Below are 57,319 nucleotides of genomic sequence, written 5' to 3'. Positions count from 1 at the left end.
CTGGCGGTGGCGCTGCTGGAGGCCCGCGGCTTTTCGCGGCAGGATTTCTTCGTCTACCACCCTGGCGGCAAGCTCGGTGCGCAGCTCAAGACCGTCGAAAGCATCATGCATCGCGGCGCCGACCTGCCGCTGATCGGGCTCGACACGCTGCTGCCGGACGTGATCGCGATGATTTCGGAGAAGGGCTTTGGCTGCGCCGTGGTGATGGACCTGGACGGCAAGCTCGCCGGTGTCGTCACCGATGGCGATCTGCGGCGCAAGACGGCGATGGCCGGCGGCGCCTCGCTCCGGGCGCGCGACATCATGTCGGCCAATCCGCGCCGTGTCGGGCTCGATACCCTCGCGGTCGAGGCGCTGGAGCTGGTCAATCGCAGCCGGATCACGGCGCTGATCGTGGTCGATGCCGAAGATCGTCCGGCCGGGCTCGTCCATGTCCACGACCTGCTGGCGATGGGCGTGGCTTAACCCTTACACCACCATCAGATCGCAACGCTTTTCCAGATTCGCGGGGAACCCTCTCCCGGAGGGAGAGGGCAGGGTGAGGGGACGGCCGTTAGACGTTTTGGCTAAGCTCCAACCGCAGTGCCTGTTGGGGCAGTGCTCAACTGGTCCATGGGCCGACACCTCACCCCTACCCCTCTCCTTACAGGAGAGGGGTTCCCCGCGTTTCCTTGCGTCCTCTCTTGCCGGGTGCTTGTTGCTTCCTATCTAAAGCTCTAGAAGCTATAGATTTTGGAGGATGTCATGACCACAATCGCCACGCTCGAACGCGTGATGCCGATCGGCGCGCTGGCCGATCGCACCGGGGTCAAGGTCGAGACCATCCGCTATTACGAGCAGGTCGGTCTGCTGCCGCCGCCGGAGCGCTCCGAGGGCAATCAGCGTCGCTATGGCCGGCGCCATGCCGAGCGCCTCGCCTTCATCAAGCATGCGCGCGATCTCGGCTTCGCGGTCGAGAATATCCGCACCCTTCTGAAGCTCTCGGATACGCCGGGCATGGCTTGCGACGAGGCGCATGCGATTTCGGTCGCCCATCTCGACGAGGTCCGCGACAAGATCGCGAAATTGCGCTCGCTGGAGAAGGAATTGGAGCGGATCGCCACGACCTGCTCGGGCGGCGTCGCGGCTTGCGATTGCGCGATCATCGAGGCCTTGGCCGATCATGGGCAGTGCGACCACGCTCATCATTGAGGCGCGCGGGCAGATCGGAAATCTGCCTTGCCTCTCGTCTCCGGGCTGAAAAGGCTTAAATAGGATTCCTGCCGGGCGGCTTTTGCGCTGCTCTGCCACGCAATCCGGGAGGGCGCGATGACGACATGGCCCATGCCGCAGGGGGACGGACTCCGAAAAGGGAACAAAACCCGATTCTGCCGGAGTCAGCGATTCGGCCCCGCTTCGTTCCAGACTCGTTCTTATCGAGCCTCTATCTGAGGCCTGTATAACCCCGTCCACGCTCCCGCCCGCATGGGCGGGCGAGAAGATCGGCTCCTTCGCCTTGCTTCCTTTCCGTTCGCTGCCGCCCGCCGCCCGCGCCAATAGCGTCACGGCCGTGCTGGGCCCGACCAATACCGGTAAGACCCATCTCGCCATCGAGCGCATGGTCGCCCATCCCACCGGGATGATCGGCCTGCCGCTCCGGCTGCTCGCGCGCGAGGTCTACCAGCGCGTGGTCGACAAGGTCGGCCCCGAGGCCGTCGCGCTGGTCACCGGCGAGGAGAAGATCAAGCCGGAGAGGCCGCGCTTCTGGGTCTGCACGGTCGAGGCGATGCCGCGCGACCTCGCGGTCGATTTCGTCGCGATCGACGAGATCCAGCTCGCTTCCGATCTCGACCGCGGCCATGTCTTCACCGACCGCCTGCTGAATCGGCGTGGCAGGGCCGAGACCATGCTGATCGGCGCCGCGACGATGCGTCCGCTGATCGAGCAGCTCATGCCGGGCGTGAATGTCGTTACCCGCCCGCGCCTGTCGCAGATCACTTTCGCCGGCGACCGCAAGATCACGCGCCTGCCGCCGCGCTCGGCCATCGTCGCCTTCTCGGTCGAGGAGGTCTATGCCATCGCGGAGCTGATCCGCCGGCAGAAGGGCGGAGCGGCCGTGGTGCTGGGCGCGCTCTCGCCCCGCACCCGCAACGCCCAGGTCGAGATCTACCAGTCTGGCGACGTCGATTATCTCGTCGCGACCGATGCGATCGGCATGGGGCTCAATCTCGACGTCAATCACATCGCCTTCGCCGCGGACAAGAAGTTCGACGGGCACCATTACCGCAAGCTCCACCCCGCCGAATTCGGCCAGATCGCCGGGCGCGCTGGCCGGCATCTGCGCGACGGCACCTTCGGCACCAGCGGGCGCTGCCCGCCTTTTGAGGCGGAACTGGTCGAGGCGATCGAGAATCACCGCTTCGAGCCGATCCGCCAGATGCAGTGGCGTAATTCCGATCTCGACCTGCGCTCGATCGCGGGTCTTCTGGATACGCTGAACCTCCAGCCCTCCGAGCAGGGGCTGACGCGCGCTCTGATCGCAGAGGACATGTCGACGCTGGAAATCCTGGCGAAGGACCCGGATATCGCACGCCTGGCACAGGGGCGCGCGGCGGTCGAGCGGCTTTGGGAGGTCTGCGGTCTGCCGGATTACCGCAAGATTTCGCCGATGCAGCATGCCGATCTCGCCACGACGCTGTACCTCAGGCTGATGCGCCATGGCCGGCTCGATGCCGACTGGTATGCGGCGCAATTGGCCGCGCTCGACCGCATGGATGGCGAGATCGACACGCTCTCGGCGCGGATCGCGCAGGTCCGGACCTGGACCTTCGTCGCCAACCGTCCTGACTGGTTGCCTGATCCAGAGCATTGGCAGGGCATGGCGCGTCTTGTAGAGGACAAGCTGTCCGATGCTCTGCACGAGCGTCTGGCCCACCGATTTGTCGATCGGCGCACCAGTGTCCTGATGCGCCGCTTGCGGGAGAATGCGATGTTGGAGGCTGAGGTCACCGCGACGGGCGACGTGCTCGTCGAGGGCCAGCATGTGGGGATGCTGCAGGGCTTCCGCTTTACGGCGGATCCGAAGGCCGGGGGGCCGGAGGTCAAGGCCCTGAACCTGGCGGCGATGAAGGCGCTCGGCTCCGAGATCGAGGCGAGGGCGGCGCGCGTCGTGCTGGCGGGCGACGATGCCTTCCTGCTGTCGCATGACGGGCTGGTGCGCTGGACCGGCGAGCCGGTCGCGCGCCTGACCGCCGGCGAGAAGGTGCTTGAGCCGCGGCTGCGCCTGCTGGTGGAAGAGCATCTCACCGGCCCCGCACGCGAGCAGGTCGAGGGCCGGCTCAATCTATGGCTGAAGAATCACGTCACCCGCCTGCTCGGCGCGGTCCAGATTCTGGAAGCGGCCGAGAACGTCACCGGCATCGCGCGGGGTATCGCCTATCAGGCGGCCGAGGCGCTGGGCGTGCTCGAACGCGCCAAGGTCGGCGACGAGATGAAGGCGCTCGACCAGGAGGGTCGCGCGGCGCTGCGCCAGCTCGGCATCCGTTTCGGGGCTTTCCACATCTATATGCCTGCGCTCCTGAAGCCGGCGCCGCGCGCGCTCGCCGCCCAGCTCTGGGCGCTGAAGCATGGCGGACCGGAGACGGCCGGGCTCGACGACATCGCGCATCTCGCGGCGTCCGGCCGCACTTCCTTCCCGGTCGACAAGGCCGTGCCGAAGGGGCTCTATCGCGCTGCCGGCTACCGCGTCTGCGGCGAGCGGGCGGTGCGCGTCGATATCCTGGAGCGGCTCGCCGACCTGATCCGCCCGGCGATCGCCTATCGTCCCGGCGTCACGCAAGGGGTGCCGCCGACGGGCGCCGCCGATCAGGACGGCTTCGTCGCCACCGGCGCCATGACCTCGCTCGTCGGCTGCGCCGGCGAGGACTTCGCCTCGATCCTGCGATCGCTCGGCTATGTCTCGGTCAAGCGTCCGGGCCCTGCGATCACCGTACCGCTGGCGCCGCCCCCGGCTGCGACCGAGCCGGCCCAGCCTGTCGTTGCCCCGGCGGCGGAAGCGGGTACGGAGGATGCCGCTACGGAGGGTGAAGTCGCAACCGCGCAGACCGAGGCTGAACCCGCTGCCGCGGCCGAAGGCCCGAGCGAGCCGGCGGCTGCGCTGAACGAGGATGCTCCGGCGGAAGGCGAGGCTGTTGTTGTCGAAGCGCCTGCGGTCGAGACGGCGGATACGCCGATCCTGACCGAGGCCGAGCTGGACACGGTGCGCGAGCCAGTGCCGGCCGATGCGATGGTCGCGCTGCCAGCTGCTGAGGAGGCGACGCCTGCCGAAGCTTCTGTTGGCGAAGCCCCTGCGGCCGAGGCTCTTGCTGCCGAGGTCGCTCCTGCCGAGCCCGAACTGATCGAGGTCTGGCGGCCGCATCGTCACCAGGGCGGGCGCCGGCCCGAACAGGGCAATCCGCGTGGCCGCCGCGATGGTGAGCCGCGTCGCGAAGGGGGCGAGCGTCGTGGTGGCGACCGGCCGCAGCGCAAGGGGCGCCCCGGCGGTCCGCGTCGCGACGGACGGCCCGACAACCGACCGGCGGCAGCCGCCGGCGGCGAGGGCGCGCCGGCACAGCGCCAGGAGCGCCAGGGCGAGCGTCCGCGCCGCGACGACCAGCCGCAGCGGCAGGGCCGGCCTGAAGGCCATCGTGGTCCGCGTCCCGATTTCAAGCGTGACGGCCGCCCCGGTGGTCCGCGTCGCGAGGAGCGGGGTGGGGCCGAACGCTTCCAGCAGGCGCCGCGTCCGCGTCCGGCCAATCGCGAGCCGGACCCGGATTCGCCCTTCGCCAAGCTCGCGGCCCTGAAGGCCCAGCTCGAAGGCGGCAAGAACTGAAGCGGAGGAGGCGCGGGCGGCTTGCAGGACGATCGTCAGCGCCTCGACAAATGGCTCTGGTTCGCGCGCTTCGCCCGCAACCGCCCGGCAGCCGTGCGCCTGGTGGAGGACGGGCATGTCCGGATCGAGGGGCGTCGCTGCGACAATCCGGCGCAAGGCATCAAGCTCGGAGCGGTGCTGACGCTCGCCTTGCCGCACGCGACCGTGGTGGTCAGGGTCCTCGGCTTTGCCGAACGGCGCGGCTCCTTCGCGGTCGCCCAGGAACTCTATGAGCGGCTCGACGGCGGCAGCGGCGATGCGCCGCTTGCGGAGGCGGGGGGCGAGGATTAAATCCGCGCCCTGTCGGGCGGCAGGCGCCGAAAGCGGGCCGGAGGGTAAAATCTTCTCCGCGGCACGTCCCGAATGACAAATCGTTCTGCCTAAGATCATCAAAACGACCTTGAAACCTGCGCCGGGCAAGGGTTTATGGGGCTGTTTAGAAGCGTTGGAAGGGCCGGCCCATGACCTATGTGGTCACCGAGAACTGCATCAAGTGCAAGTACATGGACTGCGTCGAGGTCTGCCCGGTCGACTGCTTCTATGAGGGCGAGAACATGCTCGTCATCCATCCCGACGAATGCATCGATTGCGGCGTCTGCGAGCCGGAATGCCCGGCCGAGGCGATCAAGCCGGATACCGAGCCGGGCCTCGAAAGCTGGTTGCAGATCAACGGAAAATTCGCCGCGAGCTGGCCGAACATCACCCAGAAGAAGGACCCGCCGGCCGACGCCAAGGAATTCGACGGCGTCGCCGGGAAGCTCGAGATGCTCTCGCCGGAACCGGGCGAAGGCGACTGATCCGGGCGGGCGTTTGCCGGCCGCGCTGCATTAACCACGACCTCGCCATGCTGCCGCAGAGGAACGCCGTCCGGCGTTTACCTTTGATTCGGCGTGTTTTTTGTGTTACAAGCTAGCCTTAGTCGAAGTCGTTCCGCATGCCCCTGCGAGGTTCCTGCAATCGGGGCGCCCCCAGAGATCACAGACGATGAAAGAGCCGGCTTTGCCGCCGGGGCTTCGATCGTCGTTCTCGGCAGGGCACAATGAAACAATCGACTAGGGAGCGTGAAGCGGTGCGTTCTTGAAGCGTCGCGTCAGGCGGAAGCCTCCTGCCAACCGGCCGGAGGCTAAATCATCACGCGCTCGCGTCGAGCGGGCCGGTCAGGAGTCGTAACGGCATGTCTACTGCGAAGAAAGCTGTTGTGCGCCATGGTTTCAAGACGGGCGAGTATGTCGTCTATCCGTCCCATGGTGTCGGTCAGATCACGGCGATCGAGGAGCAGGAAGTCGCGGGCTTCAAACTTGAGCTGTTCGTGGTGGGCTTTGCCAAGGACAAGATGACGCTGCGTGTCCCGACCGCCAAGGCCGCCAGCGTCGGCCTGCGCAAGCTCGCCGATGCCGACTGCGTCACCAAGGCGCTGACGACGCTCACCGGCCGCGCCCGTGTCAAGCGCACCATGTGGTCGCGCCGCGCGCAGGAATACGAAGCGAAGATCAATTCCGGCGACCTCGTCGCCATCGCCGAAGTGGTGCGCGACCTCTACCGGTCCGAGGCCCAGCCCGAGCAGTCCTATTCCGAGCGCCAGCTCTATGAAGCCGCCCTCGACCGCATGACCCGCGAGATCGCGGTGGTCGACGACATCACCGAGACCGAGGCGCTCAAGAAGATCGAGGGGCAGCTCGCCAAGTCGCCGCGCCGCCTCAGCAAGGCCGAGGCGGAAGCCGAGGCCGAGATGGAAGGCGACAACGACGATCTGGCGGAAGAGGCCGCCTGAGCGGTTCGTTCCTTATCGTTTCGAAAAACCCGGCGGGCGACCGCCGGGTTTTTTGTTGGGTTGAACCGGGCGTGACCTAAGCCGTCCCCGTTCCCGCCTTCAGGAAAGCGACCGTCTTCGCCCAGGCCTGCTTGGCCGTCGCGGCGTTGTAGCGCTCGGCGCTGGTGTCGTTCATGAAGGCGTGGTCGACATCGGGATAGACGATGGCCTCGTACTGGATGCCGGCCGCCTTCAGCGCCTTCTCGTAGTCCGGCAGCATCTGGACGAGGCGGGTGTCGCGCGAGGCCTGCTGGATCAGGAGACGCGCCTTGATCTGCGGCACCTTGGCGAGATCGGGCGAGCGCCCGTAAAAGACCACGCCCGCTGAGAGTTCCGGAGCTGAGACGGCGAGATCGTTGACCGAACCACCGCCCCAGCAGAAGCCGACAGCGCCGGTCTTGGCCGTGGCATCCGGCCGCGAAGCCAGGTATTTCAACGCGGCGCGGCCTTGGGCGACGACCGTTTCGACCGAAAGCTGCGGGAAGAGCGCGCGCGCGGCGTCCGGGTCGCTGGGCGTGCCGCCGAGCGGGGTGAGGAAATCGAGCCCGAGCGCCGTGAAGCCCTCCAGCGCCATGCGGCGGGTGATGTCCTCGATATGGGGATTGAGGCCGCGGTTCTCGTGGATGACGAGGACGCCGCCGCGCTTGGCCTCGGCCTTGGGCGTGACGAGATAGCCTTTCAACGCCACACCATCGACAGTCTGGTCGAGCCTGCCTGCCGTGATGCGGGCGTCATCCGGCGCGACCTGCTGGGCCTGGGCATAGTTGGGCTCCAGCAGGGCGAGCGCGGCTTCCGCCGCCGCCGTGGTGCCGGCGATGGCGAGCAGCCGGTTCATGAAGACGCGGCGGTCGAGCGGCTTGTGCGTATATTCGTCGTAGAGTTCGACGATCCGGCGATCGAGCGCCATCCTTGCCTCCCTTGAGCATTGCCTTGCGACGATCATAGCGCTGGCCGGGGGCAATGGAGGAGGGGCCTTCGAAGGCTCGCGGCCTTGTGAAGGGGCGCTACTCGGCGACGACTTTGTAGCGCTGGCCGGGCGTCAGGGCGGCGTTGCGATCGAGCCCGTTGAGCAGCTGGAAGAGCTCGCCCGGCCGGTCCTGCTCGGGCATGCGCTCGGCCATGGCTGCGATGGTGTCGCCGGCCTCGGCCGCGACCAGGCGGATCTGCATCGGGCGGACGGCCTGAGCCTCGGCGGGCGTCATCATCCGGAAGCTCTCGACGATGCTCCGCATCTGCCGTTCCGGGTCGCTGCCACCGCGTGCCGCCAGGATGAAGCGATAGACCCGGTCGCCGATCTGGACGGCGGCGAGCCTGAAGGTCCAGTCGGTGCCCTTGCCGTGGGCGAGGATGGCCGATTGCCCCCCGATCTCGGTCTTCTCGATGCCGGTCGTCTCGACGCCCTCGATCCAGCCGGCGGCGACATAGGATTCCAGCGTCTGGCCGCTCTTCAGGGTGACGGAATCGAAGCGCAGGGCCTGCGCGCCATTGGCGCTGACGCCGATGACCATGTCCTGGGCCGCCTCCAGGCTGAAACCATCCGGCGCGCTGAAGGCGATGCGCAGCGCACTGTTGAGATAGCGCCGGCCGCGGACCACGCCGTCGCGCGGGTCGTCGCCATAGGCCAGGCCCTCGATCGCGTTCAGCCAGCGATTGGCATCGCGCTCGCCGATGCCGGGCGCGGCGATCTGGCGGGCCGCAGCGGTGACGGCGGCGATGCGCTCGGGCGTCTGCGGATGGCTGGAGAGGATGTCGAGGCGCTTGTCGTCGGCGCTCTGGTTCTGGCCGCTGCTGCGGAAGGCTGTGTTGCGGCCGAGCGTGGCGAGGAAGCGCCCGGCGCCATAGGGGTCGTAGCCGGCGCGGGAAATGTTGCGCACGCTGATCTGGTCGGCGGTGAGTTCCTGCTGTCGCGAGAACTTGGCGAGCGAGAGCTTCGAGCCGGCGCGCACGGCGGCGCCGCGCCCCGGGTCCTTCAGGACCTGCGAGACGACCTGGCTGACGAGCGCCGATTCCGCTTCCTTCTCGGCGCGCTCGACGGCGTGCTGCGCTGTGACATGCGCGATCTCATGCGCCAGCACGGAGGCGATCTCGGAGGTGTCGTTGGCGAGCGCCAGCAGGCCGCGCGTGACATAGAGCCGGCCATTGGGCAGCGCGAAAGCGTTGACCACCGGGGAATTCAGGATGGTGATCTCGTAATGGCCGATCTGGCCCTCGCCGGCCTTTGCCAGACGCTGAACGACCTCGTCGAGGACGGCGCGAGCGCGCGGCGCGCGGTATTCGCCGCCGAAGGCCGTGAGCAGGCGCTGGTGCTCCTGGTCGGAGGCGCGTTGGACCGTGCTGATACGTGGCGCGATCTCGCCTTCGGAGGTGGTGCTCGCCGGTAGCAGAGGGCTCTGGTCGCCGAGGCAGCCGACGAGCAGCAGGCCGGGCAGCACGATGGCTGCCAGCCGCTTCGAATATCGCGAAAACGATGCTCGCCAGAACTCCAGCATGTCCTCAGTCGATCAGTTCCAGTGCCGAACGGGATGCGACCTCAAGCAGGAGGCCGTCGCGCCCGGCAAGGACACCATAGGCACGCAGCCGTTTACCGCCGAGATGGCTCGCGGTCCAGCCGGCGCGCTTCAGTTCGCGCCAGAGACTGCGCGACAGGACGACCGAGGCAGCCTCTCTCGGGCGGCGGGAGAAGTTCAGGTAGGTCCGCTGGGAACGCTCGCCGACCGAGGCGATCCGGCCTTCCAGCATGACGTAACGTCCCTCCTGCGCCTTGACCGCGGCGAGATCGTGGCCATCGACCGCCGTCAGCGACGCAGGTTGCGGCCCAGATGTTACCGTCGCCTGAACGGAGGCCTCTTGCGGTGTCTCGCAGGGGGACGAACCGGATTCGTGCAGGGGCAGGGCGACGCCTTGCCGCAGCAGATGCTGTGCGAGGTCCAGCGTCGGTTCGCCAGGCGACATCGGCGGGATCGTCAGCCGTGCCGGCAACCGCCCCCAGCGGTCGGGCTCGCCGAGGACGGTCAGGCCGAGCGGGCGACCGAGGAAGCCGCGCAGGCCTGCATCGAAACGCGATGCTTCCTCGGGGCTCTGGCGCGGCGCGAGGCCGACGAGCCGCAATCGGCGCCCATCGGCCAGCAGCGGGTCCCCGGCGGGGTCCAGGCCGGATAATCGCACGGTCACGACGGCTTCGGCGGGCGCGCAGCCGGAAGCAGCCCGCGCCGGCGGGGCGGCAAGGGTCGCGAATATGACGATGACAAGAAGGGACTTCACCCGCATCGCGATTATGCTACACGGAGTTTCGTGCGTCCCGGTAGCTCAGCAGGATAGAGCAACGGTTTCCTAAACCGTAGGTCAGGGGTTCGAATCCCTTCCGGGACGCCATTTCGCCTTTGGCGCGGCGATCACTGCGGCGCTTTGCGTCGGGTTCCGGGTCGGCGCCGTCCTCGCGACTTATCCGGAATGACGGTGCTTCCGCCCCAAAGCTCCATGCTCTAAGCACGGAGCATGGAGACGGTCTCGCCGCACGAACTCTTCACCCATATCCGCATCGTCCTGGGCATGGTCATTGGCCTGGGTATCACGCGGATGCTGGCCGGCCTTGCCGGCTTCGTCCAGCATCCCGGCCGCTATCGCGTCTCGCTGCTCCATATGCTCTGGGTCGGCTCGATCCTGCTCGAGCTCGTGCTGTTCTGGTGGTGGGAGTTCGGGTTGTCGCGCATCCAGGCCTGGAGCTTCGGCGTCTACCTCTTCCTGGTCGGTTATGCCGTCGTGCTCTACCTGATCTCGGCGCTGCTGTTCCCGGACAACATCGCGGAATATGCCGGCTACGAGGATTTCTTCATCCGGCGCCGGCACTGGTTCTTCGGCTTGCTGGCAGCGACCTTTCTGCTCGATGTCGTCGACACGCTGATCAAAGGCACCGAGCACTGGAGTCAGCTCAGCGGCGATTATCTCGTGCAGGTTCCGATCGGGATGGCGCTGTGCCTGATCGCCTATGTCTCGGCGCGGCGCGGGGTGCATATCGCGCTAGCCAGCGTGCACATCCTCTACCAGGGCTACTGGATCGGGCGCGTCGTCTACTTCACGGGCTGAGAGGGCGCTCGGTTACTAGAGCATCGGACTGGATGTCGTATTCATTCAGATGTGCTAACCTTTTGAATTTGAATCAAAATTTTCCGAAAATCGCGCTCCGCTCTTCGGGCCGATGCCCTAGCGGGACTCGCCCGTGAACGGGGCGAAGTGTTTCGCGACCTGCCGGTAGACCTCCCGCTTGAAGGGGATGATCAGTTCAGGCGTCTCGTCGAGCCTGGCCCAGCGCCAGGCATCGAACTCGGCCTTGTGGCCGCCGGCCGGCGTGAGGACGTCGATCTCGTCCTCGGGGCCGACGAGGCGGAAGGCGAACCACTTCTGTGCCTGGCCGCGCCAGCGGCCTTTCCAGGCTTCCTTGCCGATATCGACGGGCAGGTCGTAGGCGAGCCAGCCCGGGGCCTCGGCGAGAAGTTCGACCGAGGTGACGCTGGTTTCCTCGGCGAGTTCGCGTCGCGCTGCTTCCAGCGGCGTCTCGCCTGCGTCGATGCCGCCTTGCGGCATCTGCCAGGCATAGCCCGGCGCGACATGCTCGCGCTTGGTCTTGTCGGCACGGTGGCCGACGAAGACGAGGCCCTCGGCGTTGAACAGGGCTAAGCCCACGCAGGGGCGGTAGCCCTCGGGGGCCTTGTCGGTCATCGCAGCGATCCCGTGGTTCTGGGTGACGCGGGGGGCTTGGCCGTACGGAAGCCGCGGGCGGCGCTGACGGGAACGATCACGAGCTTCTTGGCGTCCAGCGTCTGGGCCCAGCGGTTGATCCGTTCGATCGAGACCGGCAGGGCACTTGCTGCTGCGACGACGATGCCCTGCTCGCGCGCGAGGGACTCCAAAGCGGCCAGCTCCTTGTCGATGGCGTCGGCACGCGTGACGCCGTCGACGACGCGGTCGATCTTCAAGGCGGGGATGCGGGCGCGGTCGGCCGAGCCGGCGAGCAGGCTGCGCGGGGAGGAACCGTCGTCGACGACCATCAGGCCGCGGCCGGCGAGTTCGCGCAGGATCGGGGAGAGAGCACTCTCGTCGGCGGTGAAGCGGCCGCCGAGGAAATTGACGATGCCGACATAGCCGGTGAAGCGGCCGAGTGCCCAATGCAGCTTGTCGATATTGTCGGGCGCCTTCGGGCCGGTCAGCAGCGTATGCGGGCCAGGGTCGTTGTCGGGATAGTCGAAGGGCTCCATCGGCAATTGCAGGAAGACCTCGTGGCCTTCGCCGCGGGCGCGCTGGACGGTGCGTTCGAGCTCGTTGCCATAAGGCGCGAAGGCGAACGAAACCGGCGGGGGCAGCTTGGCGATGGCGTCGGCGGTGCCGCTCTGGCTGATGCCGAGGCCGCCGACGAGGAGGGCGATCCGGCCGGCCGGTTTCGGCTCCGGCTCGAGGCCGAGCGGGCGGGCATAGATCCTGGCCGGGGTCGCGCCGTCGGGGCCGAGCTTCGGCAGCAACCCGTAGCGCGAGCGCTCGACCAGGCGGTCGTCGGGGGCGGTCGCGAGCTTGATGGTGCGGGCCTCGCTGGGAATGGTGATGATGATGGCGTCCGGCGCATCCTCGCCGGCACGCGTCACGGTCACACCCGCGCTGTTCTCAAGCTGCGCGGCGCTGGCCGGCCCACGCGACATGGACGAATCGGCGGTGGCAGGCACGGAAGAGGCGGGGGCGACGCGCTTGTCGATCGAGGCCACGGCCATCGGCTCGCCGCCATCGGGATCGCGACGCAGCGCCACCGTCAGCAGGAGCCCCAATACGGCCACGCCAACGCAACCGGCAGCCGCCGTCGCGAGCCAGCGTCCCCAGGGCCTGCCAGAGGCCGCCGGGCGATCCCTGCCGAGCGGTCGATTGAGCTCCGTCAGCGGCGTTCCGGCCGTGAGAGGCCGTCCTCGAGGTTGCGACGCGGACCCGAATCACCAGTCCGCGCGCCAGAGTACGCGCCGATCAGATTGCATCGCAATCTGATCGGTCACGCGTTCGCGATCCGAAAAGGAGAACCGAACCGGTTCTCCGCTTGGCGCCTAAGGAGCCCGGCGTCGAGCCCGCAGGCTCAGTTCGGCTGCTTGGGGGCCTCGGGAGTGGCGGGCGCGGCCGGCTTCTCCGCGGGAGCAGCGACATCCTTCTTGACGCCGCGCAACTGGTTGAGCGCGGCGATGAGCTGGGTGTCCTTGGTCGCGTCGGTCGGAACATAGGAGCTCGAGCCGGACTGCTCCTCGCCCTCGCCGGCCTTGAGATGGCCCTTCAGCGAAGCTTCGCCCTTGTTATCGACGAGCTTGTCCTTGATCTCCTGCGGGATGTCCTGCTGGACCTCGACATCCGGCGTGATGCCCTTGGCCTGGATCGAGTTGCCCGACGGCGTGTAGTAGCGCGCCGTGGTCAGGCGCAGGCCGCCATTGGAGCCGAGCGGGATCACGGTCTGGACCGAGCCCTTGCCGAAGGAGCGCGTGCCCATCACGGTCGCGCGCTTGTGGTCCTGCAGGGCGCCGGCGACGATCTCGGCCGCCGAAGCAGAGGAGCCGTTGATCAGCACCACGACCGGCTTGCCCTTGGTCAGGTCGCCCGACTTGGCGTTGAAGACCTGGGTCTCCTCGGCATTGCGGCCGCGGGTCGAGACGATCTTGCCGCGATCGAGGAAGGCGTCGGAAACCAGCACGGACTGGTCGAGGCGCCCGCCGCGATTGTTGCGGAGGTCGATGACGAAGCCCTTCAGCTTGTCGGCGCCGATTTCGCTCGTGGTCTTCTCGATCGCCTTGCGCAGGCCGTCATAGGTTTGCTCGGAGAAGGTGCCGATGCGGATATAGCCGACGTCGTTCTCGACGCGCTCCTCGACGGCCGGCACGACGATGGTCGAGCGGGTCAGGGTGAATTCGAGCGGCTCGGTCTTGCCGGGGCGATCGATCTTGAGCGTGACCTGGGTGTTGATTAGCCCGCGCATCTTCTCGACGGCCTGGGTCAGGGACATGCCCTTCACCTCGGTGGTGTCGATCTGGCGGATGATGTCGTTGGCGAGGATGCCGGCCTTGGAGGCGGGCGTGTCCTTGATCGGCTTGGCGACCTTGAGGACGCCGTCCTCCATCGTCACCTCGATGCCCAGGCCACCGAACTGGCCGCGCATGTCGGTGTCCATGTCGCGGAAGGACTTGGAGTCGAGATAGGAAGAATGCGGGTCGAGCGAGGAGACCATGCCGTTGATCGCGGCTTCGATCAGCTTCTGCTCGTCGGGCTTGTCGACATAGTCGGTGCGGATCTTCTCGAAGATGTCACCGAACAGGTTGAGGCTGCGGTAGACCTCGGCCGAGGCCGCGACCGCGCTGGTCGAGGAGAGCAGCCTGGTCTGTGTGGCCAGTCCGGTCAGGCCCGCGCCCATGATGGCGCCGGCGAGAACGAGGGAAACCTTGCGCATCATCCGCGAACCTTTTCGCCTTGCGATTTCGTCCACCACGGTGTCGGGTCGACCGAAACGCCGTCTTTCCTGAATTCGATATACAGAACCGGTTGCCCGGTTCCCACCCCTACCGTCGTCGCGGCAGCTTCCGACGTTTCGCCCATCGCCGCAACCGGCTCCCCGGCCAGCACGAACTGATTGAGCGCGACATCGATCCGCTGCATGCCGGCTAGCAGGATGTAGTATCCTCCGCCAGCGTTCAGGATCAAGAGTTGCCCGAACGAGCGAAAGGGCCCCGCATAAACCACCCAACCGTCAGAAGGCGCCGAAACTAGGGCGCCCGGCCGGGTCTCCAGCGAAATCCCGCGAATCGTGCCACCGGCGCCGTCGGCATCGCCGAAACCACGCAATCGTGATCCCGCCACCGGCAGGGAAAGCAGGCCTCGGGCCTCGGCGAAGGCGATCTTCGGGGCAAGCCGCGCCGGGTCCTTGAAGGCCAGCGCCGTCATGCGCTCGCGCTGGTCGCGCGTTTCCTGCTCGATCGCCTGGCGGGCGGCGTCGGCCGCCTTGTTGGCAACGGAGATCTCCTTCTCGATCCTCTCGACGAAATCCCGCATCGAGCGGGCCTGCCCGGCCAGCTCCCTGCCGAGCGCGGCCTGCTGCTCGACATCCTTGGCAGCGCTGGCCTCGCGCTCGCGCCTCGCCTCGATCAGGGCGGCCAGGCGCTGGCGCTCGGCTGCGATCTGCTCCATTTCGGTGCCGATCTTGCTTTTTTCGGTGGCGATACCGTCGCGCAGGCGGACGAGCTCAGCGAGGTCGGTGCCGAGGATCTCCACTTCCTGCCGGAGATCGGGCACGACGGCGCCGAGCAGCATCGAGGCGCGTACGGCTTCGAGAATATCCTCGGGGCGCACCAGCACGGCCGGGGGCGGACGCCGGCCGATGCGCTGCAGCGCCGCCAGAACCTCGGCGATCAGGTTGCGCCGGCCGTCGAGCGAGCGGCGAATCGCGGTTTCGCTGGATTGCAGGAGGCCGAGCCGGGTCTCCAGCGCGCCGAGCCGCTCCTCGCCGGCCTGCGTCCTGGCGGTGGTTTCGAGGAGGGCCTTGTTGAGCGCGGCACGGTCGGCGCGGATCGCGGCCATCTCCTTCTCGAGGGCGGCGCGGGCGTCGGCATTTCCGGCGAGACGCTGCTCGATCGCCTTGAGCTCGGTCTCGCGGGCTTGCTTCTCGACGAGCTTCCGCATGGCCTCGCGCTGGAGGGCTTCCGGATCGGGCGGGTTCGTCTGGGCGAAGGCGGGAGCACCGAACGCGGTCACCAGCAGGGCGGCGAGGCCCAGGCGGCGCAGTCCGGAGCGAATCAGCGGCGCAGTCATACGCGATGATAGGGGTGGCCGGAGATGATCGTCATCGCCCGATAGAGCTGTTCGAGCACCAGCGCGCGGACGATCTGGTGCGGAATCGTCAGGGCGCCGAAAGCGAGCGTGATATCGGCCCTGTCGCGGATCTCCTCGCTCAGGCCGTCGGCGCCGCCGATGATCAGGCTGGCATGGCCGGTTCCGGAATCGCGGGCGGTGGCGAGGCGGCTGGCGAAGGCTTCGCTGCCGAGCTGGCGGCCGCGCTCGTCAAGAGCGATGATCAGGCCGGGCTGCGCCTTGGCCGCGGAAAATTGTGCGAGAATGGCCTGCGCTTCCTCGCGCTTGCGTTCGTCGGGGCGGCGGCCGCGGCCCTCAGCGATCTCCACGATGTCGGGACCGCTGAGGCCGATGCCGCGACCGAGCGCGAGGCCGCGCTCGCGATAGCGCTCGCAGAGATCGCGTTCCGGCCCGTCCTTGAGCCGGCCGACGGCGATGACCGCGAGCCGCATCCGGCGTCAGCTGTCGAGGCGTTCGTTCGGCCGGTCGGTGCCCCACATCTTCTCGAGATTGTAGAACTGGCGCACTTCGGGCCGGAAGACGTGGATGATGATGTCGCCGGTATCGATCAGCACCCAGTCGCAAGCCGGCATGCCCTCGACGTTCGGCGTGGGCAATCCGGAGGCCTTGAGGGCTTCGATGAGCGCGTCCGAGATGGCCGCGACGTGGCGGTTGACGTTGCCCGAGGCGATGATCATCGCGTCGGCCAACGAGGTCTTGCCAACGAGGTCGATCACCGTGATGTCCTCGGCCTTCATGTCCTCGAGGACACGCTGGGCGAGGGCGATGCTGTCGGCAGAGGGATTGTCCGCGACGGCAGCCTGGGGAAGCGGCTTCGGCTCGGCTTCACCAAGGGTTTGACGGGTCAGTGACGTATCCTCTCGATCCAGATGCGCGCTTGGCGCGATGCAGCCAAAATAAGCCGGGAAGCCCCGGAATTCAATCGCGACCAGCCTGCCTGCGTAGCATGGTCGAGGATAACATCGAGCGCTTCCCGTGCAGAAAGACCCAGGCTGGCGGCTTCATGCGCGGCAGGGCCGCCGCCCGGCTTTCGGGCAGACGCCAGCGCGAGAGCCAGTTCGCGGCAGGCGAGGCCATGGCGCTGTGGGTCGAGCCCGGCCGGTCGATGATCGCGATCGGCATCATCCGGGCAATGGCGCGCCATTCGTTCCAGCGGTGGAAACCGGCGAGGTTGTCCGAGCCCATGACCCAGACGAAATTGACGCCCGGACAGCGCCGCTTCAGCGCACGCAGCGTGTCGGCGGTGTAGCGGGTGCGCAGCATCGCCTCGACGCCGGTGACGTCGATGCGGGCATGGCCGGCGATGCTTTCAGCCTGGCGGATGCGTTCGGCGAGCGAGGGCAGCCTCGCATTGTCCTTCAGCGGATTGCCGGGCGTGACCAGCCACCAGACGCGGTCGAGCTGGAGCCGGCGCAAGGCGGTCAGGCTCGCGAGCCGATGCCCGTCATGGGCCGGGTTGAAGCTGCCGCCGAACAGGCCGACGCGCAGGCCGGGCGCAAAGGGGGGCAGCCGGGACGGCAGGCGCGTCAGCTCGCTCGTCATGCGTCCTGCTTCGCCTCAGGGCCGGATCTGGCCCGCGCCATGGACGCGGTACTTGAAGGAGCAGAGCTGTTCGACCCCGACCGGTCCGCGCGCATGCATGCGGCCGGTGGCGATGCCGATTTCGGCGCCGAAGCCGAATTCGCCGCCATCGGCGAACTGGGTCGAGGCGTTGTGAATGACGATGGCGGAATCGACCTCGGCAAGGAAGCGGGCGGCGGCGGCTTCGTCATCGCTGACGATCGCGTCGGTGTGGTGCGAGCCGTGGCGCTCGATGTGGTCGATCGCGGCATCGAGGCCCGGCACGGTCTTCACCGCGATGATCCGGTCGAGATATTCGGTCGCCCAGTCTTCTTCGGTCGCGGCCGTCACACGGGCATCGGCCATCCTGGCGGCCTCATCGCCACGGACGGCGCAGCCGGCTTCGAGCAGGGCGCCGACGAGCGGGACGAGATGGGTCGCTACGCAGGCTTCGTCGACCAGCAGCGTCTCGGCCGCGCCGCAGACGCCGGTGCGGCGCAATTTGGCATTGAGCAGGATCTCGCGGGCCATGGCGAGGTCGGCTTTCGCGTCGACATAGACATGGCAGTTGCCGTCGAGATGGGCGAAGACCGGCACGCGCGCCTCGCTCTGGACGCGGGCGACGAGGCTCTTGCCGCCGCGCGGGACGACGACGTCGATATTGCCGCCTAAGCCCGAGAGAATTTCGCCGACGGCGGCGCGGTCGCGCGTCGGCACGAGCTGGATCGCGTCGCCGGGCAGGCCTGCGGCCTCCAGTCCCTCGCGCATTGCGGCGGCGATCTCGGTCGAGGAGCGGAAGGAATCGGAACCCGCGCGCAGGATCGCGGCATTGCCGCTCTTCAGGCAGAGCGCGCCGGCATCGGCCGTGACGTTCGGCCGGCTCTCGAAGATCACGGCGATGACGCCGAGCGGGGTCGCGACGCGCTCGAAGCGCAGGCCGTTCGGCCGCGTCCACTCCGCCAGCACCCGCCCGAGCGGATCGGGCAGGGTGGCGACTTCGGCGACGGCATCGGCGATGGCGGCAAGCCGCGTCTCGTCGAGGGCGAGGCGATCCATGAAGGAGGCGTTCAAGCCAGCGGCCGTGCCGTCAGCGAGGTCCTGCGCGTTGGCGGCGAGGATTCTGGCGCTGCGGGCGCGCAGCGCCTGCGCCATGGCGAGGAGGGCGGCGTCACGCTGTTCGGTTGGGCTGAGCGCGACCTTGCGCGCGGCGGCGCGGGCGCGGCGGCCGAGATCCTGCATGACGCGGTCGACATCAGCGGCCGCGTTCGTCGCGATGATGCGCAATGCGCTGTCGCCGGTCATCTCGTTCAGTCCAAAATCGCACTGGCAAATGCCAGCCCCGAATAAAGTTTAACCCAGCCCGAGCGCCATGTCGTCCCGGTGGATCATCTCGGCGCGGCCGGGATGGCCGAGCACGGTCTCGATGTCGCGCGAGGCCTTGCCGAGGACCAGCGCCGCCTCACCCGCGTCATAGGAAACGAGGCCGCGCCCCAGCAGCTGGCCGTCGGGATCGCGGATCAGCACGGCATCGCCGCGCGCGAACTCGCCCTCGATGCGGGTGACGCCGACCGGCAGCAGGCTCGCGCCGCCACGCAGGGCGCGGGCCGCGCCGGCATCGAGATGCAGCGTGCCGCGCGGCTCCAGCGAGCCGGCGATCCAGGTCTTGCGGGCGGTGGCGGGCGTCGAGGCGGTGAGGAACCAGGTGCAGCGGCCGCCATTGGCGACGCTCGCGAGCGGGTTCTTGGCCCGCCCGTCGGCGATCAGCATATGGGTGCCGCCGGCGGCCGCGATCTTGCCGGCCTCGACCTTGGTACGCATGCCGCCGCGCGAGAGTTCGGAGGCCGCGCCGCCGGCCATGGCGTCGATCTCGGGCGTGATGCGCTCGACCACGGGGATATGCTGCGCGCTTGGGTCCTTCGCGGGCGGGGCCGTATAGAGCCCGTCGATATCGGAGAACAGGACCAGCAGGTCGGCGCCGGCCATGGTGGCGACGCGGGCGGCGAGACGGTCGTTATCGCCATAGCGGATCTCGGTCGTGGCGACGGTGTCGTTCTCGTTGATGACCGGAATGGCGCGCAGGTCGAGCAGGCGACCGAGCGTCGCGCGCGCGTTGAGATAGCGGCGGCGCTGCTCGGTATCGGCGAGCGTCAGCAGGATCTGGCCGGCGGTCAGCCCATGGGCGCCGAGCGCCTCGGCCCAGTTGCGGGCGAGCGCGATCTGGCCGACGGCGGCGGCGGCCTGGCTCTCTTCCAGGCGCAAGGGTCCGGAGGGCAGGCCGAGCACGGTGCGCCCGAGCGCGATCGCGCCGGAGGAGACGACGAGCACGTCGGCGCCGCGCTGGTGCAGCTCGGCAAGGTCCTCCGCCAGCGCGGCGAGCCAGGCATGGCGCAGACGGCCGCGGTCGCGGTCGACCAGCAGGCTGGAGCCGACTTTGACGACGATGCGGCGGAAATCGGAGAGCAGGGGCGTCTTCACGGGAGCACGGCGTTGTTGCGGCAGTCCCCTGCCTGTTGGCGAAAATGCCTCGCTTGTAAAGCATAGAGCTGTTTCATGGTCGCTATGCGGGCTGCAAAGGGCGCTTTTCATTGACAGGGCAGGGGGTGCCGCCCATATGCATGGTTCGGCCCGCCCGTCTGATCGGGTGCCGATCCTGCCGTTCTCATGCGTTTTTGGCGTGCAGCATGCAGGACCTGCTGCCCGATAAGCGCTGGAAGCGGGGCTGCCGCGCGTCGATTTCGATACCAATCCGGCCGGATCTGGATTATCTCGCCCGCGCGGGCCGAGTAAACGCCCGTAACAACCCGAGAGAAGATCACCCTTGAAGAACCCGAACGACCGCAGCTTCACCGACCGCCAGTCCAATTCCGCCAATGCCAAGAAGGCGCTGCTCGAGCGTTTCAAGGCCCGGCCGAAGGCCGACGACCCGGTGATGGTGCAGCGACGCGAGGAGCGGGAAGCCATCGCCCAGGCGCGCGCCGAGCGCGAGGCCGAGAAGGCGAAGATCCGGGCCGAGAAAGAGCGCCTGGAAGCGATCGAACGTGCGCGCATCGAAGAAGAGAAGCGCCAGGAAGAGATCGCCCGCGAGGTGGCCCGCAAGGCAGAGCAGGCCAAGCGCGACGCCGAGCGCCCGCGCAAGGTGCTGCTGGAAGCCGTGCAGTACATGCAGATGCGGACGGCCGGCAAGCGCCGCTGACGCCAGGAATTTCCGCATATCGATAAATGCGATTTGGGGCGCCGCGAGCGCCCCTTTTCATATCCGCTTAACTGCGATGGAAGCGCCTGCCCCGGGCAATGGCTGCTTTTCGGCCAAAAAACTCCTATCCGTTTCGCATCGGCCTATCGGCAAATCCGCTTGCGCAGATTAATGTGCGCGCCGGGTTGAACCTTTTTCCCGCTCGCCGCGACAACTGGATGCGAGCCGGGATGCCTGGCCTTCGAGGGGCAATGCATACGGAATCGGACGAGGATCTCGTCAAACGGATCGCCTCTGGTGACCGGCTCGCGATGAAGGTGCTGTTTTCGCGGCATCAGGTGCGGGTCTACCGTTTCGTGCTGCGGCTCGTCCGCGACGAGACGCTTGCCGAGGATGTGATCAGTGACGTGTTCATGGATCTGTGGCGACAGGCGGACCGGTTCGAGGCTCGCGCCTCGGTCTCGACCTGGCTGCTCGCCATTGCCCGGAACAAGGCCTGGTCGCTCCTGCGCAAGCGCCGCGATGCCGAGCTGGACGAGGATTATGCCGAAAGCATCGAGGACGAGGCCGACGGCCCCGAGATCGTGCTGCAGAAGCAGGACAAGGGTCTCGCCATCCGCGCCTGCCTCGGGCGGCTTTCGGCCGAGCATCGCGAGGTCATCGACCTCGTCTATTACCATGAGACTTCCGTCGAAGAGGTCGCGCGGATCGTCGGCATCCCCGAGAATACCGTCAAGACCCGCCTCTTCCATGCCCGCAAGAAGCTGGGCGAGCTGCTCAAGGCTGCCGGCATCGACCGCGGCTGGCCGTAAGAATTCCGTTTTTAAGAGGCGCGGCCCGGCCGCCCGAGGAGTGGCGTGATGAATGACAGCATCGCCAGCGATCCGAAGCGCCGCGAGCTCGAGGAGCTGCTGCCCTTCTATGCCAATGGCCGGATCTCCGACGCCGACAAGCGCCGCGTCGAGACTGCGCTCGCCGTCGATGCCGAGCTTGCCGCCCGGCTCGATCTGATCCGCGACGACATGGCCGAGACGGTCCTGCTCAACGAGGGCCTCGGCGCTCCCTCCCATAACGCGCTCGAAAAGCTGATGGCCGGGATCGAGGCGGAAGCCCGCCCGGTGCCGCTGCTGGCGCGTGCCAAGGACAACAGCCGCGGTTTCCTGGGGTGGCTCGGCGGCGTTCTGGCCGGGCAGCCGCCGCGCCGCCTGGCCTATGCCAGCGCCGCCGCAATCGCGTTGATCGCGCTACAGGGCGTCGCGATCACCGGGCTTGCGCTGCACAAGGGCGGTTCCGGCTTCGAGACCGCTTCGGCGCCGGGCGCGCGGCCCTCTGAAAGCTATGTGCTGCTGAGCTTCTCGCCGGAGGCGCGGGCCGGCGAGATCGCCTCCTTCTTCAAGCGCTTCGACGCCTCGGTGGTCGATGGCCCGCGCGCCAACGGCTTCTTCAAGGTGCGCGTCGGCGATGCCTCCCTCTCCTCCGCCCAGCTCGATGCCATCGCAGCGCGGATGAAGGGTGAGAGCGCCATCGTCAGCTTCGTCGCACCGGCGCCGTGAACCGGCTGGCGCGGTTGCTGGGCGCCATGGCATGATGACGTCGTCGCAGGAGGGTGAGGCCATGCAGCCGTCCCCGTTCGCCCGTCGGAAATCATCGCTTCGGTGCCTCGCCGGCGCCGGCCTTGTCGCATGCGTGCTCGCGCTCGTGCCGGGACCGGCTTTCGCGCAGCCTGCAGGTGGGACCGGTGACGGCAAGGATAAGCGCGTCGCGCCGACGACGAGCCCGCAGCAGCCATCCGCCGGTGGAACCAACCGCTCGATGCGCGTGCCGCCCGGCTCCTGGCTGCAGCCGCGAGCCCAGCGCAGCATCGTTCCGGCGATGGACGAGACCCGCTTCGTCCCCGACGAGGTGCTGTTCGAGCTCGCGCCCAATGTGGAGGCGGAAGCGGTGCTGCGCCGCTATGGCGCGACGCTGATCGCCAGCCAGCGCTTCGAGCTCGCAGGCGTCACCATCATCCGCGCCAGGATCGAGGCGGGACGCGACCTGCGCGCCGTGCTCACCGCGATGGCCGACGACACCAGCATTGCCGGGGCGCAGCCGAACTTCCTCTTCGAATTGCAGCAGGACTCCCAGTCCCGTGCCGGCGCGCCAGCGGGAGCAACCACCGCCTCATCGGAAGCGACCACCGCGCCGCCGCCGCCGAGCCTGCGCCTGGCCGATCCCGCAACGGCGGCGCGCGGCAGTGCCGCGGTGCGGCGCATCCTGCCGCCGCAATACATCGTCGACAAGCTGCGCCTCGGCGAGGTGCGCAAGCTGGCGCAGGGGCGCGGCATCCGCGTCGGCCTGATCGATTCCGGCGTCGATATGGAGCATCCCGAGATCAGGGGCTCGGTCCTCGGCTATCTCGACGCGATCGACGGGCTGGCGACGCCGCATGCGCACGGCACCTCGATGGCGACGGCGATCGTCGCGCATGGCGAATTGCAGGGCATCGCCCCGGCGGCGCGCCTGATCGTCGCCCGCGCCTTCGGCGGCCCGCAGGCGGCCTCCGCCAACGGCAAGTCGTTCCAGATCCTGACCGCGCTTGAATGGGTCGTCCAGCAGCGCGCCAAGGTGGTCAATCTCAGCTTCGCCGGCCCGCAGGACAGGCTGCTGTCCAAGGCGCTCGCCGGAGCCAAGGAGCGCGGCGTGATCACCGTTGCCGCAGCCGGCAATGGCGGTGCGCGGTCGGCTCCGCTCTATCCCGGCGCCGACCCGAGCGTGATTGCGGTGACGGCGACGGATGCCGAGGACAAGGTCTTCAGCGACGCCAACCGCGGCAGTTATGTCGCGATCGCGGCGCCTGGCGTCGACGTGCTGACGGCCGAGCCCGGCGGACGCTACGCCTTCACCTCGGGCACCTCGATCGCCGCCGCCCATGTCACGGCGCTGGTCGCGCTCCTGCTCGAAAAGCAACCCGAGCTCGATACCGACAGCGCCCGCCGGGTGCTCGCCGAAAGTGCGACCGATCTCGGCTCGCGCGGCCGCGACCCGACCTTCGGCGCCGGGCGGATCGATCCGCCGACGGCTCTCGCCCGGGTTCTGCCGGTCGCGACGGCGCGGCCCTGAACGCTTCTGGCTGGGCTTGACCTTCGCCGCCGCATCGGCCTGATGGCGCGATGCCGCGCCCGAAACTCCTGTTCGTCGTCACCGAGGATTGGTTCTTCGCCTCGCATTTCCTGCCAATGGCGCGGGCAGCGCGCGAGCTGGGCTTCGATGTCGCGGTGATCGCGCGCGAGCGCAGCCACCGGCGCGTGATCGAGGCGACGGGCGCGCGACTGATCGGGCTGGAGGCGGAGCGGCGCAGCATCGATCCGCGGGCCTTGTTCAAGCAGATCGGGGCGCTGAAGCGCCTGATTGCGGCGGAACGACCCGATATCCTGCACTGTATCGCGCTGAAGCCGATCGCGCTCGCCGGGCTCGCAGGGAAGCTGGCGGGCGTGGAGCGGCGGATCTATGCGCTGACCGGGCTCGGCTTCCTCGGTGCGAAGCAGGGGGCGCTCGCGGCCGCCGCGCGCTTCGTGGCCATCGCCTGGCTGCGCGGCGCGATCGACGGGCCGCAGGTCCGGTTCCTGTTCGAGAACCCCGATGATCCCGTGACGCTCGGGCTCAATCCGCAGGATGGTGCGAAGGTCGCGATCGTCGGCGGGGCCGGGGTCGATCCGCTGATCCTGATGCCTTCGCCGATGCCGCCGACGCCGCCGCTGAAGGTCGCGCTGGTGGCGCGGATGCTCTGGTCCAAGGGCGTCGATCTCGCGGTCGAGGCAGTCAGGCTCGCGCGGGCCGAAGGCGCAAAGGTCGCGCTCACCATCCATGGCGCGCCCGATCCGTCCAACCCCAAGGCCATTCCCGAGACGACGCTGAAGGAATGGGCGGCGCGGCCGGGCATCGCCTGGGCCGGGCCGACGCGCGATATCGAGGGCGTCTGGAAGGCGCATCATCTCTGCATCCTGCCCTCGCGCGGCGGCGAGGGCCTGCCGCGTACGATCCTGGAGGCGGCCGCCTGCGGCAGGGCGACCCTGACGACGGACGTTCCGGGCTGCCGCAGCTTCGTCCGCGACGGGCAGGACGGCATGGTGGTTCCGGCCGACGATGCCGCGGCGCTGGCGAGGGCGCTCGTGGTCCTCGCCCGTGCTCCCGGCCTTGTCGAGCGTATGGGAGATGGTGCGCGAGCCCGCCTGCTCGACGGCCATACCGAGCGCGACGTGATGAACGGCGTGAAGCTGCTCTATCTCGGCCTGCTCGGCCGCGGGGCGCCGGATGCCCCGGCATGAGCGGTGAGGCCGTCCTCGATCACGAAGCCTTTATCCGCGCCCATACGCGGCTTCTGCCGGTGCCCCATGCACCTGAGATCGTGCTGCATGTCGCCGAGGAAGCGACGGAACTCTGGCAGAAGACGGAGGACGAGCTCGCCGTGATCGGCCTGCCGCCGCCGTTCTGGGCTTTCGCCTGGGCCGGCGGGCAAGCCCTGGCGCGCTATCTGCTGGATCATCCCGAGGTCGTCTCGGGCCGCCGGATGCTGGATTTCGCCTCCGGCTCCGGCCTTGTGGCGATCGCAGCGGCGAAGGCAGGAGCGTTGTCGGTCGAGGCCTGCGATATCGATGCCTTCGCTGCTGCTGCGATCGGCATCAATGCGGCCGCCAATGGCGTAACGGTGACACCGCGTTGCGAGGACCTGATCGGTCGCGACGAAGGATGGGAGGTCATCTGCGCAGGCGACGTCTGCTACGAGCGCGAAATGGCCGAGCGTGTCATCGACTGGCTGTCGGGGCTGTCGGCGCGGGGTGCCACGGTGCTGATCGGCGATCCCGGTCGCAGCTACCTGCCGCGCGGAAAGCTGGAGGCGGTCGCGACCTACGAGATGCCGGTGACGCGCGCGCTGGAGGATGCCGAGATCAAGCGCAGCTCGGTCTGGCGGCTCGCCGGCTAGGCGTGCCGCCAGAAGGGAAGCCTAGGCCGCGCGCCGCCTAACCGCGCCGACGCCGCTAACCGCGCCGCCCTGCTCGGTCCGGAAGGCCGCGACCAGCCGGTTGAGCTGATCGATCTGGTCGAGCAGCACGCGAGCGGAGGCGGCGCTTTCCTCGGCCAAGGCGGCGTTCTGCTGGGTGATCTCGTCCATGTGGCTGACGGTCTGGCTCATCTCGTCGATGCCGTTGGCCTGCTCGCCGGAGGCCGAGGCGATCTCCTCGACCGTGCTGGAGACCTTGGCGGAGGCCGCGACGATGCGGTCGAGCGTCTCGCCGGCCTGGCGGACGAGCTTGACGCCCTCGGCGACCTCGGCATCCGAGGACGAGATCAGGCCGGTGATGTCCTTGGCGGCGCCCGCCGAGCGCTGGGCCAGAGCCCGGACCTCGGCCGCGACCACGGCGAAGCCGCGCCCGGCATCGCCGGCGCGGGCGGCCTCGACGGCGGCATTGAGCGCGAGCAGGTTGGTCTGGAAGGCGATGCCGTCGATCACGTCGGTGATCTCCGAGATGCGCTTCGAAGCGCCCTCGATCCGGGCCATCGCCTCGACCGCGTCGCGGACGATATCGCCGCCGGTGCGCGCGACATTGGCGGCCTCATCAGCCAGCGAAACGGATTCGCGCGAGGCCTGGGTCGAGGTCTTGACGGAGGCTGCGAGCTGCTCGGTCGTCGCTGCGCTCTCTTCCAGCGCTGAGGCCTGCTGCTCGGTGCGCATCGACAGGTCCTGTGCGCCGGCGCTGATCTCCTGCGAGGAGGAGGAGATCGCGGCCGAGGTCGCCTTGATCGTGCCGACCATCTCCTGCAAGCGCGCCATGGCGCCGTTGAAATGGTCGCGGATCTCCGAATATTCGGCCGGGATCTCGGCGCTCATGCGATAGGTCAGGTCGCCATCGGCGAGCGCCGCCATGCTCTGGCTGACGCAGGCAATCGCCTGGTCACGCTCGGCCGCCTTGGCCTGCTCGATGGCGCGGGCCTCGGCCTCGGCCTTCAGGCGGGCTTCCTCCGAGGCTTCCAGATAGACGGTGATCGCATAATCCATGTCGAGCATGGCCGCCTTGACGATGGCACCGATCTCGGCTGAGCGTTCGGCCACGCCGGGCATGCGCCTGCCGAGCGCGTTCTTCGGCCAACGCGCCTCCAGCACCCCTGCGAGCAACTTCTCCAGGATCAGTGCATAGCCGCCAATATACCAGCGCGGCTCCAGGCCGATGCGGGCATGGATTTTCCCGACCTGAGTGACGGCGGCAATATAGTGCTCGTCGAAGGTGCCGGCGGCGATGCCGCTCCAGTGCTTGCCCTGGCGCTGCTTGGCGCTTTCGATGTGCCGTTCGTTGCTGAAGAAGGCCTTGGTTTCGGGAAAGGCGCGCAACTGCGCATAGAAGGCGTCGAGAGCGCCCGGAATCGATGTGTCCAGAGCGTCACCGACGTCGCGAATACGCGCCTGCGCTTCCGGGCCGAGCTGCATGAAGGCGAGCCGCTTGGCGAGATGATTCATTGCCGACATCAGGAGGTCCCCAGCCTCGGGCGGAAACCGCTTCCGCCTGAGCCGGACCATGGGCCATCAGGGTTAACAACCTATGGGGGTGTGTCTTGATCTGGGTCAATTTCCACAAGATGCGGCCGTATTATGCTGGGCTTGGTCTTGCGGGCAGCGCGTGAGGAACTCCCAAATCCAGCAATGCAGCGGGACAAATGCCTCTCAGCCCGCTGCGTGGCGCTCCAGGAAATCCTCGACGGAGAGATTGCGGAAATCATCGAGAGCGGCGCGCAGCCGCGTGTGTTCCCAGTCCCACCAAGCGAGGTTATGCAATCTATCCGCGATATCCTCGGTGAAGCGTCGCCGCACCGGACGGGCCGGATTGCCGGCGACGATGGTGTAGGGTGCCACATCCTTGGTGACGACGGCGCCGCCCGCGACCACCGCACCGGTGCCGATATTGCGGCCGGCGAGAACGATCGCACCATGGCCGATCCAGACATCGTGGCCGATGGTCACCGCATGCGCCCGGCGCCAGTCGAAGAAGGCTGCGTCATCCTCGGCATCGTCGAAATAGGCGGCGGCGCGATAGGTGAAATGCGACTGGCTGGCGCGATGCATCGGATGGTTGCCGGGATTGATCCGGGTCATCGCCGCGATCGAGCAGAATTTGCCGATTGTCGTGTAAATGACATTCGCGTCGTTCACGACATAGGAGTAGTCCCCCATCGTCGACTCGGCGAAGATGGTGCGCGCGCCGATCGCGGTGTAGCGGCCCAGCGTCGCCTGCCTCACCTGGGCAGTCGGGTCGATCAGCGGTTCGAGTCCCAGCTTCTTCGCGGCCATGTCCTCATCCTCTCCTGATATCGCGATCCCCGCCGCCGAGGCGGGCGTGCTCGTTCTGGTGGTCGGCCCTTCCGGAGCGGGAAAGGACACGCTGATGGACGCGGCGCGGGGCGAACTCGCGCGCGACCCGCGCTATCGCTTCGCACGCCGCCTGATCACCCGGCCGGCCATGGCGGGCGCTGAGGATCACGATTCCTGCGACGAGTCGGCTTTTCGCGCGATCGAGGCGAATGGGGGCCTTGCCCTGAGCTGGCAGGCGCATGGGCTGAGCTACGGCATTCCGGCGGCGGAGCTCGCGGGCATCGGCACGGGCGCCGTGGTGATCGTCAATGTCTCGCGGCGCGCCATCGCGGCGGCGGAGCGGCTGGCTGAGCGCGTGGTGGTGCTCAACATCACCGCGCCGGTCGCGGTGCTGGCGCAGCGTCTGGCGGCGCGCGGGCGCGAGAGCGCGGCCGATATCGCGGCCCGGCTGAAGCGCGAGGCGCCGCTGACGGCAGAGCGCGCCGAGATCGTCACGATCATGAACGACCGCAGCGTCGCCAAGGCAGCGGAGGAGCTTTTGGCCGTCCTGCGCGCGCTCTGTCGGCATGGCTCCTAGCCGAAAGCGTAGGAATCGAGCAGGCGGAAGCGGCCGGCCCGGTCGTCCTGCTTGAACAGGGCGAAGCGGTCGATCCTGATCGGACCGGCCGGTAACGCCTCGGCTGCTGCTGCTTCAAGCGCCTGCTTCACCGGCGCTGCGTGCTCGCCCGGCAGGGAGCCGGTCAGCGTCATGTGGAAGCGGAAGGCATCGCCGACATAAGGGTAGCCATAGGCTTCGAGATAGGCATGCTGCGCCGGAGTGAGCGGGCTTTTCAGGCGCCGTGCCTTGTCCGCTTCAGATAGCGGCGCGCGGAACAGCTCGAAGGCCTGCACGGCGGAGAAAGCGAAACGTTGGAGAGCCTCGCTCGGCTCAGAAGGCGTCAGCGCCACGAAAGAGCCGAGCGCCGTGACGCTCAAGCCTGCCAGTTCCACGGCATCGAGCCCGGCGGCATGATTGCGGGCGAAGGCGCGCAGCTGCTCCTCGCTGCGGCCATCGGCGAGTTCGAAAGGCGCCTTCAGCGTGGCATGGAAGCCGTAGCGGCGGGGCTCTTCGGTGAAACCCGGCCACAGGGCCGGATCGCATCCCGGCGGGACCGCGAAAGGCAGATCCTCGCCGGTCAGCGCGTCATAGCCGAGCACCGACGAGCCGAAGCGCCAGAGGGCGCTGTCGGCGGCGGGGGCGTAATAGACGGCGTAGCGCGGCTTGCTCAAAATGCGCGCTCGCCCTGCGACCAGACCGCGGCCAGCACCGGTGTCGCGCCCAGCACCTTGAAGCGAACGAGGTCGGCGCGCAGGCCCGTCTTGAGATGGCCGCGATCCCTGAGGCCGAGGATGTCGGCGACCTTCCAGGTGACCATGCCCATCGCTTCGGGCAGCGCGATGCCATGGTCGGCATTGAGCTTGACCACGGCCTGCAGCAGGCTCGCCGGCACGTAATCCGAGGACAGACCGTCGAGCAGGCCCTTCTCGGCCAGTTCCGAGACCGAGACACCGCCGGAATGCGAGCCGCCGCGCACGACGTTCGGCGCGCCGGCGACCGTGGCGAGGCCGGCCTGCTTGGCGGCGGCGGCGGCCTCGACCGTGGTCGGGAATTCCGAGATCACCGCGCCCGAGGCGACGCCCTCCTCGACATGCTCGGGGATCGTGTCGTCATGGGTGGCGAGCGGGATGCCGCGCGCGCGGAAGATATCGACGACGGCCTGCCAGTTCTTTGCGACATTGGCAGCGCCTTCGCGCTGGCGCACCTCGACGTCTGCTTCGAATTCCGCGACCGTCTTGCCGTTGCCGACGGCGTAGGTCTTGAGGTGCTGGAGATCGCGCCACTGGCGCTGGCCGGGCGTGTGGTCCATCAGCGAGACGAGCTGGACCAGTTCGTCGTCCTGATAGGGGGCGATGTCTTCAAGCAGGCCCGGGCTCGTCAGCTCGCAGCGCATGTGAATGCGATGGTCGATGCGGAAGACGTTCTCGCTCTTGCCATAGGTCAGCGACTTCATGACGTCGGCGAAAATGTCCTTGCGGTAGTCCTTGGCCGAGAAGGGCGTGCCGGCGCAGACCGCGTCATAGACGGTGGTGACGCCGGCCGCGGCCATCTGCGCGTCATGGACGAGCGCGGCCGCCAGCCCGTTCGGCCAGAAGACCTTTGGGCGCGGCATGAAATGCTTTTCCATGTTGTCGGTGTGCATCTCGACGAGGCCGGGCGCGACATAGTCGCCGCCGACATCGATGGCGCTTGGCAGGGAGGATTTGCCCTGGTCGACGGCGGTGATGCCGCTCGCGTCGAAGGCGATGGTGCCGGTGACGACCTCGTTCTCGAGGATCAGCCTGGCATTGGTGAGAACGGTCTGCATCGTCAGGCCTTCCGGAAAGCGGTGATGTCGAGATAGCGCGTCGCGACGCGTTCGCGAACCGCCTCGTCATGAAAAATCCCGACGATCGCGGAGCCGGCGGCGCGCGCCTCGGCGATGAGTTCGACGACGACGTCGCGATTGTTGGCGTCGAGCGAGGCGGTCGGCTCGTCGATCAGCATGATCGCCGAGGGATCGACGAAGGAGCGGGCGATGTTGACGCGCTGCTGCTCGCCGCCGGAGAAGGTGGCGGGGGCGAGGTTCCAGAGCCGCTCCGGCAGGTTCAGCCGGGCCAGCATGGCTTTTGCGCGCTCGGTCGCGGTGTCAGGCGTGGCGCCGCGCGCCAGCAACGGGTCGCGCACGATGTCGAGCGTCGAGACACGCGGGATCACGCGCAGGAACTGCGAGACGAAGCCAAGCGTGCGGCGGCGGATGTCGAGCACGGTGCGCGGCACGGCGGCGACGATGTCGACGGGCCGGCCGGCATGGGTGATGCGGATTGCGCCTGAAGTCGGCCTGTAATTGCCATAGAGGATGCGCAGCAGGCTCGACTTGCCGGCACCCGAGGCGCCCGCCAGCACCAGCGCCTCGCCGGCCTCGACATGGAAATTGACGTTGTCGAAAACGGGCAGCCGCGCTCCGCCCTGGTTGTGCAGGGTGAAGGTCTTGGCGACGTTCTCGACCTGAATCATCGTGGTCATGGGGTCAATGCCTTGTGCCGGCGAGGTGACGAGGGTGTGACGCATTCTCTGTTGTCATTCCGGGGCGCGCCGCAGGCGCGAACCCGGAACCCACGACTGGGCGAGCGATCGTGATCGCAACTGCAAAGGCCTCACCCGGTCGTGGGTTCCGGGTTCTTCGCTGTGCGAAGCCCCGGAATGACAAGGAAACAGGTCACACACTCAGCACCGCCGAGGTAAGAAGCTGCGTATAGGCGTGGTGCGGATCGTCCAGTACCTGGTCGGTCAGGCCCTGCTCGACGACGCGGCCGTCCTTCATCACCATCAGGCGGTCAGTCAGGAGGCGGGCGACGGCGAGGTCGTGGGTGACGATGATCGCGGCGAGGCCTAGATCGCGCACCAGCACGCGCAGCAGGTCGAGCAGGCGGGCCTGCACGGAGACATCGAGGCCGCCGGTCGGCTCGTCCATGAAGACGAGGCGCGGTTCGGAGACCAGCACGCGGGCGATCTGCAGGCGCTGCTGCATGCCGCCGGAGAACTGGCGCGGCCGGTCATCGATGCGGGCGCCGGCGATCTCGACGCGCTGGAGCCAGTCGAGGGCGCGCTCCCGGATCTGCCCGTAATGCCGGTCGCCGCGATCCATCAATCGTTCGCCGACATTGCCGCCGGCGGTGACGTCCATGCGCAGGCCGTCGCGCGGGTTCTGGTGGACGATGCCCCAGGCCGTGCGCATCAGGCGGCGGCGCTCCTGCTCGGAGACCGAGTAGATGTCGAGCGGCTCAACCCCGCCCCGGAACAGCACCTCGCCCGCGTCGGGCTTGTCGATGCCGGCGAGGCAACGCAGCAGGGTCGACTTGCCCGAGCCGGATTCGCCGACGATGCCGAGCACTTCCCCCGGCCAGAGGTCGAAGGAGACATCGGCGCAGCCGATACGCTCGCCATAGAAGCGGCTGACGCCGTCGACGGAGAGCAGGGGGGCGGGTTCGAGATCGGCTGCAGGAAAGGTGGTGTGAAGAGTCATGATCTGGCTCCGGATTTCACATCCGTGTCGTCATCCTGGGCGGAGCGCAGCGCAGACCCGGGATCCATTCCGGAGCGCTGATCGGTGAGGTTCCGGAATGGGTCCCGGGCCTCCCTTTGGTCGCCCGGGACGACTTCGGAGGATGAAACAAGGCCGCTCGCGGCCGCATCGCCCAGCATGGTGCCGCGATGGCCTTCCGCCCGGCGGGTCTCGCAATAATGGCTGTCGGAACAGACGAACATGCGCCCGCCCTGGTCGTCGATCACGACCTCGTCGAGATAGCTGTCGCCCGCGCCGCACAAACCGCAGGGCTGGGTCCAGCTCTGGATGCGGAAGGGGTGATCCTCGAAATCGAGGCTCTTCACGCTGGTATAGGGCGGCAGCGCGTAGATGCGCTTCTCGCGGCCGGCGCCGAACAACTGGAGCGCGGACGACATGTGCATCTTCGGGTTGTCGAATTTCGGAATGGGCGAGGGCGCCATCACATAGCGGCCGTTGACCATGACCGGATAGTCATAGGTCTTGGTGATCTCGCCATAGCGGGCGATGTCCTCGTAGAGCTTGACCTGCATCAGCCCGTATTCGGCCCAGGCATGCATCTTGCGGGTCTCGGCCTCCCGCGGTTCCAGACGGCGCAAGGGTTCGGGCGTCGGCACCTGATAGACCATGACCTGTCCGCTCTTCAGCGGTGCCTCCGGGATGCGGTGGCGGGTCTGGATGATCGTCGCCTCATCCGTCGCCTCGCAGGTGCGGGCGTTGGCGGTGCGCTCGAAGAACCTGCGGATCGAGACGGCATTGGTGGTGTCGTCGGCGCCCTGGTCGATCACTTTCAGCGTATCGGCCGGGCCGATGATCGCAGCGGTGATCTGGATGCCGCCGGTGCCCCAGCCGCGGGCCAAGGGCATCTCGCGCGAGCCGAAGGGCACCTGATAGCCGGGCACCGCGACCGCCTTGAGCAGGGCGCGGCGGATCATCCGCTTGGTCTGCTCGTCGAGATAAGCGTAATTGTAAGCCGGCTTTGTATCGTCTGCCGGCATCTGATGAATGGTCATTCCGCAGCCTCCGGCAGCGTGTCCTGCTCGCTTGCGAGCCGTTCTTCCCGTTCCTTGCGGATGCGGCGGATCAGTTCGAGCTCGCCCTGGAAATCGACATAGTGCGGCAGCTTGAGATGCTCGACGAAGCCGGCCGCCTCGACATTGTCGGCGTGGTAGAGGACGAACTCGTCCTGCTGCGCGGGGTAATTGGTCGCCTCGCCGAATTCGCGCGCTTTCAGGGCACGGTCGACCAGCGACATCGACATCGCCTTGCGCTCGCTATGGCCGAAGACGAGGCCGTAGCCGCGGGTGAATTGCGGCGGCACCTCTTTCGAGCCCTGGAACTGGTTGACCATCTGACATTCGGTCAGGGTGACGTCGCCGAGATCGACCGCGAAGCCGAGCTCCTCCGGCACGAACTCGACCGCGACCTCGCCGACGCGGACCTCGCCGACGAAGGGATGGGTGCCGCCAAAACCGCGCTGCACGGAATAGCCGAGGCCGAGCAGGAAGCCCTCGTCGCCGCGCGCCATCGATTGCAGGCGGACATCGCGATCGGCCGGGAAGGAGACGGGATCGCGGGTCAAGTCGAAGGGGCGCGGGTCGCCTTCCGGCGGCTCCTCCGCCTCCATCAGGCCTTCGGCGCCGAGGATATCGGGCACGCGCGGCATGGTGGCGTCGAGGGGCTTCCTGTCCTTCTCCCCTTGCGGGAGAAGGTGCCCCGCAGGGGCGGATGAAGGGTCACGCAGGTCGGCATCGTTGGTATTCGTCTTTGACGGAATATTGGAAACGCCGCGAGACCCCTCACCCCAACCCTCTCCCGCAAGGGGAGAGGGGGCAGGTCGAGGCGCGTCCATCAACGCGAAGTCGAACAGCCGATGCGTGTAGTCATAGGTCGGGCCGAGCACCTGCCCGCCGGGCAGGTCCTTGTAGGTCGCGGAGACGCGGCGGCGGATTGCCATCGCAGCCGTGTCGAGCGGCTCGGAGGAACCGAAGCGCGGCAGCGTCGTGCGATAGGCGCGCATCAGGAAAGCTGCCTCGATGACGTCGCCCTGCGACTGCTTCAGTGCGAGCGCGGCGAGATCCTGATCGTAGAGCGAGCCCTCGTTCATGACGCGGGCGCAGGCCAAAGCCTGCTGCTCGCGGATCTGGGCGACGGAGATTTCCGGCACGGCCGGATCGCCGCGACGGGCTTCGGCGACGAGGTCATGCGTGGCGAGAATGGCGGCCTCGCCGCCTTTGACTGCAACGTACATCAGCGAGCCTCCTCAACCTGCGTCGAGCGCGGCAGGCCGATCAGGCTCTCGCCACGCGCGAGCAGGACATCGACGCCGAGCGGGTAGAGCGCGCCGTTCTCGCGCAATTCATCGGTGAAGCCGGGGCGCAGGCCCTGCGGCGTGACGGTTCGCGTGCCGGGAATGCCGGGGCCGGCCAGAGTGAGGGCAGGGCCGCCTTCCAGCGCAGCGACCTGCACGATCACGGTGGTGGAGCGATCCGGGAACTGGTCCGTGCCGAGATTGAAGGCCGAGAGCTTGGGCTCATCGGCCGCGCCGTCGATGACTGCGAAGGCGGCCTCAGTGGGATCGTCGACGAGGGCGGCGCCGCAATGGAAGCGCAACCAGGCACCGGCGGGGCCGTCGCGCAGGGCTTCCGGCAGCCAGACCGGGGTCTCGTAATCGGCGAGCGTCAGCAGGGTGGTAGCCGTCGCGGTCGCCAGACCCTCCGGCGGTGCGATCTCGCTGGCGACCTCCTGCAACCTGCCGGGCTCGGAGAGGGCGGCGAGCAGGGCGCGGAAGGCGGCCTGCGACTGGAAGACCGGGTCGGAGAAGCCGGAAGCGATCATGGTTTCCGCCGGCATCACGAGCCCCTGACCAGCGTGAAGAAATCGACCTTGGTCGCCGCCGCCTTGCGCGAGGCGAGATCGCGGGCCGAAGCCTGCTGGCCGGCGAGCGTGGCGATGCCCTGATGCAGGGCACTGCCCTCGGCCTCGTCCTGGAGACGGGCATCGAGCAGGGCGGCGAGCCGTGCCTTCCGGCCGTCGCGGCCGAGCGCATAGGAGAAGCCCATCTGCCCGTTCGAGAGGCGCACGACGCAGCGCGTCACGGTGGCTTCGCCGAGATTGAAGCGGCGGCCGGCGCCACCGGCGCGGCCCTCGACCATCACGGTGCCGGTCTCCGGCGCCTTCAAGAGGTCGTGGTCTGGCGGATCGCCGAGCAGGGTTTCGATCTCGCCGCGGGAGGCGCGCGCCAGCGTCGCCATCCAGCTTTGCCTCAGGGTTTTTGGAATCATCGGCGCGGGCTCGCTGGTCAGTTCCGAATGTCTAGACTATAGTAGGAGAGTTGATGGCAAAGGTCTATACTTTTTGAGCGACAATTCGATGACGGACACCGCGCTCGCGGAGCGCGACGGCGGCACGGCCTGGCGGCGCATAGCCGACGAGCTGGCGGATGCGATCGGGCGCGGCGAGTATAAGCTCGGCGACACGCTGCCGGCCTCGGTTGCGCTGGCGGAACGCTACGGCGTGCATCGCCACACGGTGCGGCAGGCTTTTCGCCACTTGGCCGAACAGGGGCTGGTGACGGTTGCGCGCGGACGCGGCACGCAGGTGACGGCGCCGCGCCTGCCCTATCCGATCGGCCGGCGCGTCAGCATGCGCACCAATATGGGCAAGCTCGGCATCACCGGCACGAGCCGTATGCTTTCGGCCGAGGTGGTCGTGGGCGAAGTGGCTGCCTGCACGGCGCTCAAGCTGAAGACCGGGACGCCGCTCTGGCAGGTGCGCGGCGTGAGCCTCGCCGACGGCGTGCCGATGGGCACCGGCACGCATTGGCTCTGCGTCGAGCGTTTCCCGGATTTCGACAAGGCCTATCGCGAGGCGGCCGGGTCGATCACGGCGGCCTTCAAGATCTACGGCATCACGGATTATGTCCGCCTGTCGACGCGGTTGACGGCGCGGCTTGCCGACGAGCGCGAGGCCGAACTGCTGGAGATCGCGCCCGAGGCTGCCGTGATGATCTCGACGGCGGTCGATGCGCTGCCGGATCTGACGCCTGTGCATCTGGTCTCCAGCGTCTTCGCCGCCGAGCGCATGGAAATGGTGATCGAGCCGTTCGGCGACTCCCCTTCTCCCCTCGGGGGAGAAGGTGGCAGCGCGTAGCGCTGACGGATGAGGGAAGGCTTGGCGCGCCAATGACCGGTGAGACCGGCCGCATGGCCCTCATCCGTCTGCTTCGCAGACACCTTCTCCCCCGAGGGGAGAAGGAAGCCCTCAGCTCGCTCGCCGGCCGATGATCGCGAAGCGCAGTTTGCCCGACAGGAAGTCGATCGCTGAGACCGCGGCGAGGATCAGCAGGATCAGGAAGGAGACCTGCTGCCATTCCAGCGTACGGATCGTCTCGGCGAGATAGAGGCCGATGCCGCCGGCGCCGACGATGCCGATGATGGTCGAGGAGCGGGTGTTCGACTCGATGTAGTAGAGCACCTGGCTCGCGATCACCGGCAGCACCTGCGGCAGGAGGCCGAAGCGGATTTCGTGGGCCTTGCCGCCCCCGACCGAGGCGACGCCGTCGACCGCCCGGCGGTCCGCCGCCTCGATCGCTTCGGAATAGAGCTTGCCGAAGGCGCCGAGATCGCTGGTCATGATCGCGAGCATGCCGGCGAAGGGGCCGAGGCCCACGACATTCACCCAGATCAGCGCCCAGATCAGCGCATCGACGCCGCGCACCGTGTCGAGCGAACGGCGGGCCAGGAAATGCACGATCCGGTTGGCGACGACGTTGCGCGCGGCGATGAAGCCGAGCGGCAGCGCCAGCATGGCGGCAAGCACGGTGCCGAGGAAGGCGATCGCGATGGTCTCGAACAGCGCCTTCACGAAGATGATGGCGCGGGCGAATGAGCCGGGGTCGGGCGGCAGCATCAGCACGACGAAGGTGCCGAGATTGCCGATGCCCGTCACAATCTTCCAGAGCGAGGTTTCGAGCGTCGTCAGCCCGTAAAGGAAGAGGCCGGCGATGGCGGCGATGGTGCCGATGGTGGCGAGCTTCGTCCTGAGGGAGCCGCGGATCGCGGCCCCGTGGCGGGCGAGGATATCGGCGCGCTCTGCCGTCGAAAGGGCGAGGCTCATCGGCCATGCTCCAGGCTGAGGAGGGCGTGGCGCAGCCGCTCGGTGCCGTAATCGATCAGCATCACCGCGACGATGATCAGCAGCAGGATGGCGCTGACATCGGTGAAGTAGAATTTGCGGATCGCCTCGATCAGGTCCTGCCCGATGCCGCCGGCGCCGACGAAACCCATGATCGAGGCGCCGCGGACATTGATCTCGAAGCGCAGCAGCGCATAGCTCGCGAAATTGGACAACACCTGCGGCACCACGGCGAAACGGATGACCTGCCACCAGCTCCCGCCCGCGGCGGTGATGCCGTCGACCGGTTTCAGGTCGATGTTCTCGACCACTTCGGAGAAGAGCTTGCCGAGCGCACCCATGGTGTGGATCGCGATGGCGAGCACGCCGGGCAGCGGGCCGAGGCCGAAGGCGATGACGAAGATCAGCGCGAAGACGATTTCCGGAACGGTGCGGCAGAATTCGAGATAACGCCGCACCGCGAAGCGCAGCCAGGTGGCGCGGCCGAGATTGGCAGCGGCGGCGAAGCAGAACAGGAACGCGCCGGCAACGCCGAGGATCGTGCCGACATAGGCGATGAGCACGGTCTGCCAGAGCAGCTTCAGCCAGCCCTTCAGGCCCCAGTACCACTCGGAGAAATCGGCACCGAGGCTGCTCAGCCGAAGCGTCGGCAGCGTCTCGTAGATGTATTTCGGGAAGCGGCCGATATTCTCGAAGAACCTGGCGAGATCGACCTCGGCGCCGCGCGCCGAGAGCAGCACGCAGGCGATGAAGACGGCGATGCCGATCAGGGCCTGCCGGCGCTTGGCCGAGGCGGCCTGCCGATAGGCCTCGGCATGAGCCCGGATGGCTGGGTCGTTGCGGTCGATCGCGAGGGTCATGGTATGCATCGTCCCTTGCCGACAAAGGCGCGGGGAACCCTCTCCCATAGGGAGAGGGCAGGGTGAGGGGTAGGCCGTCTCGCGATTGGCTGTGAGATGGTCGCTGGGCGGTGAGGTGTGACTCACTGGTCCAACGGCCTACACCTCACCCCTGCCCCTCTCCTTACAGGAGAGGGGTTCCGGTCGCGGGCGTCGTATCGACTTACGACGACTTCTTCTTGCGGAGGTCGTCGACGAACTTGTTCAGCTCGATGATCGGGTCGTAGGCCTCGTTGCCGACGGCGACGAGCGGGCCCTGCTTGCCTTCATAGATCTTGTCGAAGGCGGCCTTGTCCTTGGTGGCGAGGTTCAGCACCGCGTCACGGATCTTGGCCTTCAGCTCTTCCGGCAGGTCGGTGAGATAGGCCATCGGCGAGTTCACGATCTGCTCGGACTTGTAGATGATGCGGAAATCCTCGGCCTTGGCCATGTTCTTGCGGGCCATGCGCTGCAGGTTCGATTCCTGCTCGTCGTTCCACCAGTTGGCGGCGATGTCGACGGTGCCCTGCTGGAGCGCGATGATCGCGTTCTCGTGGCTGCCGGTATAGACGACCTTCGAGAAGAAGGTTTCCGGCTCGATCTTCATGCCGTTGAGCACGAAGCGCGGCACGTTGTTGCCGGAGGTCGAGTTCGGGTCGACGAGGCCGAGATTCTTGCCCTTGAGGTCCTCGACCTTCTGATAGGGCGAGTCCTTCTTCACATAGAAGACCGAGTGGTAGCCCTTGGTGCCGTCGAGATTGGTTTCGATGGCGAAGGCGTCGGTCTTGGCGCCGGTCATGCGGGCGCGGGCGAAGGAGGCCGGGCCGTAGGAGGCGATGTGGATGTTGCCGGCGCGCTGACCTTCGATGATCGCGGCATAGTCGTTGGCGATGCGCAGGGTGACCTTGGTGCCGAGCTCCCTGGCGAGATACTGCACGAAGGGAGTGTAGCGCTCGGTAACGCCGGAGGCGTTCTCGGAGGGGATGATCGCGAAGACGAGCTCGGGATACTTGGCCTTCCAGTCCTGTGCGAAAGCCGGGGCGGCGGCGAGCGCGAGGCCGGCAACGGCGAGCTTGAGGGTATGACGACGGGTCAGCATCGATGTGCTCCTGGTTGTAGTCGTAGTCGGGATGGTCTTCTCGCGGGGGCGGCCCTCGGGCCGGTCCGGCGATCTCTGGAAATCAGGCGATCTTCTGGCGGACGCGCTTCGCCTCGGAGGCGGCGATGGCGTCGAGCGCATCCAGCGCCTCGGCGCCGGCATCCTTGGCCTCGATGCCGTAGAGCTCGGCGGCGACCTCGCGGGTCAGCGCCTGCGGCACGTCGTCGAACACGACCTTGCCGGCGGACATCCCGATCAGCCGGTCACAGTATTTCGCGGCGATGTCGAGGTCGTGCAGGTTGCACATCACGGTGATGCCGTCCTCGCGATTGATGCGGAACAGCGCGTCCATGACGACCTGGGTGTTGCGCGGGTCGAGCGAGGCGATCGGCTCGTCGGCGAGGATGATGCGCGGCTCCTGGACGAGGGCGCGGGCGATGGCGACGCGCTGCTGCTGGCCGCCGGAGAGGGTCTCGGCGCGCTGCGCCAGCAAGTGGCCCATATCGAGACGTTCGAGTGCCGCGATGGCGCGGATCTTGTCGTCCTCGGAGAAGCTCTTGACCAGCGTCAGCGCCGCGGAGCGGTGGTTCAGGCGGCCGAGCAGGACATTGGTCAGCACGTCGAGGCGGCCGACGAGGTTGAACTGCTGGAAGATCATCGCCGTGTCGCGGCGCCAGCGCCGCAGCGAGGCGCCCTTCAGGCCGGTGACGTCCTGCTCTTCGCAGACGATCCGGCCGGAGGTCGGCTCTGTCAGGCGGTTCAGCATGCGCAGCAATGTCGACTTGCCGGCGCCGGAGGGGCCGATCACGCCGATCATCTCTCCCTTCGGGACGGTCAGGGTGACAGCGTCGACCGCGTTCCTGTCGCCAAAGCGCTTGGTCAGACCTTCGATGCGCAGCATGAAACGGTTCTCGGGCACGATGCGGGCATGAGCGCGTCCCCGTCCGGCCAGGGCCGGAGTGGCGGGCGTCTCGATCGCGGCGAGCCCTAACGGCTGCGGATGACAGCGGCGTGACGGCCCGGACATGAGCGATTTGTGCCCCCGTGAGCCGGTCAACGTTTCGTGAGGTCTCCAGAATGCGCTTGGACGATCCGCGGCTTACCGGCAGGATGACGGTGGATGCTTGTGTGCGGCGGAGATGCCCGTGGCGGCGGGCCTCTTATCGGCAGGCTTCTTGTCGGCAAGCATCTTGCATCGATGCTGCGAGGCCGGATCGATGCGGCATCGGCACAGAAACTGCGGTTTTTGTGCCGCTGTGGCGCGCCGGCATCTTAGCAACGCCTTTCGTTCCATTTAAGACCAATGGGCGGCAACGGAGCCTCCAGCCTGATGAAGCGGTTCGTTCTTCTTGTTCTCGTCGCCGCCATCGCGGGCGGCGGCTACTATGCTTACCGCAACCAGCGCGCCGGCACGCAGCAGGCCCAGGCGAGCGCGGTCTCCGGGCCGCGCGCCGTGCCGGTCGAGGTTGCCTCGATCGAGGTCATGACCGTCAGCGAGGAGGTCGAGGCGCTCGGCACGCTCGCCGCCGACGAATCCGTAGTGATCGCGCCCGAGATCGCCGGCCGCGTCATCGCGCTCGGCTTCAAGGAAGGCGAGCGCGTCAAGGCAGGCCAGGATCTCGTCAAGCTCGACACCGCGATCCTCGATGCCGAACTCAAGCAGGCGCAGGCCGATCTCAGCCTCGCCCGGGATACCCATGAGCGGCTGCGGGCGCTGGTCCAGCGCGGTTCGGGCACGCAGGTCGCGCTCGACGAAGCCGGCGCGAAGCTTGCTTCGAGCGAGGCACGCATCCAGCTGGCCAAGGCCAAGCTGGCGCAGTCGACCATCGTGGCGCCGTTCAGCGGCGTCGTCGGACTGCGCTCGGTCGGCGTCGGCGATTACGTCTCCGTCGGCAAGCCCTTGATCACGCTGACCAGCATCGATCCGATCAAGATCGATTTCCGCGTGCCCGAGATCTATCTCAGCCGCCTCAAGGTCGGCCAGCCCGTGCAAATGGGCGTCGACGCGGTTCCGGACCGGAAATTCCAGGGGCAGATCTACGCGATTGACCCGGTGGTCGACGTCAATGGCCGGGCGATCCGCCTGCGTGCCAACATCCCGAACGCCGATCTCGCGCTGAAGCCTGGCCTTTTCGCCCGCCTCGCCATCACCATCGACCAGCGCCAGAACGCGATCGTCGTGCCGGAGATGGCGGTCGTGCCGGATGCGGTCGGCAAGATGGTCTACGTCGTCGACCAGGGCAAGGCGAAGCGCGTCACCGTCGAATTGGGCAAGCGTCTGCCGGGGAAGGTGGAGATCGTCAGCGGGCTGACGCCCGGCATGCAGATCATCACCGCCGGCCAGATGCGGCTGCGCGACGGCGCCGCCGTCGCGATCAAGGACAAGGTCGTCCGGACGAGCCAGCTCTAGGGCATTTCCGCGTTTCCCGCGAATGCTCCACCTCCTTGTTTTGTCGCATTTTCTGCACGCGAACCGGCATCCACCTCGCCCGAAAATGCTCTAGGACCGGCCCCTCATGAGCCTCTTCGAACTCTTCGTCCGCCGGCCCGTTCTCTCGACGGTGCTGAGCCTGTTGGTGATCCTGATCGGCATCGTCTCCTATGGCCGCCTGACGATCCGCGAATACCCGAATATCGACGAGCCCGTGGTCTCGGTCCGAACCGATTATCGCGGCGCCTCGGCGGAGATCATCGAGACGCAGGTCACGCAGATCCTCGAGAATTCGATCGCCGGCATCGAAGGCATCGAGATCATCTCCTCGACCAGCCGCCAAGAGCGCAGCTTCATCCAGGTGCGCTTCCGGCCCGATGTCGATCCCGACGTCGCGGCCTCCGACGTGCGCGACCGCGTCAGCCGCGTGCGCAGCCGCATCCCGGAAGAGATCGAGGAGCCGGTCATCGCCAAGGTCGAGGCCGATGCGCAGCCGATCCTTTATCTCTCGCTGACCAGCTCGCGGCACGGGCCGCTCGAACTCACCGATTTCGCCGACCGTTTCATCTCGGACCGCGTCCAGAACGTGACCGGCGTGGCGGAGGTCCGCATTCTCGGCCAGCGCCAATATGCGATGCGCATCTGGCTCGACCGGGCCCGCATGTCGGCCTACGACATCTCCGTCCAGCAGATCGAGGCGGCCGTCCGGGCGCAGAACATCGAGATTCCCTCGGGGCGGATCGAGAGCAGCGACCGCGAATTCACGGTGCTCTCGCAGACCAGCATGACCACGCCGGCGGAATTCCGTGAGATCGTGGTCAAGGATGCCAACGGTTTCTCCGTCAAGCTGAAGGATGTCGCCAAGGTCGAGCTGGGCGCGCGCGAGGAGCGCAACGCCGCCTGGTTCAAGGGCACGCCTTCGGTGACGATCGGCATCGTCAAGCAGGCGACGGCCAACCCGCTCGACGTCTCGGCCGGCATCGAGGAGGCGCTGCCGGGCATCATCGAGGACCTGCCGCAGGGCATGTCGATCGGCAAGTCCTACGACAGCTCGGTCTTCATCGACCGCTCGATCAAGGCGGTCTACCAGACGATCGTCGAGGCGATCGTGCTGGTCGTGCTGATCATCTTCATCTTCCTGCGCTCGGTCCGCGCGACCCTAATCCCGCTGGTGACGATCCCGGTCTCGCTGATCGGTTCCTTCGCGCTGATGTATGCGCTCGGCTTCACCGTGAACACGCTGACGCTGCTCTCGATGGTGCTCGCCATCGGCCTCGTCGTCGACGACGCCATCGTCGTGCTGGAGAATGTGCACCGCCATATCGAGGACGGCATGAAGCCGACCCCGGCGGCGATCCGCGGCATCAACGAGATCGCCTTCGCCGTGGTGGCGATGACGCTGACGCTGGTCGCGGTCTATGCGCCGATGGCCTTCTCGACCGGGCGCACCGGCAAGCTCTTCATCGAGTTCGCGCTGACGCTGGCCGGCGCGGTGCTGGTCTCCGGCTTTGTCGCGCTGACCCTGACGCCGATGATGTGCGCCAAGCTGCTGCGCCACCATGAGAAGCACAACTGGCTCTACAACCTGCTGGAGCACGGCTTCGAGGGGTTGTCACGCGGCTACAAGGCCTCGCTGCGCGCGGCCCTGTCGGTGCGCCCTCTCGTCGTGCTGCTGGCGCTCGTCGTTGCCGGTGGCGGCTATTTCTTCTTCACCCATCTGCGCTCGGAACTGGCGCCGGTCGAGGATCGCGGCACGATCACCGCCGTCGGCGTGGCGCCGGAGGGCGCGACGCTGTCCTTCACCGCCGATTACGCCCGGCAGGTCGAGGATTACTTCAAGAACATCCAGGAGGTCGAAACCTATCTCGTCATCGTCGGCTTCCCCGACGTGACGCGCGCGATCGGCTTCGCCCGCCTCAAGCCCTGGGAGCAGCGCGAGCGCAAGCAGCAGGACCTCGTCGCCGAGATCAACAAGGGGCTGTCCCAGATCCCGGGCATCCGCCTGTTCGCCACCAATCCGGCCTCGCTCGGGCAGGGCAACGCCAACAGCAAGCCCGTCGAGTTCGTGCTGCGCTCGTCGGAGCCCTATACGCAGATCAAGTCCTATGTCGACCAGCTGATGGCCGAGGTCGGCAACTCGCCGGTGCTGACCAATCTCGATACCAACCTCATCCTCGACAAGCCGCAGATCAAGGTCACGATCGACCGGCAGCGCGCCGCCGATCTCGGTGTCGGCGTCGACATCATCGGGCGCACCATGGAGACGCTGCTGGGCGGCCGGCAGGTGACGCGCTTCAACATGAACAGCAAGCAGTACGATGTCGTGCTGCAGGTCGAGGGCGCCGAGCGCAACACGCCGCAGGCGTTGCAGTCGATCTACCTGTTGGGCCGCGGCGGCGCGGTGGTGCAGCTCTCGAGCCTGGTCAAGATCGAGGAGAACGTCGCGCCGAAGGAACTCGTCCGTTTCAACCAGCTGCGCTCGGCGACGGTCACCGCGATCCCGGCGCCGGGATATTCGCTCGGCGATGCGCTCAAGGTGCTGGAGGACGGCGCGGCGCGTGTTCTGCCGTCCTCGGTGCAGATCGACTACAACGGCCAGAGCCGCGAGTTCAAACAGTCGGGCGCCTCGATCTTCATCGTCTTCCTGCTGGCGCTGGGCTTCATCTACCTGGTGCTAGCGGCGCAGTTCGAGAGCTTTGTCGACCCGATCGTGATCATGGTCTCGGTGCCGCTCTCGCTCACCGGCGCGCTCGCGGCGCTCTACTACACGGGTGGGACGATGAACGTGTACAGCCAGATCGGCCTGATCACGCTGGTCGGCCTGATCACCAAGCACGGCATCCTGATCCTGGAGTTCACCAATCAGCTCCGGGAGGAGGGCAAGGAGATGATCGATGCCCTCGTCGAGGCGGCGGAACTGCGCCTGCGGCCGATCCTGATGACCACGGGCGCGATGGTGCTCGGCGCCGTGCCGCTCGCCATCGCCCATGGCGCCGGTGCGGAAAGCCGCTCGCAGATCGGCTGGGTCATCGTCGGCGGCATGACCTTCGGCACGCTGCTGACGCTGTTCGTGGTGCCGGTCGCCTATAGCTACCTCGCCCGCAAGGTGCATGGCTCGCGCCATGCTCCGCATGAGGAGGCGTCCGGCGCCCACCCCGCTCCGGCGGAGTAAGGGGTCATCCCGTGCGCGCTGCAGCGTGCAACGCTGCTGCGCAGACACGGGACCGCGTGACGCGAGGGCGCCTTTTCTGCAAACGGTCCCGCATCTGCGCAGCAGCTACTCACGTGCCGCAGCGCGTGCGGGATGACGCTGCGGGCTACTGCAGCCTCACCGAGACGCTCTCGCTCGCGCCCGTCGCATCGATCACCGAAATCCGCATGAAGCCCTTGCCCGGCGGCTGCCATTGCGTCTCGCGGCGGCGCTGCGGCTCGGTCACCGGCGTGCCGTCGACCAGCCAGGTATAGGGCGGCGAGCCGCCGGCGGCCTTGAGGTTGAGCCGGCCATGGCCGTCGAGCGCGGCGGCGGAGAGGTCGATGCGGGCGCCGTCCGGCGGGAAGGCGAGCTTCAGCGTCGGCGTCATCATCGCCGTCACGGTCTTGGGCACGTCCTGCCGGAGATGCCGGAGCGGCGGCGGCAGATGGCTCGTGCTAGCGACGATCGCGTCAGCCGGCTGCGGGAAGGGACGCGGGTCGATGCCGAGCCGGGCGAAGGCGTCGAACAGGATCGGCGCTGCTACTGCGCGCCCGACGAGGCCGGGCACGGCGCCGTTATCGGCACGGCCGACCCAGACGCCGATCGTATGCTTGCGGTCGAAGCCGACCGCCCAGGCGTCGCGATAGCCGTAGGAGGTGCCGGTCTTGTAGGCGATGCGGCCGGGCACGGCATTGAGCGGCGGCGGTGCGCCGAGCAGAGTATCGGCGACGTACCAGGCGGCGACGGGTTCGACGAGGCGCGGGGCTGGGCCAGCCGAGGTCGCCTGCTGCCGGAACCGCAGCGGCAGCATCTCGCCGCCGCGGGCCAGCCCGACATAGGCGCGGGTTAGATCCTGAAGCGTTATGCCGACGCCGCCGAGGCCGACCGCAAGGCCGGGTGCGCTGCTGTCCCTGGGCATGGCGAGACTGATGCCGGCATCGCGCAGGCGCGACAGGAAGCGCTGGGGGCCGAGCGCCGAGAGCAGCTCGACTGCAGGTACGTTGAGCGAGAGCTGCAGCGCCTTGCGGGCACTGACCATGCCCTGGAAGGTCATGTCGAAATTCTCGGGGATATAGATGCCGTAGCGTGCCGGCCGGTCCTCCAGCATCGTCTCGGGATGGGCGATGCCACTGTCGAAGGCGAGGGCGTAGATGAAGGGCTTCAGCGCCGAACCGGGCGAACGCAGCGCCCGCGTCAGGTCGAGCGAGCCAGCGCGCTCCGCCGCGAAATAATCGACGCCGCCGACCGAGGCGCGGATCTCGCCGGTCTCGTTGTCGACGGCGAGGATCGCAATCGACACCTGGGGGTTGAGGCCGAGGCTGCGTTCGCGGGCGAGCCCTTCGAGAGCCGTCTGCAAGCGCGCATCAAGCGAGAGCTTCTGGACGCGCTCAGCCGGCGCTTCCGCGACCGCCTGCTCGGCGACATGGGGGCTCAGGTTCGGGAAGGGGCGCCGTGCCGTCGGGATCGGCTCGTTGCGGGCGGTGGCGACCTCGTCTGATGTGGCCAGGCCCGCCTGCTCGACCCGTTCCAGCACGCGCGCGCGCGCCTTGCGGGCGGCTTCGACGAAGCGGTCCGGCCGGCGCGTCTCGGGCGATTGCGGGAGGGCGACGAGCAGAGCGGCCTCGGCTGTGGAGAGACGTTTCGGCTCCTTGCCGAACCAGGCGAAGCTCGCGGCGCGCACGCCTTCGAGATTGCCGCCGAAGGGGGCGAGCCTGAGATAGAGGTCGAGGATGCCCGCCTTGTCGAAGCGCTGTTCGAGCTCAATGGCGCGGACGGCCTGCCGGAGCTTGGCGGCAAGCGTGCGTTCCTCGCGCGGCTCGAGCAGGCGCGCGACCTGCATCGTTAGCGTCGAGCCGCCGGAGACAACGCGGCCATTCATCAGCATCTGGCCGGCGGCGCGGAGCATGCTCAACGGGTCGATGCCGTGATGGCTGTCGAAGCGCTTGTCCTCGAAGGCCTTGAGCATGGCGAGATAGCGCGGGTCCACGTCCTCGGAGGTGACGGGGAGCTTCCAGCGCCCGTCGGCAGTGAGGAAGGGGCGCAGCAGCCTGCCCTCGCGATCGAGCACTACGGTCGAGCGATCGGCCGCAGCGGAAAGGTCGAGCGGGGGGAGCGAGCGGGCGTAGAGGACAAGCGCTGTGGCGCCTGCAATCGCCGAGACGGCGAGAGCGCCGGCTGCGATCTTCAGTTTGCGAAAGCGCCGCGGAGCCTTTCCTTCTCCCTTCGGGGGAGAAGGTGGCAGCGCGAAGCGCTGACGGATGAGGGTGGCGAGACGGGCTGGCAAACGACCTGCCGCGGCGCCAGCCCTCACCCCATCCCTCTCCCCCAAGGGGAGAGGGGGCTCCGTTGCGCTTTGATTTTCACGCTGCGCGCTCATCACCGCGCCGAGGTGATCTCCACCGCGCCGAAGCCGGTGCGGCCGAAGCGGTCCGGCCGGTACATGTCCTCGATCACGGCGGCAGGCGAGACGTAGCGGCCGGGCGAGACGGCGCGCGCGATATAGGCGACGGTATAGGAGAGCTTGTCGTTCTTCGAGCCCGAGCGCTCGAAAGCGGCGACATAGCGGTCGTCGCGCGACTCGGTATGAACCGGCGAGACCTCCTGCTTGAGCCAGTCGAGCCCCGCGACCGAGGCGCCTTCCGTCAGGTTGGCGTTCTCGATCTCCAAGCCGGCCGGGACCGGATCGACCAGCAGCAGGCGGCCATAGCGAGGTGCGCCTTCCGTGACCGTCAGCGCCACGACATAGCGCTCGTTCTGGCGCAGGCGCGCCGGATCGGCCTTCTCGCCCTTCATCGTGTAGATGACGCGCTCCAGGCCAAAAACCTGGTTCAGGGCCGGCTCCGGCGTGGTCGGGATGCCCGCGACGGTGATGACCGCCTGGGCATTGCCGGCGCCGGGATTGGCGATGGTGAGAGGCTTCGCCTCCAGCGCCTCGGCCGAAAGCGTGCGGTAGAGCGCTCCTTTGCGCGCCGTGCCGTCGACGGTCAGCGTCATGCCCTCGGCATCCTTGGCCATGGCCTGCGCCGCCAGCACCATCCACATCTGCTCCTGCGTCGAGGTGTAGCTGTAGCGGGCGTTGTTGCGGGTGGCGTCGAGGATCGAGACGGCGCGGCTGATATCGGCGCGTTCGCCATTGGCCTCCGCGATCAGGGCGAGTACGCCGGCGCCATCACGCAGGCGCGAGCCGTAATCCGGCCGCGACAGGCCGTCATCGCTCGCCTGTTGGAGCAAACCCAGCGCGCTGCCGAAGGCGGTGCGGCCGCGGCCGCGATCGCCCAGCGCCGAGAGCGCGGCGCCGATCTGGGCGCGGGCGAGCGGCGTCGCGAAATCGCCGAGCTTGTTGTCCGCGAGATAGCGCAGATCGCCCATCACCGGCCGGCCGTTGCGGGCCAGCACATAGAGCGCATAGGCAATGCCGGCGGCTTCCTCCTTGTTGATCTCGCCGGTGTTGACGACCTGGTTGCGCAGGCGGTCGAGCGCGAGGTTGAAGGCGATCTGCGGCACCGCGAACTGCTTCTCGCGGGCCCGCGTCAGGAAGTCGGCGACGAAGGCGTCGAGCCAGAGATCCTCGCCGCCGACGCCCCAGAGGCCGAAGGAGCCGTTGCCGCCCTGCCGGGCCAGCACCCGCTCGATCGCGTTCTGGACGCGCTCGTCGGCCTTGTCGTCCAAAGCGAGCTGTTCCATCGAAGCGAGCTGGTTGACCGCCAGCAGCGGCAAGGCGCGCGAGACGGTCTGCTCGGTGCAGCCATAGGGGTAGCGATCGAGCGCCTTGAGGAGGGCGGGCACATCGAGCGAGCCGAAGGGCGAGACCGTCACAGAGACCTGCCCGGAATTCGGCACGAGATCGGCCAGCAGGTCGGAGGAGACGGTGATCGCCCCGCCATTGCCGGGGATGGCGCGGACGATGCGGCGCGCGATCGTCGCGGCCGAGGGCTGGACGCGGACGGCGAGGTTCTGCACCGTACTGAGCCCGTTCGGGCCGGAGACGCGCACGTCGAACTCGGCGCGGCCGAGGCCGGCGGCGGTGACGGGAATCGTCATCTGCGTCTTGGCGCCGGCGCCGAGCTGCATCGTGCGGCGGGTGGCGTCGGCTGCGACCAGCACGGGGCCCTTGACGTCGAGATCGACCGTATAGGCACCGGCCGGCCCCTCGACATTGTCGACCTGGAGATGGAAGCGCGACTGGTCGCCGATGGCGAGGAAGCGCGGCAGCGTCGCCTGGGCTACGATCTGATCGCGCACGATCACGTCGGCGCTGGCCTGGCCGGTGCGCCCGGCCGACCAGGCGACGCCCATGACGCGCACCGAGCCGTTGAAGGCCGGCATGTCGAAATCGATCTTCGCCGTACCGTCGGCCCCGACCTTGACCACGCCGGAATAGCGGGCAAGCGGCTCCTGCGTCGGCTTCTCGCCGTCCATCTGGGGCGCGGCGTCGCCGCCGGTGCGGATCGCACCGCGCGTGCCCTGCATGCCGTCGATCAGCAGCCCGTAGAGGTCGCGCAATTCGTGCCCGAGCTGGCGTTGGCCGAAGAAGAACCGGCTCGGGTCAGGGCTCTCGTAGCGGGTGAGGTTGAGGATGCCGATATCGACGGCGGCGAGCGTGACATAGGCCTCCTCGCCGGCCTGCATGCCGGTGACCTTGACCGGCAACGACAGCGTCGAGAGCGGACGCACCAGCTTCGGCGCGCCGAGATCGAGCGCCAGCGTGCGCGTCTCCTTGCCGATCTGGAACCAGGACAGGCCGATGGCGCGGCCGGGCAGGCGCTTGGCGGCGGCGTCCATCGGCCGGTGCGCGAGCACGACGAGATAGGCGCTGGCGCCCCATTCGGCCTTGACCGGAATGCTGGCCGAGGTCCCGCCCTCGGTGATGTCGATGGTGCGGATATCCGCGACCTTGTCGGTGACGACGGCGAGCGTCGCCTTGCCGGCGAAGCGCGGGGAGAGGCGGACCTGCAGGCTTTCGCCATCGGCATAGGAGGCCTTGTCCAGCGCGACGTCGAGCACATCCGGCGTATCGGCGGTCTTGTCGCTCTCGTAGCCGACGCTGAAGGAGACCGAGGTCTCGGCCGCCTCAACGCCGTCCGAGGTCACGTCGAGCCGGTAATTGCCCCATTCGACGGGCGCGGCGATCTTCGCACCAGCGGCTTCCGCCACCGCGATCTCGCCGTCGGCGACGCGGCGGGTGGTCTTGACGCCCTCGTAGTTCCAGCGGCCGTCCTGGAAGAACCACTGGTAGTTGCGGCGCACCTTCGACAGTACCCATTTGACGCCGGGCCGGGCGAGGCGCTTACCGTCGCCGGTCGCCATGATGACGTCGAAGGTCGCGGTCTGGCCGCTGCCGAGATCGTCGTCCTTGAACAGCTTCTTCACGCCGATGGCGGCGCCCTTGGGCACGATCGGCAGGGTGACCGAGCGGGCGATGGCGCGCCCGCCGGGCTCGCCGACGCGCACGGTCATCTCGACCTCGAGCGGGCGGTTGGTGTCGGGCTGCTGGACCGGGTTGGAGATGATCGCCTTGCCGGCGGCGTCGGTCGTGACGCTCTCCTCGAACTCGCTCTGGACCGGCTCGAATTCCTCGTCGGTGAGGCCGACCTGATAGTCCTTGAAGCCGGGAATGGCGCTGGCCTCGGCGGCGCGGATCGTCATCGCGCCGGTGACGTCGAGCTCGGAGCCCGGCGCGCCGTAGAGATAGCGGGCGGCGACGTCGAGCTCGGCCGGCTCGCCGGCCTGAAGCAGCGGCGCCTTCGGCGACAACGTCAGCTCCAGCCGCTCGGGCACGTAATCCTCGACGAGGAACGAGGTCTCGCCGATCGCCTGGCCCTTCGGGTCGGAATAGGCGAGGACGCGCCAGGTGCCGGTCGCGGCGCCAGAGACGAGCTGGATCGAGTGGGCCCGCCCGCCTGCGCCCTGATCCTCGACCTGTCGGCGGCGATACTCGACGCCGTCCGGCCGCTTGACGACGATGGTCAGCGGCAGGCCGGTGACCGCGGCGCCCTTGGCGTCACGCAGCAGCGAGGTCAGGTAGACCGTCTCGCCGGAGCGATAGACGCCGCGTTCGGTGTAGAGGAAGGCGTCGAGCCCGGCCGGCGCGACGCGGCCCTTCACGCCGCGATCGGAGAGGTCGAAGGCGGTCTGCTTGAGGTCGAGAAAGCCGTAATCTTCGGCGAGCGAGGCGGTGACGAGGCCAGGCGCATTGCCGCCCTGGCCCTTGCCCAATCCGGCATCGAAGCGGGCATAGCCGTTGGCGTCGGTCTTCGCTGTGCCAAGTACCTCGTTGTTGCGGGCGATCAGGCGCAACTCGGCATTGGCGATCGGCCTGGCGTCGGCCAGCGAGCGGGCGAGCACATGCACGCCGTCGGGGCCGGTGAAGGAGGTGAGGCCGAGATCGGAGACGACGAACCATTGCGTCGCCCGCGTCGAGCCGTCGTCGTAGTCACCGTCATCGCCGGAGGGCTGCGTCTGGGAAGGGCCGCCCGAGGGCTTGGCGAACATCACATAGACGCCGGGGTTGAGGCTGCCGACCGCTTCGGTCACCGGGAAGGCGGTGATCACGTCCTGATTGAGCTCGGACTTCACATCCATCGTGCCGGTCCAGACGGTCTGGCCCTTGTCGCTGGAAATCTGCCTGGCGGAATAGGAGCCGAGCTGGCCGAGAAAGTCCTCGGAATGGACCGAATTGATCAGGTTGCGGTCGCCGATCCGCATGACCTCGAGGTCGAGCTTGCCCGAGTTGACCGAAACGACCGGAATGCCCTGCTGGCCGGTGCGCGGCAGCACGTAATTCTTGCCGGTGAAGCGCACGGAGGGTGTCCGGTCGCGGACATAGATCTCGTAATCGGCCGATTTCAGCAGGGTCTCGTCGGGGAGGGCGGAGGGCACGCCCTGGCGGATGACGACGGCATAGCGCTCGCCATGCCTGAGGCCGTCGACGCAGATCTGGCGGCCCTCGGCGCTGACGGCGTAATCGCCCTTGCCGCCCGAAATCGCGACATAGGGCGCGAAATCGACGCGGCCGCGAGCCAGAGCTTCCGAGAACTCGAAGCAGGCGCGCGGGGAGGCCGCGTCGGAATCGGTCTTGTTGGAAATCAGGCGGAAGCCGCGCTTTTCGCGCAGGCTCTCATAGGAACTCTGCAGCGCGGCATTGGCGGCGAGGTCGAGGCTGAGCCGATAGGTCGTCAGCGCCGGGCGCCACAACTGGTTCTTCTCGAAGGTGCCGGCGAGCACGCCGAGCGAAGCCGCCTCGTCATTACGGGTGGTCGAGCGCTGATAGGCGAGATAGGCGGACGCAATGGCGCGCTCACGCAGTTCCCAGCGCTCGCGATAATCGCGCGGCTCGATGGCGTTGGCGGCGCGCGCCATCAGGCGCCAGCCGGCGGCATTGGCGGAATCGGCGACGATCGCGGCATTCGCCTGGGGCAGGGCGGCGCGGGCATCGCCGCGGCCGAGCGCGATCTCGCCGGCGCGGATGGCGTCCGTGGCGGAGCGGTTGCCGGTCGCGACCTCGCGCTTCAATCGTTCTTCCAGGCGCTGCCCGTCGGCCAGCAGGTCGTTGCGGACATAGGCCTTCTGGGCGAAGGCGGGGGCCGCAGCCAGCGTGAGCGAGAGGGCGAGCGCGAGACGGGAAAGCAGGGTCATCGTCGGTCCTCTTCGTCGATCGGCCCGGCCAGGATCGCCGGACATGGCTTCAGGCCGATGACGCTGTGACGGGGCCGGCAGGCTATCACCGTGCGGCGCGCGTTCAAGTCATGCGAATGCAGGTCGTGCGGTGTTCGGCTGTTGAGATACCCATCTCGATCCTCACGCGCGGGTCATCCCGGACGGAGCGAAGCGAAGATCGGGGATCCATTCCGGAGCCTCACCGAGATATGTTCCGGCATGGATCCCGGGTCTCCCTCCGGTCGCCCGGGATGACCCGCGCGTAAATGCCATCTCCCGGTTGCGGCGCGGCGCGTTCTGACGCTCAATGCAGCCGCTTCGCCCGTTCTCAAGGACGAGACCCATGCCGCGTGCCCCTCTCCATCCCCCGCGAAACACCCTGCTCCGGAGTGCTGCCCTTGCGCTCGCCCTGCTGGCGCCGACGCTTGCCGACGCGCAGGCTCCGGCCGCCGGGCCCTCGCCGCAGATGGCGGCCGCGCAGGCAGGCTTCGAGGCGCTGCCCGAAGCCGAGCGCAAGGCGATCCAGAACGACCTGATCTGGGCCGGGCAGTTCAACGGCGCCGTCTCCGGCTCCTATGGCCCGCTGACCTTTCGCGCGATCAATGCCTTCAAGGGCCGGCGCGGCCCGGCCGACGGGCTGCTGCCCCCGGCCGAGCGGGCGACGCTCGCCAGGGCGGCGCAGGCGGCGCGGGATGCGGCCGGGTTCAAGGTCCTGGCCGACGACAAGACCGGGGTGCAGATCGGCATCCCCATGAAGCTCCTGTCGAAGCGCGACGTGACGCCCTCCGGCGGCAGCCGCTGGCAGAGCACCGATGACAAGGTCACGCTCGACACCTCCGCCTCGCCGCCGGGCGAAGATCTTGCGGCGCTGTTCGAGAAGGCGATCGCGGTCAATCCGAACAGCCCGCGCAAGATCACCTACAAGCTGCTGCGGCCGGATTTCTTCGTCGTCACCGGCGAGACCTCCGGCGGGCGGTTCTATCGCCGGCTTTCGGCCGGGCCACAGGGCCTGCGCGGCTTCTCGATCGGCTATGACAAGGCGCTGGCATCGACCGTCGACAAGCTGGTCATCGCGATCGCCGCGAGCTTCGAGCCCTTCCCGACCGGGGCGGTTCCGGCTCAGCCTTCGGCCGTCGCCGGCACGGCTGCCAGCCCGTCCTCTGGATTGTCGTCGTTGTTCGCACCGACAACCCGCAGCAACGAGCGCTATGGCGTGGCGGTTGCTCTCAACGAGCGGGTGGCGCTGAGCGCAGCGGCTGCGGTGGATAGCTGCCGAACCTTACGCGTCGGCAATCGCAATGCGAAGCTGCGCCTGAAGGACGATGCCAGCGGGCTCGTCCTGCTCGATCTGGAGGGCACGGGCGCCGCCAAGCCGCCCGGTCTGCGCAGCGAGGCCGCGGGAGCCTCCGAAGCGCTGGTGCTGGTCGCCTTCGGCAACGATGCCGGCAAGCGCGCCGCGGTCGCATTGCCCGGACAGAGCGCGCCGGCCGGCGGCAAGCCGATGCTCAAGGCGCCGCTCCAGCCGGGGCAGGCGGGTGCGCCGGCCTTCGACCGGCAGGGGCGGATCGTCGGGATCGTCACCGACAATCCCTCCGACAAGATCCTGATCGCGGGTGTCGCGCCGCAGCGCAGCTATGGCTTCGCCGATGCTGCTGCGATCCAGGCGATGCTCGGCAAGGCGGGCGTCTCGCTGCCGGCGGCCGCAGCCGGTCCGGAGCTCAGCACCGGAGCGGTTGTCGAACGCGTTTCTGGCGCGGTTCAGCCCATCGTCTGCGGATTGTAGCTTCGGCCAAAATGAGAGGTTGTCACTGGCCGTGCGATCGGCTCAGATGATGCCCGTCAGATCAAGGGAGCCCCGTCGTGGACGAGGAGCACCCAGGCACTAAATCGATTTAGCGGAGGAGACTGGGGAATGACCGATTTCATCGACAGACGAACTGTGCTCAAGGGCGCGGCCGCGGCCGGCGCGGCGAGCCTGATTGCAGCACCTGCCATCGCGCAGGCGAACTATCCCTCGCGGCCGATCACCATGGTCTGCCCATGGGGGGCCGGCGGCGGCACGGATGCGACGGCGCGCATCGTCGCGCAGCTCCTGGAAAAGGACCTCGGCCAGCCGGTCAACGTCGTCAACCGCACGGGCGGTTCCGGCGTGGTCGGCCATTCGGCCATCGCGACGGCGGCGCCCGACGGCTACAATATCGGCATGCTGACGGTCGAGATCGCCATGATGCACCATCAGGGCCTGACCGAGCTGAAATCGACGAGCTACACCGCGCTCGGGCTGATGAACGAGGACCCGCCGGGCGTGCAGGTTTCGACCTCAGGCCCCTACAAGGACATCAAGGGGCTGGCGGATGCGATCAAGGCGGCGCCTCCCGGCAAGCTCAAGGCGTCGGGCACCGGACAGGGCGGCATCTGGCATCTCGCGCTGATCGGCTGGCTCGTCGCCATGGGCCTGAAGCCGGATCATGTTGCCTGGGTGCCGTCGAACGGCGCTGCGCCCGGCATGCAGGACCTGGCGGCCGGCGGCATCGACATCGTCACCTGCTCGGTGCCGGAAGCGCGCGCGATGATCGACGCCGGCAAGGCCAAGTCGCTGGCGATCATGGCGAGCGAGCGCAACCCGCAGTTCAAGGACGTGCCGACGCTGAACGAGACACTCGGCATCAACTACTCGATCGGTGCCTGGCGCGGCATCGGCGCGCCGAAGGGCCTGCCGCCGGAGATCGCGGCGAAGCTGACGGCGGCGCTGAAGAAGGCCTTCGATTCGAAGGACTACAAGGACTTCATGAACTCCCGCGGCTTCGGCATGAAGTTCGCGGACGGGCCGGGATTTGCCTCGTTCATGGCCGCAAGCGACGCCTCCATGGCATCCGCCATGAAGGCGGCAGGCCTCGCCAAGGGCTGAGCGGCACGGAACTCGTAACGCCGGGAGCAAAAGCTCCCGGCGTTTTCGTCTCATCACTTTCGATCGTTCGAGGAGGTTGCCCCTTGCAACTATCCGACCGTATTTCCGGCTCCGCCATCGCTGCGCTGGGGGCCGTCGCGTTCTTCTACGGCTCGAAACTGCCGCCCGTGCCGGGCCAGCAGGTCGGCCCTTCAGCCTTTCCCATGGTGGTCGGTGCCGGCCTTGCCCTCTGCGGCGGGCTGATCGTCTTCGGGATCGGTCGCCATTTCGAGGAGGTCGCCGAGGCCGATGTCGTGAGCCATGCGACGCCTGAGGAGCTCGCGCCGGTGCCGGCCTGGCGCAACTGGCTGGCATTGCTGCCGCCCGCGCTGCTCGCCTTCTACGCGCTCGTCTCGGAGACGCTCGGCTTCCTGCCGACGACGATGATCATGGTGCTGCTCTGCAGCCTGGCCTTCGGAGCGAAGCCGAAGCTCGCGGTGCCGCTGGCGATCATCGCCCCCTTCGTGATCAACCTGATCTTCCTGAAGCTGCTGCGCGTGCCACTGCCCGGCGGCATCCTGCCCTTCCCCTGGTGAGCGAGGCCTGACGATGGACACCGTCATCAAGGCCTTCGGGCTGGTTTTCCAATTCGACGTCATGATCGCGGTCGTGGCATCCGCCTTCTACGGGCTGACGGTCGGCGCGCTGCCCGGTCTCTCGGCCACCATGGCGACGGCGCTGCTGGTGCCGGTCACCTTCTATCTGTCCCCGATCGCGGCGATCGCGACGATCATCACGGCGTCGGCCATGGCGATCTTCTCCGGCGACATTCCGGGCTGCCTCCTGCGCATTCCCGGGACGCCGGCCTCGGCCGCCTATACCGACGAAGCCTATGCGATGACGCGCAAGGGCGAGGCCGAGACCGCGCTCGGCATCTGCCTGTGGTTCTCGGCGCTGGGCGGCATTGCCGGCACGCTCTCGCTGATGCTGATCGCGCCGCTGCTGGCGGAGATGGCCCTGTCGTTCTCGACCTACGAGAATTTCTGGCTCGCCATGCTCGGCCTGATGTGCTCGACGCTGGTCGCCCGCTCCTCGCCGATCAAGGCGATCGCATCAATGCTGCTCGGCCTGCTGATCACCTGCATCGGCATCGACAATCCCGGCGGCGTGCCGCGTTTCACCTTTGGCTCGACCGATCTTCTGGGCGGCATCGAGGTCATCCCGGCGCTGGTCGGCGTCTTCGCCCTGGCAGAGGTGATGCGCTCGCTGACCGAGCGCGACCCGCCCAAGATCGAGAACCGCAAGCTCGGCTCGATCCTGAAAGGGCAGTGGAAGCTGACGAAGGAATATCCGAAGCAGCAGACGCGCGGAAACATCGTCGGCATCATCATCGGCGTCCTGCCGGGGGCGGGCGCCGACATGGCGGCCTGGGTCAGCTATGCGATGTCGAAGCGCTTCTCGAAGACGCCGGAGAAATTCGGCACAGGCCATCCGGAAGGGCTGATCGAGGCCGGCGCCTCCAACAACGCCTCGCTCGCCTCGGGCTGGGTACCGGCGCTGCTCTTCGGCATTCCCGGCGACACGATCACCGCGATCGCCATCGGCGTGCTCTACATGAAGGGGCTGAACCCCGGGCCGTCGCTGTTCACGACCCAGGCCGAGAGCATGTATGCGCTCTACATCATCTTCATCCTCGGCAACATCATCATGATCCCCTTCGGAATCATCATGATCCGGCTGGCGAGCAAGGTCGTCGGCGCGCCGCGTGCGGCGGTGATGCCGGTGATCATGATCTTCTGCGCGGTCGGCGCCTTCGCCACGGCGGGCAACAACCTGTTCGCGGTCTGGTGCGTCGCCTTCTTCGGCGTGTTCGGCTTCGTGATGGAGAAGAACGGCTATCCGGTCGCGGCGATGGTGCTCGGCATCGTCATGGGCACGATGGTGGAGCAGAACTTCGTGACCTCGCTGATCAAGTCGGATGGCTCGGTGCTGCCTTTCTTCGACCGGCCGGTCTCGTCGGTGCTGGCGGCGATGACCTTCGCGGCGCTGCTCTGGCCGGTGTTCTCCTGGACGCGCGACTGGCTGAAGGGCCGGGGCCGGGCGGTGGGGGGGGGGGGGGGGCCCCCCCCCCCCCACGGAAAGGAGCCCAGGAAGGCGGCCAGGGCCCCCCCCCCCCACCGGGGCCGCCCCCCAAGCGGGGCCCCGGGGCCCGAGGGGGGGGCCCCGGGCG

At 67.8% G+C, this 57,319-nt stretch carries 48 protein-coding genes, 1 tRNA gene and 1 pseudogene (1 of these 50 only partly in view); 22 read left to right on the top strand and 28 right to left on the bottom strand.

All coding sequences use genetic code 11. The annotated features are described in order from the left end of the window. The 6 genes from ACWIEX_RS20365 to ACWIEX_RS20340 all read left to right on the top strand — a co-directional run. Positions 1-465, top strand: the end of a protein-coding gene (locus ACWIEX_RS20365) for a KpsF/GutQ family sugar-phosphate isomerase (RefSeq protein ID WP_454034777.1). Its footprint begins 510 nt before the window's first position; 465 of the gene's 975 nt are visible here — the last part of the coding sequence; its start codon lies off the left edge, out of view; its stop codon occupies positions 463-465. A 306-nt stretch (positions 466-771) separates the two neighbouring features. Next, the gene (locus tag ACWIEX_RS20360) at positions 772-1,191 is read left to right on the top strand and encodes a MerR family transcriptional regulator (protein ID WP_091860771.1); all 420 of its coding nucleotides are present in this window, start codon (positions 772-774) and stop codon (positions 1,189-1,191) included. A 304-nt stretch (positions 1,192-1,495) separates the two neighbouring features. Then, positions 1,496-4,849 carry a helicase-related protein gene (locus ACWIEX_RS20355; protein WP_454034776.1) on the top strand — a complete coding sequence of 1,118 codons (3,354 nt, stop codon included), beginning with the start codon at positions 1,496-1,498 and terminating at the stop codon, positions 4,847-4,849. A 21-nt stretch (positions 4,850-4,870) separates the two neighbouring features. Further along, a complete protein-coding gene (locus ACWIEX_RS20350; protein ID WP_454034775.1) occupies positions 4,871-5,179 on the top strand; it encodes an RNA-binding S4 domain-containing protein in 309 nt (102 codons plus the stop codon). A 170-nt stretch (positions 5,180-5,349) separates the two neighbouring features. Then, on the top strand, positions 5,350-5,685 hold the full coding sequence (fdxA, locus tag ACWIEX_RS20345) for a ferredoxin FdxA (RefSeq protein WP_061971311.1): 336 nt from the start codon (positions 5,350-5,352) through the stop codon (positions 5,683-5,685). 377 nt (positions 5,686-6,062) lie between these two features. After that, the gene (locus tag ACWIEX_RS20340; protein ID WP_454034774.1) at positions 6,063-6,659 is read left to right on the top strand and encodes a CarD family transcriptional regulator; all 597 of its coding nucleotides are present in this window, start codon (positions 6,063-6,065) and stop codon (positions 6,657-6,659) included. A gap of 76 nt (positions 6,660-6,735) precedes the next feature. On the opposite strand, the gene ACWIEX_RS20335 is transcribed toward ACWIEX_RS20340, so the two are convergent. From ACWIEX_RS20335 to ACWIEX_RS20325, 3 genes are all read right to left on the bottom strand, one after another. Further along, positions 6,736-7,605 carry a dienelactone hydrolase family protein gene (locus ACWIEX_RS20335; RefSeq protein WP_454034773.1) on the bottom strand — a complete coding sequence of 290 codons (870 nt, stop codon included), beginning with the start codon at positions 7,603-7,605 and terminating at the stop codon, positions 6,736-6,738. Between the two features lie 97 nt (positions 7,606-7,702). Beyond that, the gene (locus tag ACWIEX_RS20330; protein ID WP_454034772.1) at positions 7,703-9,187 is read right to left on the bottom strand and encodes a M48 family metalloprotease; all 1,485 of its coding nucleotides are present in this window, start codon (positions 9,185-9,187) and stop codon (positions 7,703-7,705) included. A gap of 4 nt (positions 9,188-9,191) precedes the next feature. Further along, complete coding sequence (locus ACWIEX_RS20325; RefSeq protein WP_454034771.1) at positions 9,192-9,959, bottom strand: hypothetical protein; 768 nt, start codon at positions 9,957-9,959, stop codon at positions 9,192-9,194. 34 nt (positions 9,960-9,993) lie between these two features. On the opposite strand from ACWIEX_RS20325, the gene ACWIEX_RS20320 reads away from it, so the two are divergent. Together ACWIEX_RS20320 and ACWIEX_RS20315 are read left to right on the top strand one after the other, a co-directional pair. Further along, positions 9,994-10,070: transfer RNA gene (locus tag ACWIEX_RS20320), tRNA-Arg, on the top strand. Positions 10,071-10,193: 123 nt separating this feature from the next. Then, the gene (locus ACWIEX_RS20315; RefSeq protein WP_061971318.1) at positions 10,194-10,781 is read left to right on the top strand and encodes a hypothetical protein; all 588 of its coding nucleotides are present in this window, start codon (positions 10,194-10,196) and stop codon (positions 10,779-10,781) included. Between the two features lie 117 nt (positions 10,782-10,898). On the opposite strand, the gene ACWIEX_RS20310 is transcribed toward ACWIEX_RS20315, so the two are convergent. The 9 genes from ACWIEX_RS20310 to proB form a co-directional block, all read right to left on the bottom strand. Continuing rightward, positions 10,899-11,414, bottom strand: a complete 516-nt coding sequence (locus tag ACWIEX_RS20310; RefSeq protein ID WP_454034770.1) for an RNA pyrophosphohydrolase — start codon at positions 11,412-11,414, stop codon at positions 10,899-10,901. Continuing rightward, a complete protein-coding gene (locus ACWIEX_RS20305) occupies positions 11,411-12,517 on the bottom strand; it encodes a divergent polysaccharide deacetylase family protein (protein WP_454034769.1) in 1,107 nt (368 codons plus the stop codon). The genes ACWIEX_RS20310 and ACWIEX_RS20305 overlap by 4 nt, the downstream gene beginning before the upstream one ends. Before the next feature lie 287 nt (positions 12,518-12,804). Next, the gene (locus ACWIEX_RS20300; RefSeq protein ID WP_454034768.1) at positions 12,805-14,157 is read right to left on the bottom strand and encodes a S41 family peptidase; all 1,353 of its coding nucleotides are present in this window, start codon (positions 14,155-14,157) and stop codon (positions 12,805-12,807) included. Next, positions 14,157-15,512: a murein hydrolase activator EnvC family protein gene (locus ACWIEX_RS20295; protein WP_454034767.1), complete on the bottom strand. Its 1,356-nt coding sequence runs from the start codon at positions 15,510-15,512 to the stop codon at positions 14,157-14,159. Before ACWIEX_RS20295 ends, ACWIEX_RS20300 begins: the two co-directional genes overlap by 1 nt. Further along, positions 15,509-16,003 carry a 23S rRNA (pseudouridine(1915)-N(3))-methyltransferase RlmH gene (gene rlmH, locus ACWIEX_RS20290; RefSeq protein WP_454034766.1) on the bottom strand — a complete coding sequence of 165 codons (495 nt, stop codon included), beginning with the start codon at positions 16,001-16,003 and terminating at the stop codon, positions 15,509-15,511. The genes ACWIEX_RS20295 and rlmH overlap by 4 nt, the downstream gene beginning before the upstream one ends. A gap of 6 nt (positions 16,004-16,009) precedes the next feature. Next, entirely contained in the window at positions 16,010-16,339 is a 330-nt protein-coding gene (rsfS, locus tag ACWIEX_RS20285; RefSeq protein WP_082617706.1) for a ribosome silencing factor, read from the bottom strand. Between the two features lie 151 nt (positions 16,340-16,490). After that, positions 16,491-17,114, bottom strand: a complete 624-nt coding sequence (locus ACWIEX_RS20280; RefSeq protein ID WP_454034765.1) for a nicotinate-nucleotide adenylyltransferase — start codon at positions 17,112-17,114, stop codon at positions 16,491-16,493. A gap of 15 nt (positions 17,115-17,129) precedes the next feature. Next, positions 17,130-18,434 carry a glutamate-5-semialdehyde dehydrogenase gene (locus tag ACWIEX_RS20275; protein WP_454034764.1) on the bottom strand — a complete coding sequence of 435 codons (1,305 nt, stop codon included), beginning with the start codon at positions 18,432-18,434 and terminating at the stop codon, positions 17,130-17,132. A 48-nt stretch (positions 18,435-18,482) separates the two neighbouring features. Further along, positions 18,483-19,607 carry a glutamate 5-kinase gene (proB, locus tag ACWIEX_RS20270; RefSeq protein ID WP_454034763.1) on the bottom strand — a complete coding sequence of 375 codons (1,125 nt, stop codon included), beginning with the start codon at positions 19,605-19,607 and terminating at the stop codon, positions 18,483-18,485. A 343-nt stretch (positions 19,608-19,950) separates the two neighbouring features. Between proB and ACWIEX_RS20265 the strand changes: the two genes are divergently transcribed. The 6 genes from ACWIEX_RS20265 (at position 19,951) to ACWIEX_RS20240 (ending at position 25,288) form a co-directional block, all read left to right on the top strand. Then, the gene (locus ACWIEX_RS20265) at positions 19,951-20,325 is read left to right on the top strand and encodes a DUF6481 family protein (RefSeq protein ID WP_454034762.1); all 375 of its coding nucleotides are present in this window, start codon (positions 19,951-19,953) and stop codon (positions 20,323-20,325) included. A gap of 251 nt (positions 20,326-20,576) precedes the next feature. After that, positions 20,577-21,137 (top strand): sigma-70 family RNA polymerase sigma factor, encoded by a 561-nt coding sequence (locus tag ACWIEX_RS20260; RefSeq protein ID WP_061971331.1) that lies wholly within the window; start codon positions 20,577-20,579, stop codon positions 21,135-21,137. Between the two features lie 48 nt (positions 21,138-21,185). Next, entirely contained in the window at positions 21,186-21,878 is a 693-nt protein-coding gene (locus ACWIEX_RS20255; RefSeq protein WP_454034761.1) for an anti-sigma factor family protein, read from the top strand. Positions 21,879-21,939: 61 nt separating this feature from the next. Beyond that, positions 21,940-23,427 carry a S8 family serine peptidase gene (locus tag ACWIEX_RS20250; protein WP_454034760.1) on the top strand — a complete coding sequence of 496 codons (1,488 nt, stop codon included), beginning with the start codon at positions 21,940-21,942 and terminating at the stop codon, positions 23,425-23,427. A gap of 50 nt (positions 23,428-23,477) precedes the next feature. Continuing rightward, positions 23,478-24,632, top strand: a complete 1,155-nt coding sequence (locus ACWIEX_RS20245; RefSeq protein WP_454034759.1) for a glycosyltransferase — start codon at positions 23,478-23,480, stop codon at positions 24,630-24,632. Next, a complete protein-coding gene (locus ACWIEX_RS20240) occupies positions 24,629-25,288 on the top strand; it encodes a class I SAM-dependent methyltransferase (RefSeq protein ID WP_454034758.1) in 660 nt (219 codons plus the stop codon). Before ACWIEX_RS20245 ends, ACWIEX_RS20240 begins: the two co-directional genes overlap by 4 nt. 21 nt (positions 25,289-25,309) lie before the next feature. Here ACWIEX_RS20240 and ACWIEX_RS20235 read toward each other — a convergent pair whose 3' ends face one another. Next, a complete protein-coding gene (locus tag ACWIEX_RS20235) occupies positions 25,310-26,827 on the bottom strand; it encodes a methyl-accepting chemotaxis protein (RefSeq protein WP_454034757.1) in 1,518 nt (505 codons plus the stop codon). A 195-nt stretch (positions 26,828-27,022) separates the two neighbouring features. Then, the gene (locus ACWIEX_RS20230; RefSeq protein ID WP_454034756.1) at positions 27,023-27,646 is read right to left on the bottom strand and encodes an LbetaH domain-containing protein; all 624 of its coding nucleotides are present in this window, start codon (positions 27,644-27,646) and stop codon (positions 27,023-27,025) included. Here ACWIEX_RS20230 and phnN point away from each other — a divergent pair. Beyond that, a complete protein-coding gene (phnN, locus tag ACWIEX_RS20225) occupies positions 27,645-28,244 on the top strand; it encodes a phosphonate metabolism protein/1,5-bisphosphokinase (PRPP-forming) PhnN (protein WP_454034755.1) in 600 nt (199 codons plus the stop codon). The two genes, ACWIEX_RS20230 and phnN, sit on opposite strands and share 2 nt — an antisense overlap. Here phnN and ACWIEX_RS20220 read toward each other — a convergent pair. The 8 genes and pseudogenes from ACWIEX_RS20220 to phnG form a co-directional block, all read right to left on the bottom strand. After that, a complete protein-coding gene (locus ACWIEX_RS20220) occupies positions 28,241-28,936 on the bottom strand; it encodes a DUF1045 domain-containing protein (RefSeq protein ID WP_454034754.1) in 696 nt (231 codons plus the stop codon). The genes phnN and ACWIEX_RS20220 overlap by 4 nt on opposite strands. Further along, complete coding sequence (locus ACWIEX_RS20215) at positions 28,933-30,072, bottom strand: alpha-D-ribose 1-methylphosphonate 5-triphosphate diphosphatase (RefSeq protein WP_454034753.1); 1,140 nt, start codon at positions 30,070-30,072, stop codon at positions 28,933-28,935. Before ACWIEX_RS20215 ends, ACWIEX_RS20220 begins: the two co-directional genes overlap by 4 nt. 2 nt (positions 30,073-30,074) lie before the next feature. Continuing rightward, a complete protein-coding gene (gene phnL / locus ACWIEX_RS20210; RefSeq protein ID WP_454034752.1) occupies positions 30,075-30,770 on the bottom strand; it encodes a phosphonate C-P lyase system protein PhnL in 696 nt (231 codons plus the stop codon). 193 nt (positions 30,771-30,963) lie between these two features. Further along, a complete protein-coding gene (gene phnK / locus ACWIEX_RS20205; RefSeq protein ID WP_454034751.1) occupies positions 30,964-31,770 on the bottom strand; it encodes a phosphonate C-P lyase system protein PhnK in 807 nt (268 codons plus the stop codon). Positions 31,771-31,928: 158 nt separating this feature from the next. Next, positions 31,929-32,807 (bottom strand): annotated as a pseudogene (locus tag ACWIEX_RS20200) (alpha-D-ribose 1-methylphosphonate 5-phosphate C-P-lyase PhnJ); the annotation flags it as partial. Positions 32,808-32,818: 11 nt separating this feature from the next. After that, the gene (locus ACWIEX_RS20195) at positions 32,819-34,060 is read right to left on the bottom strand and encodes a carbon-phosphorus lyase complex subunit (protein ID WP_454034750.1); all 1,242 of its coding nucleotides are present in this window, start codon (positions 34,058-34,060) and stop codon (positions 32,819-32,821) included. Next, a complete protein-coding gene (gene phnH / locus ACWIEX_RS20190) occupies positions 34,060-34,662 on the bottom strand; it encodes a phosphonate C-P lyase system protein PhnH (RefSeq protein WP_454034749.1) in 603 nt (200 codons plus the stop codon). Before phnH ends, ACWIEX_RS20195 begins: the two co-directional genes overlap by 1 nt. After that, positions 34,662-35,093 carry a phosphonate C-P lyase system protein PhnG gene (gene phnG, locus ACWIEX_RS20185; RefSeq protein WP_454034748.1) on the bottom strand — a complete coding sequence of 144 codons (432 nt, stop codon included), beginning with the start codon at positions 35,091-35,093 and terminating at the stop codon, positions 34,662-34,664. The genes phnH and phnG overlap by 1 nt, the downstream gene beginning before the upstream one ends. Before the next feature lie 88 nt (positions 35,094-35,181). On the opposite strand from phnG, the gene phnF reads away from it, so the two are divergent. Further along, entirely contained in the window at positions 35,182-35,961 is a 780-nt protein-coding gene (gene phnF, locus ACWIEX_RS20180; RefSeq protein ID WP_454034747.1) for a phosphonate metabolism transcriptional regulator PhnF, read from the top strand. Positions 35,962-36,072: 111 nt separating this feature from the next. Here the strand turns inward: phnF and phnE (ACWIEX_RS20175) are convergent, their stop codons facing one another. The 4 genes from phnE (ACWIEX_RS20175) to phnC form a co-directional block, all read right to left on the bottom strand. Continuing rightward, positions 36,073-36,927 carry a phosphonate ABC transporter, permease protein PhnE gene (phnE, locus tag ACWIEX_RS20175; protein WP_454034746.1) on the bottom strand — a complete coding sequence of 285 codons (855 nt, stop codon included), beginning with the start codon at positions 36,925-36,927 and terminating at the stop codon, positions 36,073-36,075. Beyond that, positions 36,924-37,805, bottom strand: a complete 882-nt coding sequence (phnE, locus tag ACWIEX_RS20170) for a phosphonate ABC transporter, permease protein PhnE (protein WP_454034745.1) — start codon at positions 37,803-37,805, stop codon at positions 36,924-36,926. The genes phnE (ACWIEX_RS20175) and phnE (ACWIEX_RS20170) overlap by 4 nt, the downstream gene beginning before the upstream one ends. 202 nt (positions 37,806-38,007) lie before the next feature. After that, the gene (gene phnD, locus ACWIEX_RS20165; protein WP_454034744.1) at positions 38,008-38,922 is read right to left on the bottom strand and encodes a phosphonate ABC transporter substrate-binding protein; all 915 of its coding nucleotides are present in this window, start codon (positions 38,920-38,922) and stop codon (positions 38,008-38,010) included. An 82-nt stretch (positions 38,923-39,004) separates the two neighbouring features. Further along, entirely contained in the window at positions 39,005-39,823 is an 819-nt protein-coding gene (phnC, locus tag ACWIEX_RS20160) for a phosphonate ABC transporter ATP-binding protein (protein WP_454034822.1), read from the bottom strand. Positions 39,824-40,252: 429 nt separating this feature from the next. On the opposite strand from phnC, the gene ACWIEX_RS20155 reads away from it, so the two are divergent. Beyond that, positions 40,253-41,332, top strand: a complete 1,080-nt coding sequence (locus tag ACWIEX_RS20155; protein WP_454034743.1) for an efflux RND transporter periplasmic adaptor subunit — start codon at positions 40,253-40,255, stop codon at positions 41,330-41,332. 106 nt (positions 41,333-41,438) lie between these two features. Then, positions 41,439-44,525: an efflux RND transporter permease subunit gene (locus ACWIEX_RS20150; RefSeq protein WP_454034742.1), complete on the top strand. Its 3,087-nt coding sequence runs from the start codon at positions 41,439-41,441 to the stop codon at positions 44,523-44,525. A 145-nt stretch (positions 44,526-44,670) separates the two neighbouring features. On the opposite strand, the gene pbpC is transcribed toward ACWIEX_RS20150, so the two are convergent. Beyond that, positions 44,671-46,923 carry a penicillin-binding protein 1C gene (gene pbpC / locus ACWIEX_RS20145; protein ID WP_454034741.1) on the bottom strand — a complete coding sequence of 751 codons (2,253 nt, stop codon included), beginning with the start codon at positions 46,921-46,923 and terminating at the stop codon, positions 44,671-44,673. After that, positions 46,923-52,181 carry an alpha-2-macroglobulin family protein gene (locus ACWIEX_RS20140; protein ID WP_454034740.1) on the bottom strand — a complete coding sequence of 1,753 codons (5,259 nt, stop codon included), beginning with the start codon at positions 52,179-52,181 and terminating at the stop codon, positions 46,923-46,925. Before ACWIEX_RS20140 ends, pbpC begins: the two co-directional genes overlap by 1 nt. 364 nt (positions 52,182-52,545) lie before the next feature. Here ACWIEX_RS20140 and ACWIEX_RS20135 point away from each other — a divergent pair, with 364 nt between their 5' ends. From ACWIEX_RS20135 to ACWIEX_RS20120, 4 genes are all read left to right on the top strand, one after another. Beyond that, complete coding sequence (locus tag ACWIEX_RS20135) at positions 52,546-53,985, top strand: serine protease family protein (RefSeq protein ID WP_454034739.1); 1,440 nt, start codon at positions 52,546-52,548, stop codon at positions 53,983-53,985. Between the two features lie 129 nt (positions 53,986-54,114). Next, the gene (locus ACWIEX_RS20130; protein ID WP_061971369.1) at positions 54,115-55,110 is read left to right on the top strand and encodes a tripartite tricarboxylate transporter substrate binding protein; all 996 of its coding nucleotides are present in this window, start codon (positions 54,115-54,117) and stop codon (positions 55,108-55,110) included. Positions 55,111-55,193: 83 nt separating this feature from the next. Then, on the top strand, positions 55,194-55,685 hold the full coding sequence (locus ACWIEX_RS20125) for a tripartite tricarboxylate transporter TctB family protein (RefSeq protein WP_454034738.1): 492 nt from the start codon (positions 55,194-55,196) through the stop codon (positions 55,683-55,685). A 13-nt stretch (positions 55,686-55,698) separates the two neighbouring features. Further along, positions 55,699-57,319, top strand: a 1,621-nt coding sequence (locus ACWIEX_RS20120) for a tripartite tricarboxylate transporter permease (RefSeq protein ID WP_454034737.1), incomplete at its 3' end; no start/stop codon positions are given.

Source organism: Allobosea sp. NPDC055353 (assembly GCF_053644975.1).
This window is presented reverse-complemented; position numbering and strand designations above follow the sequence as displayed.

Bases quoted from the DNA above. Each gene is read 5' to 3' on its own strand.
- fdxA (WP_061971311.1), top strand. From the start codon at position 5,350: ATGACCTATGTGGTCACCGAGAACTGCATCAAGTGCAAGTACATGGAC.
- ACWIEX_RS20340 (WP_454034774.1), top strand. From the start codon at position 6,063: ATGTCTACTGCGAAGAAAGCTGTTGTGCGCCATGGTTTCAAGACGGGC.
- ACWIEX_RS20335 (WP_454034773.1), bottom strand. From the start codon at position 7,605: ATGGCGCTCGATCGCCGGATCGTCGAACTCTACGACGAATATACGCAC.
- ACWIEX_RS20330 (WP_454034772.1), bottom strand. From the start codon at position 9,187: ATGCTGGAGTTCTGGCGAGCATCGTTTTCGCGATATTCGAAGCGGCTG.
- ACWIEX_RS20315 (WP_061971318.1), top strand. From the start codon at position 10,194: ATGGAGACGGTCTCGCCGCACGAACTCTTCACCCATATCCGCATCGTC.
- ACWIEX_RS20310 (WP_454034770.1), bottom strand. From the start codon at position 11,414: ATGACCGACAAGGCCCCCGAGGGCTACCGCCCCTGCGTGGGCTTAGCC.
- ACWIEX_RS20300 (WP_454034768.1), bottom strand. From the start codon at position 14,157: ATGCGCAAGGTTTCCCTCGTTCTCGCCGGCGCCATCATGGGCGCGGGC.
- ACWIEX_RS20295 (WP_454034767.1), bottom strand. From the start codon at position 15,512: ATGACTGCGCCGCTGATTCGCTCCGGACTGCGCCGCCTGGGCCTCGCC.
- rlmH (WP_454034766.1), bottom strand. From the start codon at position 16,003: ATGCGGCTCGCGGTCATCGCCGTCGGCCGGCTCAAGGACGGGCCGGAA.
- ACWIEX_RS20280 (WP_454034765.1), bottom strand. From the start codon at position 17,114: ATGACGAGCGAGCTGACGCGCCTGCCGTCCCGGCTGCCCCCCTTTGCG.
- ACWIEX_RS20275 (WP_454034764.1), bottom strand. From the start codon at position 18,434: ATGACCGGCGACAGCGCATTGCGCATCATCGCGACGAACGCGGCCGCT.
- ACWIEX_RS20260 (WP_061971331.1), top strand. From the start codon at position 20,577: ATGCATACGGAATCGGACGAGGATCTCGTCAAACGGATCGCCTCTGGT.
- ACWIEX_RS20255 (WP_454034761.1), top strand. From the start codon at position 21,186: ATGAATGACAGCATCGCCAGCGATCCGAAGCGCCGCGAGCTCGAGGAG.
- ACWIEX_RS20250 (WP_454034760.1), top strand. From the start codon at position 21,940: ATGCAGCCGTCCCCGTTCGCCCGTCGGAAATCATCGCTTCGGTGCCTC.
- ACWIEX_RS20245 (WP_454034759.1), top strand. From the start codon at position 23,478: ATGCCGCGCCCGAAACTCCTGTTCGTCGTCACCGAGGATTGGTTCTTC.
- ACWIEX_RS20240 (WP_454034758.1), top strand. From the start codon at position 24,629: ATGAGCGGTGAGGCCGTCCTCGATCACGAAGCCTTTATCCGCGCCCAT.
- ACWIEX_RS20235 (WP_454034757.1), bottom strand. From the start codon at position 26,827: ATGTCGGCAATGAATCATCTCGCCAAGCGGCTCGCCTTCATGCAGCTC.
- phnN (WP_454034755.1), top strand. From the start codon at position 27,645: ATGTCCTCATCCTCTCCTGATATCGCGATCCCCGCCGCCGAGGCGGGC.
- ACWIEX_RS20230 (WP_454034756.1), bottom strand. From the start codon at position 27,646: ATGGCCGCGAAGAAGCTGGGACTCGAACCGCTGATCGACCCGACTGCC.
- ACWIEX_RS20215 (WP_454034753.1), bottom strand. From the start codon at position 30,072: ATGCAGACCGTTCTCACCAATGCCAGGCTGATCCTCGAGAACGAGGTC.
- phnL (WP_454034752.1), bottom strand. From the start codon at position 30,770: ATGACCACGATGATTCAGGTCGAGAACGTCGCCAAGACCTTCACCCTG.
- phnK (WP_454034751.1), bottom strand. From the start codon at position 31,770: ATGACTCTTCACACCACCTTTCCTGCAGCCGATCTCGAACCCGCCCCC.
- ACWIEX_RS20195 (WP_454034750.1), bottom strand. From the start codon at position 34,060: ATGTACGTTGCAGTCAAAGGCGGCGAGGCCGCCATTCTCGCCACGCAT.
- phnH (WP_454034749.1), bottom strand. From the start codon at position 34,662: ATGCCGGCGGAAACCATGATCGCTTCCGGCTTCTCCGACCCGGTCTTC.
- phnG (WP_454034748.1), bottom strand. From the start codon at position 35,093: ATGATTCCAAAAACCCTGAGGCAAAGCTGGATGGCGACGCTGGCGCGC.
- phnF (WP_454034747.1), top strand. From the start codon at position 35,182: ATGACGGACACCGCGCTCGCGGAGCGCGACGGCGGCACGGCCTGGCGG.
- phnE (WP_454034746.1), bottom strand. From the start codon at position 36,927: ATGAGCCTCGCCCTTTCGACGGCAGAGCGCGCCGATATCCTCGCCCGC.
- phnE (WP_454034745.1), bottom strand. From the start codon at position 37,805: ATGACCCTCGCGATCGACCGCAACGACCCAGCCATCCGGGCTCATGCC.
- phnD (WP_454034744.1), bottom strand. From the start codon at position 38,922: ATGCTGACCCGTCGTCATACCCTCAAGCTCGCCGTTGCCGGCCTCGCG.
- phnC (WP_454034822.1), bottom strand. From the start codon at position 39,823: ATGCTGCGCATCGAAGGTCTGACCAAGCGCTTTGGCGACAGGAACGCG.
- ACWIEX_RS20155 (WP_454034743.1), top strand. From the start codon at position 40,253: ATGAAGCGGTTCGTTCTTCTTGTTCTCGTCGCCGCCATCGCGGGCGGC.
- ACWIEX_RS20150 (WP_454034742.1), top strand. From the start codon at position 41,439: ATGAGCCTCTTCGAACTCTTCGTCCGCCGGCCCGTTCTCTCGACGGTG.
- pbpC (WP_454034741.1), bottom strand. From the start codon at position 46,923: ATGAGCGCGCAGCGTGAAAATCAAAGCGCAACGGAGCCCCCTCTCCCC.
- ACWIEX_RS20140 (WP_454034740.1), bottom strand. From the start codon at position 52,181: ATGACCCTGCTTTCCCGTCTCGCGCTCGCCCTCTCGCTCACGCTGGCT.
- ACWIEX_RS20135 (WP_454034739.1), top strand. From the start codon at position 52,546: ATGCCGCGTGCCCCTCTCCATCCCCCGCGAAACACCCTGCTCCGGAGT.
- ACWIEX_RS20130 (WP_061971369.1), top strand. From the start codon at position 54,115: ATGACCGATTTCATCGACAGACGAACTGTGCTCAAGGGCGCGGCCGCG.